General features: G+C 64.1%; 47 protein-coding genes, 1 tRNA gene, 2 pseudogenes and 1 riboswitch (1 of these 51 running past the window's edge). Of the genes and pseudogenes, 30 read left to right on the top strand and 20 right to left on the bottom strand.

What is annotated here, in order from left to right; translation table 11 throughout:
- A pseudogene (locus tag IVB50_RS29165) lies at window positions 1-99 on the top strand (Crp/Fnr family transcriptional regulator); the annotation flags it as partial.
- A 49-nt stretch (window positions 100-148) separates the two neighbouring features.
- Here IVB50_RS29165 and IVB50_RS29160 read toward each other — a convergent pair.
- The 3 genes and pseudogenes from IVB50_RS29160 to IVB50_RS29150 form a co-directional block, all read right to left on the bottom strand.
- The gene (locus tag IVB50_RS29160) at window positions 149-358 is read right to left on the bottom strand and encodes a 2Fe-2S iron-sulfur cluster binding domain-containing protein (RefSeq protein ID WP_247298711.1); all 210 of its coding nucleotides are present in this window, start codon (window positions 356-358) and stop codon (window positions 149-151) included.
- 343 nt (window positions 359-701) lie between these two features.
- A pseudogene (locus tag IVB50_RS29155) lies at window positions 702-981 on the bottom strand (aldehyde dehydrogenase family protein); the annotation flags it as partial.
- Between the two features lie 273 nt (window positions 982-1,254).
- Window positions 1,255-1,329, bottom strand: a tRNA-Gln gene (locus IVB50_RS29150).
- A 282-nt stretch (window positions 1,330-1,611) separates the two neighbouring features.
- On the opposite strand from IVB50_RS29150, the gene IVB50_RS29145 reads away from it, so the two are divergent.
- Window positions 1,612-3,390 (top strand): acyl-CoA dehydrogenase, encoded by a 1,779-nt coding sequence (locus tag IVB50_RS29145; RefSeq protein ID WP_085352538.1) that lies wholly within the window; start codon window positions 1,612-1,614, stop codon window positions 3,388-3,390.
- A gap of 92 nt (window positions 3,391-3,482) precedes the next feature.
- Here the strand turns inward: IVB50_RS29145 and IVB50_RS29140 are convergent, their stop codons facing one another.
- Window positions 3,483-4,724 (bottom strand): MFS transporter, encoded by a 1,242-nt coding sequence (locus IVB50_RS29140; RefSeq protein WP_085352688.1) that lies wholly within the window; start codon window positions 4,722-4,724, stop codon window positions 3,483-3,485.
- A 245-nt stretch (window positions 4,725-4,969) separates the two neighbouring features.
- Here IVB50_RS29140 and IVB50_RS29135 point away from each other — a divergent pair, with 245 nt between their 5' ends.
- The 9 genes from IVB50_RS29135 (at window position 4,970) to IVB50_RS29095 (ending at window position 14,092) form a co-directional block, all read left to right on the top strand.
- Complete coding sequence (locus IVB50_RS29135) at window positions 4,970-5,728, top strand: enoyl-CoA hydratase-related protein (RefSeq protein WP_204513897.1); 759 nt, start codon at window positions 4,970-4,972, stop codon at window positions 5,726-5,728.
- 200 nt (window positions 5,729-5,928) lie between these two features.
- Window positions 5,929-7,587, top strand: coding sequence for a bifunctional metallophosphatase/5'-nucleotidase (locus IVB50_RS29130; protein WP_018456263.1), 1,659 nt, complete (start codon window positions 5,929-5,931; stop codon window positions 7,585-7,587).
- 133 nt (window positions 7,588-7,720) lie between these two features.
- Window positions 7,721-8,650, top strand: coding sequence for a histone deacetylase family protein (locus tag IVB50_RS29125; RefSeq protein ID WP_018456262.1), 930 nt, complete (start codon window positions 7,721-7,723; stop codon window positions 8,648-8,650).
- 73 nt (window positions 8,651-8,723) lie between these two features.
- Window positions 8,724-8,975, top strand: a complete 252-nt coding sequence (locus tag IVB50_RS29120) for an exodeoxyribonuclease VII small subunit (protein ID WP_007594646.1) — start codon at window positions 8,724-8,726, stop codon at window positions 8,973-8,975.
- A 223-nt stretch (window positions 8,976-9,198) separates the two neighbouring features.
- A complete protein-coding gene (locus IVB50_RS29115; RefSeq protein ID WP_247298709.1) occupies window positions 9,199-9,399 on the top strand; it encodes a hypothetical protein in 201 nt (66 codons plus the stop codon).
- A 175-nt stretch (window positions 9,400-9,574) separates the two neighbouring features.
- On the top strand, window positions 9,575-11,503 hold the full coding sequence (gene dxs / locus IVB50_RS29110) for a 1-deoxy-D-xylulose-5-phosphate synthase (protein WP_026233122.1): 1,929 nt from the start codon (window positions 9,575-9,577) through the stop codon (window positions 11,501-11,503).
- 33 nt (window positions 11,504-11,536) lie between these two features.
- Window positions 11,537-12,091 carry a nucleoside 2-deoxyribosyltransferase gene (locus IVB50_RS29105; RefSeq protein ID WP_247298704.1) on the top strand — a complete coding sequence of 185 codons (555 nt, stop codon included), beginning with the start codon at window positions 11,537-11,539 and terminating at the stop codon, window positions 12,089-12,091.
- A gap of 26 nt (window positions 12,092-12,117) precedes the next feature.
- Window positions 12,118-12,852 carry a TlyA family RNA methyltransferase gene (locus IVB50_RS29100; protein WP_247298701.1) on the top strand — a complete coding sequence of 245 codons (735 nt, stop codon included), beginning with the start codon at window positions 12,118-12,120 and terminating at the stop codon, window positions 12,850-12,852.
- Window positions 12,845-14,092: a methyltransferase gene (locus IVB50_RS29095; RefSeq protein ID WP_247298698.1), complete on the top strand. Its 1,248-nt coding sequence runs from the start codon at window positions 12,845-12,847 to the stop codon at window positions 14,090-14,092. The genes IVB50_RS29100 and IVB50_RS29095 overlap by 8 nt, the downstream gene beginning before the upstream one ends.
- Here IVB50_RS29095 and IVB50_RS29090 read toward each other — a convergent pair whose 3' ends face one another.
- Entirely contained in the window at window positions 14,093-14,692 is a 600-nt protein-coding gene (locus IVB50_RS29090; RefSeq protein WP_018456256.1) for a hypothetical protein, read from the bottom strand.
- A gap of 167 nt (window positions 14,693-14,859) precedes the next feature.
- Here IVB50_RS29090 and IVB50_RS29085 point away from each other — a divergent pair, with 167 nt between their 5' ends.
- The gene (locus tag IVB50_RS29085; protein ID WP_018456255.1) at window positions 14,860-15,918 is read left to right on the top strand and encodes a class I SAM-dependent methyltransferase; all 1,059 of its coding nucleotides are present in this window, start codon (window positions 14,860-14,862) and stop codon (window positions 15,916-15,918) included.
- A 298-nt stretch (window positions 15,919-16,216) separates the two neighbouring features.
- Complete coding sequence (locus IVB50_RS29080) at window positions 16,217-16,639, top strand: hypothetical protein (RefSeq protein WP_247298696.1); 423 nt, start codon at window positions 16,217-16,219, stop codon at window positions 16,637-16,639.
- 70 nt (window positions 16,640-16,709) lie between these two features.
- Here IVB50_RS29080 and IVB50_RS29075 read toward each other — a convergent pair whose 3' ends face one another.
- Both IVB50_RS29075 and IVB50_RS29070 read right to left on the bottom strand, forming a co-directional pair.
- Window positions 16,710-17,342, bottom strand: a complete 633-nt coding sequence (locus tag IVB50_RS29075) for a hypothetical protein (RefSeq protein WP_018456252.1) — start codon at window positions 17,340-17,342, stop codon at window positions 16,710-16,712.
- A gap of 175 nt (window positions 17,343-17,517) precedes the next feature.
- Window positions 17,518-18,402: a DUF1194 domain-containing protein gene (locus IVB50_RS29070; protein WP_018456251.1), complete on the bottom strand. Its 885-nt coding sequence runs from the start codon at window positions 18,400-18,402 to the stop codon at window positions 17,518-17,520.
- A 286-nt stretch (window positions 18,403-18,688) separates the two neighbouring features.
- Window positions 18,689-18,766: riboswitch (Fluoride riboswitch) on the top strand.
- A gap of 126 nt (window positions 18,767-18,892) precedes the next feature.
- Between IVB50_RS29070 and IVB50_RS29065 the strand changes: the two genes are divergently transcribed.
- The 8 genes from IVB50_RS29065 (at window position 18,893) to IVB50_RS29030 (ending at window position 23,666) form a co-directional block, all read left to right on the top strand.
- Window positions 18,893-20,101 (top strand): MFS transporter, encoded by a 1,209-nt coding sequence (locus tag IVB50_RS29065; RefSeq protein ID WP_247298714.1) that lies wholly within the window; start codon window positions 18,893-18,895, stop codon window positions 20,099-20,101.
- A 7-nt stretch (window positions 20,102-20,108) separates the two neighbouring features.
- Entirely contained in the window at window positions 20,109-20,507 is a 399-nt protein-coding gene (gene crcB, locus IVB50_RS29060; protein WP_249804690.1) for a fluoride efflux transporter CrcB, read from the top strand.
- A 6-nt stretch (window positions 20,508-20,513) separates the two neighbouring features.
- Window positions 20,514-20,942: a fluoride efflux transporter CrcB gene (gene crcB, locus IVB50_RS29055; RefSeq protein WP_247298690.1), complete on the top strand. Its 429-nt coding sequence runs from the start codon at window positions 20,514-20,516 to the stop codon at window positions 20,940-20,942.
- A gap of 2 nt (window positions 20,943-20,944) precedes the next feature.
- Window positions 20,945-21,286 carry a DUF190 domain-containing protein gene (locus tag IVB50_RS29050; protein WP_085352544.1) on the top strand — a complete coding sequence of 114 codons (342 nt, stop codon included), beginning with the start codon at window positions 20,945-20,947 and terminating at the stop codon, window positions 21,284-21,286.
- Window positions 21,287-21,329: 43 nt separating this feature from the next.
- The gene (clpS, locus tag IVB50_RS29045) at window positions 21,330-21,635 is read left to right on the top strand and encodes an ATP-dependent Clp protease adapter ClpS (RefSeq protein ID WP_007594672.1); all 306 of its coding nucleotides are present in this window, start codon (window positions 21,330-21,332) and stop codon (window positions 21,633-21,635) included.
- A 178-nt stretch (window positions 21,636-21,813) separates the two neighbouring features.
- Window positions 21,814-22,008 carry a hypothetical protein gene (locus IVB50_RS29040; RefSeq protein WP_085361372.1) on the top strand — a complete coding sequence of 65 codons (195 nt, stop codon included), beginning with the start codon at window positions 21,814-21,816 and terminating at the stop codon, window positions 22,006-22,008.
- A 178-nt stretch (window positions 22,009-22,186) separates the two neighbouring features.
- On the top strand, window positions 22,187-22,438 hold the full coding sequence (locus IVB50_RS29035) for a hypothetical protein (RefSeq protein ID WP_247298685.1): 252 nt from the start codon (window positions 22,187-22,189) through the stop codon (window positions 22,436-22,438).
- 82 nt (window positions 22,439-22,520) lie between these two features.
- Window positions 22,521-23,666 (top strand): HWE histidine kinase domain-containing protein, encoded by a 1,146-nt coding sequence (locus IVB50_RS29030; RefSeq protein ID WP_247298682.1) that lies wholly within the window; start codon window positions 22,521-22,523, stop codon window positions 23,664-23,666.
- 44 nt (window positions 23,667-23,710) lie between these two features.
- On the opposite strand, the gene IVB50_RS29025 is transcribed toward IVB50_RS29030, so the two are convergent.
- The 4 genes from IVB50_RS29025 to fabI all read right to left on the bottom strand — a co-directional run bounded on the left by IVB50_RS29025 (window position 23,711) and on the right by fabI (window position 27,665).
- On the bottom strand, window positions 23,711-24,901 hold the full coding sequence (locus tag IVB50_RS29025; protein ID WP_247298678.1) for an adenylate/guanylate cyclase domain-containing protein: 1,191 nt from the start codon (window positions 24,899-24,901) through the stop codon (window positions 23,711-23,713).
- Window positions 24,902-24,981: 80 nt separating this feature from the next.
- Complete coding sequence (gene aroC / locus IVB50_RS29020; protein ID WP_247298675.1) at window positions 24,982-26,070, bottom strand: chorismate synthase; 1,089 nt, start codon at window positions 26,068-26,070, stop codon at window positions 24,982-24,984.
- Between the two features lie 165 nt (window positions 26,071-26,235).
- A complete protein-coding gene (locus tag IVB50_RS29015; protein ID WP_018456242.1) occupies window positions 26,236-26,835 on the bottom strand; it encodes a histidine phosphatase family protein in 600 nt (199 codons plus the stop codon).
- 14 nt (window positions 26,836-26,849) lie between these two features.
- On the bottom strand, window positions 26,850-27,665 hold the full coding sequence (gene fabI / locus IVB50_RS29010; RefSeq protein WP_026233116.1) for an enoyl-ACP reductase FabI: 816 nt from the start codon (window positions 27,663-27,665) through the stop codon (window positions 26,850-26,852).
- Between the two features lie 172 nt (window positions 27,666-27,837).
- Here fabI and IVB50_RS29005 point away from each other — a divergent pair, with 172 nt between their 5' ends.
- Both IVB50_RS29005 and IVB50_RS29000 read left to right on the top strand, forming a co-directional pair.
- Window positions 27,838-28,326, top strand: coding sequence for a sigma-70 family RNA polymerase sigma factor (locus IVB50_RS29005; RefSeq protein WP_007594679.1), 489 nt, complete (start codon window positions 27,838-27,840; stop codon window positions 28,324-28,326).
- Between the two features lie 106 nt (window positions 28,327-28,432).
- Entirely contained in the window at window positions 28,433-29,203 is a 771-nt protein-coding gene (locus IVB50_RS29000; RefSeq protein ID WP_085352549.1) for an anti-sigma factor, read from the top strand.
- 328 nt (window positions 29,204-29,531) lie between these two features.
- Here IVB50_RS29000 and IVB50_RS28995 read toward each other — a convergent pair whose 3' ends face one another.
- The gene (locus tag IVB50_RS28995; RefSeq protein WP_247298672.1) at window positions 29,532-30,497 is read right to left on the bottom strand and encodes a J domain-containing protein; all 966 of its coding nucleotides are present in this window, start codon (window positions 30,495-30,497) and stop codon (window positions 29,532-29,534) included.
- A 109-nt stretch (window positions 30,498-30,606) separates the two neighbouring features.
- On the bottom strand, window positions 30,607-31,014 hold the full coding sequence (locus IVB50_RS28990) for an RT0821/Lpp0805 family surface protein (RefSeq protein ID WP_018456237.1): 408 nt from the start codon (window positions 31,012-31,014) through the stop codon (window positions 30,607-30,609).
- 113 nt (window positions 31,015-31,127) lie between these two features.
- Here IVB50_RS28990 and pdxH point away from each other — a divergent pair, with 113 nt between their 5' ends.
- On the top strand, window positions 31,128-31,769 hold the full coding sequence (pdxH, locus tag IVB50_RS28985; RefSeq protein WP_018456236.1) for a pyridoxamine 5'-phosphate oxidase: 642 nt from the start codon (window positions 31,128-31,130) through the stop codon (window positions 31,767-31,769).
- A 97-nt stretch (window positions 31,770-31,866) separates the two neighbouring features.
- Complete coding sequence (locus IVB50_RS28980; protein WP_026233115.1) at window positions 31,867-32,619, top strand: SDR family oxidoreductase; 753 nt, start codon at window positions 31,867-31,869, stop codon at window positions 32,617-32,619.
- A 205-nt stretch (window positions 32,620-32,824) separates the two neighbouring features.
- Here IVB50_RS28980 and IVB50_RS28975 read toward each other — a convergent pair whose 3' ends face one another.
- Complete coding sequence (locus IVB50_RS28975) at window positions 32,825-33,043, bottom strand: hypothetical protein (protein WP_247298668.1); 219 nt, start codon at window positions 33,041-33,043, stop codon at window positions 32,825-32,827.
- 186 nt (window positions 33,044-33,229) lie between these two features.
- Window positions 33,230-34,207: a magnesium transporter CorA family protein gene (locus IVB50_RS28970; protein ID WP_018456234.1), complete on the bottom strand. Its 978-nt coding sequence runs from the start codon at window positions 34,205-34,207 to the stop codon at window positions 33,230-33,232.
- 336 nt (window positions 34,208-34,543) lie between these two features.
- On the opposite strand from IVB50_RS28970, the gene IVB50_RS28965 reads away from it, so the two are divergent.
- Window positions 34,544-35,230 carry a L,D-transpeptidase gene (locus IVB50_RS28965; protein WP_247298665.1) on the top strand — a complete coding sequence of 229 codons (687 nt, stop codon included), beginning with the start codon at window positions 34,544-34,546 and terminating at the stop codon, window positions 35,228-35,230.
- A 37-nt stretch (window positions 35,231-35,267) separates the two neighbouring features.
- Here IVB50_RS28965 and IVB50_RS28960 read toward each other — a convergent pair whose 3' ends face one another.
- The gene (locus tag IVB50_RS28960) at window positions 35,268-36,389 is read right to left on the bottom strand and encodes an extensin family protein (RefSeq protein ID WP_247298662.1); all 1,122 of its coding nucleotides are present in this window, start codon (window positions 36,387-36,389) and stop codon (window positions 35,268-35,270) included.
- Window positions 36,390-36,454: 65 nt separating this feature from the next.
- On the opposite strand from IVB50_RS28960, the gene IVB50_RS28955 reads away from it, so the two are divergent.
- Entirely contained in the window at window positions 36,455-38,083 is a 1,629-nt protein-coding gene (locus IVB50_RS28955) for a fatty-acid--CoA ligase (protein ID WP_085352551.1), read from the top strand.
- Between the two features lie 242 nt (window positions 38,084-38,325).
- On the top strand, window positions 38,326-39,180 hold the full coding sequence (locus IVB50_RS28950; RefSeq protein ID WP_085352553.1) for a DUF1499 domain-containing protein: 855 nt from the start codon (window positions 38,326-38,328) through the stop codon (window positions 39,178-39,180).
- 7 nt (window positions 39,181-39,187) lie between these two features.
- Here the strand turns inward: IVB50_RS28950 and IVB50_RS28945 are convergent, their stop codons facing one another.
- The 4 genes from IVB50_RS28945 to IVB50_RS28930 all read right to left on the bottom strand — a co-directional run bounded on the left by IVB50_RS28945 (window position 39,188) and on the right by IVB50_RS28930 (window position 44,643).
- Window positions 39,188-40,111 (bottom strand): MBL fold metallo-hydrolase, encoded by a 924-nt coding sequence (locus IVB50_RS28945; RefSeq protein WP_247298658.1) that lies wholly within the window; start codon window positions 40,109-40,111, stop codon window positions 39,188-39,190.
- 177 nt (window positions 40,112-40,288) lie between these two features.
- A complete protein-coding gene (locus IVB50_RS28940) occupies window positions 40,289-41,503 on the bottom strand; it encodes an acyl-CoA dehydrogenase (protein WP_007594720.1) in 1,215 nt (404 codons plus the stop codon).
- A 182-nt stretch (window positions 41,504-41,685) separates the two neighbouring features.
- On the bottom strand, window positions 41,686-42,762 hold the full coding sequence (gene ribB, locus IVB50_RS28935) for a 3,4-dihydroxy-2-butanone-4-phosphate synthase (protein WP_247298655.1): 1,077 nt from the start codon (window positions 42,760-42,762) through the stop codon (window positions 41,686-41,688).
- 153 nt (window positions 42,763-42,915) lie between these two features.
- Window positions 42,916-44,643 (bottom strand): cation:proton antiporter, encoded by a 1,728-nt coding sequence (locus IVB50_RS28930; RefSeq protein ID WP_247298652.1) that lies wholly within the window; start codon window positions 44,641-44,643, stop codon window positions 42,916-42,918.
- 67 nt (window positions 44,644-44,710) lie between these two features.
- On the opposite strand from IVB50_RS28930, the gene IVB50_RS28925 reads away from it, so the two are divergent.
- Window positions 44,711-45,238, top strand: coding sequence for a DUF3124 domain-containing protein (locus IVB50_RS28925; RefSeq protein ID WP_247298650.1), 528 nt, complete (start codon window positions 44,711-44,713; stop codon window positions 45,236-45,238).
- A gap of 92 nt (window positions 45,239-45,330) precedes the next feature.
- Window positions 45,331-46,333 carry the 5' portion of a PLP-dependent aminotransferase family protein gene (locus IVB50_RS28920; RefSeq protein ID WP_247298646.1) on the top strand. It continues 230 nt past the right edge of the window, so only the first 1,003 of its 1,233 coding nucleotides appear in the window; it begins with the start codon at window positions 45,331-45,333; its stop codon lies off the right edge, out of view.

The raw sequence follows: 46,333 nt of genomic DNA, 5'->3' as shown, positions 1-46,333 counted from the left end.
GAGGGAGCAGTAGGCACTCTTTCCGTGCTGGGGCCGTCCCCTTCGGCCGTTACCGCCGTCGTTCGTGCCGCGGGCATCGCCTCGCGGATCCCCGCATCGGACAAGGCGCACGTTCTGTCATTAGACGTTGGCAGTCGGTTGGGCCTATTTAGAGGTCCAAGGTCAGCTTTTTCGACTTTGCACCCGAATAGCAAATCATGATCGTCTTGTTTGTCTCTTGTTCCTGCTTGCTCAGAAACTGCTCGCGGTGATCCGGCATGCCTTCGATCACGCGTGTCTCGCAGGTTCCGCAGCCACCTTCCACAAGCGAAATTCCTGAATCGATCAGTGCATCCAGGAATCGACTTCCCGGGCTCAACGGCAATCGTACGATATCGAAACATAACGGCCGTGCCCATCTTCCAACCCAAGATCGCGCGAACCATCGGTTTGCTTCAGCGACGCGGAGCCCATCTATCCACGGCCGCACGGGTTTCTCGCGACAGATTGATTTCGAAATGGCCTGGAGAAATATGAGATACCGCTCCACATGTCGGGCGAACTGAACTCACGGGCCAACTCAGCCAGCCGTCAAAGCCCCGACCTTGAGCCAGAAGGTGTTCTGCGGATTCCGACGCGTGCGCCATCACGGCCGGAAACACTTTTGCATTGGCGGACGCTGGTCGTGACGAGCGCCAAGACCCGATGCGACGAGAGCAACTTCATGAGTAGAATCCGAGAACGGCCTTTGTCTCGAGATATTCTTCCAAACCCCTCTAGGCCGTACTCCCGGCCGTTGCCGGAACGCTTGTATCCACCGAAAGGTGCGTTCGGGTCCCAGTCAGGATAGTTCACATGGACCTGACCAGACCGGATCTCTCCGGCTACGGCCCGCACCGTTTCCATATCCGTGCCCTGCACGTGGGCGCCGAGGCCGTAGACAGTGTCGTTGGCGATCTCGATCGCCTCCTCCACTGTGTTGTAGGAAATGATGGACAGCACGGCGAATTCCGCACCAATGCATTATTTCGACTGCTTGTCCGATTGTTCGCTGTAGTACCCTATCCTACGATGAGGGCGTAACAGACCACCCCAAGTAGCCTCGGCGGTATATACTGAGATGAAAGCCACGGAGATAGGCCACTATGGTCGATGTAATGCACGACGCCGTTTAGTTTGATTCGGGAACGAGCATCAGAAGCTCCATTTCCAAACGCGTTCAAAAAATTCGGCGGCATCAGAGCTGCTTACATAACGAACTCAGCAGCTTAAGCGTGGCTGGGGCGGGAGGGATCGAACCTCCGAATGGCGGAATCAAAATCCGCTGCCTTACCACTTGGCTACGCCCCATCAGGCCCTGGGGAACGGCGGCGACACGAGCGTCCGCGGATTCCCTCGAGTGGTGCCGGTCTATAGGGAGAGGCGCGGCATTACAACCGCCCGGAGGGGCAAAATACCACAGGCGCCGGTGGCGCCGCGCCATGCCTTACAGGAGCGCTACGCCAGCCCGTTGCCGACGGGCGTTCCGCACCCCTCCTGACGGTTGAGACCTCCCCCGTTTCATGGGAATACGGCGGCAAGACCAGTCTAGCGAAGACCTGTACCGCCAAGAACTGTCCACGGGAGTGAGCCATGACCTACCGCGCGCCGATCTCTGACATGCTGCTGTCGCTCAACCACGGCGCCGGCCTGAAAGCTGCCATGGAGGCCGGCCATTACGGCGATTTCGACGGCGATATCGTGAGCGCCGTGCTGGAGGAAGCCGGCAAGTTCGCAACCGACGTGCTGGCGCCGCTCAACAAGGTCGGCGACGAGCACGGCATCAAGCTCAGCGACGGCAAGGTCACGACCGCGCCGGGCTGGCCGGATGCCTACAAGCGCTGGACCGAGGGCGGCTGGAACGCGGTCTCCGGCCCCGAGGATTTCGGCGGCCAGGGCCTGCCGCTCGCGATCAACGCCGCCTGCACCGAGATCTGGAGCGCCGCCAATGTCGCCTTCGGCCTCTGCCCGCTGCTGACGGCGTCGGCGATGGAGGCGCTGGACGCGCATGGCAGCGACGAGCTGAAGAAAATCTATCTCGAGAAGCTCGTCTCCGGCGAATGGACCGGCACGATGCAGCTGACCGAGCCGCAGGCCGGCTCCGATGTCGGCGCGTTGCGCACCCGCGCCGAGAAGCAGGCCGACGGCACCTATCGCATCAAGGGGACGAAGATCTTCATCACCTACGGCGAGCACGACATGACCGACAACATCGTGCATTTCGTGCTGGCGCGCCTGCCGGACGCGCCCGCAGGGACCAAGGGGATATCGCTGTTCCTCGTGCCGAAATTCATGGTCAACGAAGACGGCTCGCTGGGTGCGCGCAATGACATCTTTGCCTCCGGCGTCGAGCACAAGCTCGGCATGCATGCCTCCCCCACCTGCACCATGACCATGGGCGATCATGGCGGCGCGATCGGCTTCCTGGTCGGCGAAGAGAACCAGGGCATGCGCTGCATGTTCACGATGATGAACCAGGCCCGCCTCGGCGTCGGCCTCGAAGGCGTCGGTGTTGCCGACCGTGCCTATCAGCAGGCATTGTCGTACGCACAAGAGCGCAAGCAGGGCCGCGCCCTCGGCAACAAGGGTGACGGTTCCGATGCGATCTTCGTGCATCCCGACGTCAAGCGCATGCTGATGCGGATGCGGGCGCAGACCGCTGCGGCGCGCACCATCTGCTATGCGACCGCGGTGGCGATCGACGTCTCGACGCGTGCCAGGGATCCGAAGGTCCGCGCCGACGCTGCCGCGCGTGCGGCATTGCTGACGCCGATGGCCAAGGGCTATTCGACCGACATCGGCAACGAGGTCGCCTATCTCGGCGTGCAGGTGCATGGCGGCATGGGCTTCATCGAGGAGACCGGCGCGGCGCAGCACTATCGCGATGCCCGCATCACCGCGATCTACGAGGGCACCAACGGCATCCAGGCCATCGACCTCGTCACGCGAAAGCTCGCGGCCAACGGCGGCGCGTCGGTGTGGGCGCTGCTCGACGAACTCTCCGCAATCGTGAAGCAGGTCGAAGCCTCCAACGATCCCGCCTTCGGCACCACGGGCGTGAAATTGCGTGAGGCACTGGAGGCGCTGACGCGCACCAGCAAATGGCTGCTGGAGCGGCTTCCTTCCGCGCCGAACGAGGCGCTGGCCGGCGCGACGCCGTATCTGCAACAGTTCGGCGCCACGCTCGGCGGCTGCATGCTGGCGTCTGAAGCGCTCGCCGCGAAATCCGACGGCATCGCGGACGCCGGGCGCTACGTCTCGCTGGCGCGCTTCTTCGCCGAGAACATCGCCGTGCAGGCCGGCGCGCTCGAGCGCACCGTGACGGAGAGTGCGGAGTCGGTCGCGGCAGCGGATGCGGTGCTGTTGGGGTAGCTGGGACGCGTAGCCCGGATGGAGCGCAGCGCAATCCGGGGCCATCATTGCTGGTGACACGAATTTCCGGATTGCGCTGCGCTCCATCCGGGCTACGAAGCCGCAAGCTTCGTACGTCGCCCCGGCCGCCATAGTACGACGCTCGCCGCCACCACGTCGAGCACCACGCACATCGCAAACGCGCTCGTGTAGTCGCCGGTTACGCTGCGCACGAGACCGACGATGCCGGGGCCGAAGGCGCTGACGATGCCGCTGATCGAGGTGCCCAGCCCCATCGCAGCGGCGAAGGCGCTCGCGCCGATCTCCCGCTGGATGATCAAGGGCGGAAACGTGATCATGTTGCCGATCGAGAAACCGTAGACGGCGCAGCACACGAGCAGCACGGTCGGATTCGTGCTTTGCAGAAGCACGAACAGCGCCGCCGCCTGGCTCGTCATCGATGCCGCGCAGGCGAGCCGCGGATCGAGCCGGTCCACGAACAGGCCGAGCGAGAGGCGCCCGACCACCGCCATCGCCGCCATGACGGTGACGGCAAGGCCCGCACTGGCGCGGCCGATCAGCGGTTCGAGGAACGTCACCTGATGGATGATGAATCCCATCTGCGCCAGCAGCGCGACCGCGATCGGCAGCACCATGGTCCAGAACGCCGCGTTGGCGAGCAGCGTCTTGCGTGAGTGAACCGAAGGCAAGGCAGTGCCGCCAGTGGATGAATTCCCACCCGACGTCGGCGGCATTTCGGTTCGCCACCCGGTGAAGATGACCACCACCGGCAGCACCAGCACCACCATCGCCAGCGTGGCCGCCAGCATCGCGGAACGAAAGCCGATGCTGCCGCTCAGCGACAGCAGCAGCGGCACGAGCACGATGCCCCCGCAGGTCGCGCCGTTGTAGGCGAGGCTGAGCGCGAGCCCGCGGCGCCGTTCGAACCAGGAGTTCAGCACGGTCGCGATCACCACCGTGCCCATGCCGGTCCAGCCGACCGACATCAGCGCATAAGCGAGATAGAGCTGCCACGGCGTCTGCAGCAGCGCCAGCAGCACCGTCGAAGCGCCGAGCGCCGACAGGCCGCACAGGATCAGCGACCGCAGCCCGATGCGGGCGAGCAGATCGTCGGTGAAGATGACGAGGACGGCAGTCAGGAGAAAGGAGAAGGTGCTGGCCGCGGAGACCAGCGTGCCCGGCCAGCCATGGGCGCGCTGCAGTTCCGCGAGATAGACGCCCTGACCGTACAGGCCGAAGCCGAACATGAAGAAAGCCATCAGGAAGCAGGCCAGCACGACGCGCCAGCCGCGATAGTGCAGCGAGGATTCGTCAACACGAGTGGCGGCAATCATCAATCGGGCAATCGGCCAAATGGAACGGCGCGAGGCGATCGTGCACCACAACCAGTGGTTTTTCAATCGAAAATGGCGGTTGATCATTGCAACGCGGAACACGGCGGCGAGCGTGATGCGCCCGTCTCGGGCGAATTCGGTCTCCAAAAGGTCGCGCTAGCGCATTGGCACGCCTGCAAGATGATGTAGGCTGACGTTTCGCGAGTCTAGCAATGTCAGTATCGCGGCGACCGCAGGGGCCCCTCATGCCGAATGGCAATATCGTCGTCAGCGAAGAGCGCGGAACGCGCGTGATCACCCTGCGCCGCCCGAGCAAGAAGAACGCGATCACGCAGGACATGTATCGGGAGATGAGCCGCGCGATCGACACCGCGCAGAACAATCCCGACATCCGCTGCATGATCATCACCGGGGGCTCCGGCGTGTTCACCGCCGGCGACGACATCGACGATTTCATGCACGCCGACACGTCGCGCCCCGAGACGCTGTCCGACGGCGCCAAGTTTCTCTATTCGCTAGCTCACAACGCCAAGCCGGTGATCGCGGCCGTGGACGGCGCGTCGATCGGCATGGGCACCGTGATGCTGTTCCATTGCGACTATGTGCTGGCCTCGAACGCGGCGACCTTCTCCGCGCCCTACATCCATCTCGGGCTCGTGCCAGTCGGCGCGTCCAGCCTCTTGATGCCGAACACGATGGGCTACCAGCGCGCCTTCGCCATGCTGGTGATGGGACGGACTTTTACGGCCGCGGAAGCGCATGCCGCCGGCTTCGTCAACACCGTGGTCTCGCCGGGTCATACCGAGGTCGAGGCACGCAAGGTGGCGCGCGATATCTGCCGGCTTCCCGCCGAAGCGGTCGCGATCTCGCGCAAACTGCTCCGCGTCGCATCCGAGGAGCTCACCCGCCGCATCGATCAGGAGGCCCATCTGTTCGGCGAGCGGCTGAAGTCGGAAGAAGCCACCGCCGCGTTCAACGCGTTTATGAACAGGAAGAAGCGGTAGGCTGTCTTCCCTCTCCCATGGCGGGAGAGCCTGGCTCGCCGCAAAGCGGCGAGACGGGTGACGGGTTCTATCCGCGAGTCGAACTCACATTTGAATTTGCGGAGACACCCCCTCATCCGGCGCTTCGCGACACCTTCTCGAGAAGGGGAGAAGGAAGAAAGCTTCGTGAAATCTTCGTGCGGAACGACTAGTCTGGTTTCATGCAACATGTTCTCCGGCTGACCGTCTTCTCGCTCGCGCTCGCCGCCCTGCCCGCGTCCGCCCAAACCGCCGCACCCGTCGAGCTGCGCATCCTGGCGATCAACGATTTCCACGGCAATCTGCGCCCGCCGCCGGGCGGCATCCGGATCAGCGATCCCGAGGACAAGGCCAGGAAGGTGATGGTGGCGGCCGGCGGTGCCGAATACATGGCGACGCTGGTGAAGCAGCTGCGCGAGGGCCACAAGAACACGATCTTCGTCGCCGCCGGCGACCTGATCGGCGCGAGCCCGTTCCTGTCGGCGATGTTCCACGACGAACCTTCGATCGAGTCGCTCTCGATGATGGGGCTCGCGATCAGCTCGGTCGGCAATCACGAATTCGACGAAGGCAAGACCGAGCTCCTGCGGATGCAGAACGGGGGCTGTCATCCCGTCGACGGCTGTCAGGGGCCGCATTCCTTTACGGGCGCCAGATTCCGCTATCTAGCGGCGTCCACCATCGAGACGGCGACGGGCAAGAGCGTGCTGCCGCCTTACGAGATCAGGGAATTCGAAGGCATCCCCATCGCCTTCATCGGGCTGACCTTGAAGGACACCGCGGGCATCGTCTCGCCATCGGGCATCACCGGCCTCGAATTCCGCGACGAAGCCGAAACGGTGAACGCGCTGGTGCCGCAGCTGAAAGCGGGTGGGGTCGAGGCGATCGTAGTGCTGATCCACCAGGGCGGCGAGCCGGCCGGCGACTACAATGAATGCCCTGCTATCACGGGGCCGATCGTCGACATCGTGAAAAAAATCGATCGCGCCGTCGACCTCGTCGTCAGCGGCCACACCCATCGTGCTTATGTCTGCGATATTGACGGGCGGCTCGTCACCAGCGGCGACAAATACGGTACTCTGGTCACCGCGATCGACCTCAAGCTCGATCCGGCAACGCGCGACATCGTCAGCGCTAGGGCCGAGAACGTCCTCGTCGCCAATGCCTCGCTGCCTAGGGATCCCGAGCAGACCGCATTGATCGACGCTTACGACAGGCTTTCGGCGCCGATCGCCAATCGCCCGGCTGGATCGGTGACGCAGACGCTGTCACGCGTGCCGAACGAGGCCGGCGAAAGCCCGCTCGGTGACGTCATTGCGGACGCGCAGCTCGCCGCGACCAGGGACGCCAAGGACGGCAGCGCCGTCATCGCGCTCACCAATCCCGGCGGCATCCGCACCGACATCGTGCCAAAGGAGAACGGCGCGATCACCTTCGGCGACGTTTTCGCCAGCCAGCCGTTCCGCAACCGGCTCGTCACCATGACGCTCACGGGCAGCCAGCTCAAGGACATGCTGGAGCAGCAATGGCTCGATCCGAAGCGGCCGCGGATTCTCCAGGTCTCGAACGGGTTCAGTTACGCCTGGGATGCGGCGAAGCCATACGGCGAGCGCGTGATCAACGAGAAGATGACGCTCAATGGCAGGCTGATCGAAGCCGGAAGCGGCTACCGCGTCACCCTCAACGATTACCTCGCAGTCGGGGGCGACGGGTTTACGGTCGCCAAACAAGGCACGGGGCCGCAATATGGCGGCTACGACGCTGACGCGCTGTTCGCGTTCTTCCGGGCGCACGGACCGATCGGACCGCTGCCGCTGAGCCGCATCCTGCGCGTGAATTGATCCGGATCAAACAGGCCGCTCCGGGACACCCTTTGCCATTCCCGGGGGAACGCATAGATTGGGTTTTGCATTTGCGTTTTGGCGCCGGATGCGCCAAGCGACGTCGAGAGCCCGCATCCCATGAGGCCGACTGATGAGTACGCTTCTCCTCTCCCACAAGGCCTGCCTCGACCACGTCACGCCGCCGGGACACCCTGAAAGGCCGGACCGCCTGCGCGCGGTGGAGGAAGCGCTGTCGCATGAGCGCTTCCAGTTCCTGGTGCGCGACCAGGCGCCGGAGGGCGATCTCGACCTCGTCACGCTCTGCCACAACGAGCACTACGTCACGGAGCTGCGCCACATCGCGCCGACCAGCGGACAGGTCTATATCGATGGCGACACCTCGATGTCGCCTGGCACGTGGGAAGCGGTGATGCGCGGCGTCGGCGGCGCGGTCGCGGCGACCGAAGCGGTGATGGCGGGCGAGCATCGCAACGCCTTCGTCGCGGTGCGCCCGCCCGGCCACCACGCCGAGATCGGCAAGCCGATGGGTTTCTGCTTCTTCGACAACGTCGCCATCGCCGCGCGCCACGCGCAGCGTAAATACGGCATCAAGCGCGCGGCCATCGTCGATTTCGACGTGCATCACGGCAACGGCACGCAGGATATTTTCTGGTCGGACCCGACCGTGATGTACTGCTCGACGCACCAGATGCCGCTGTTTCCGGGCACCGGTGCCAAGAGCGAGCGCGGCGACCACGACACCATCGTCAACGCACCGCTCGCCTCCGAGGACGGCGGGCCGGAATTCCGCATCGCGTTCGAGAATCTGATCCTGCCGCAGCTCGAAAAATTCAGCCCGGAGCTGCTCGTCATCTCTGCCGGCTTCGACGCGCATTATCGCGATCCGCTGGCGTCGCTGAATTTGCGCGCGGAGGATTATGCCTGGGTGACGCGTAAGTTGATGGACCTCGCTGACAAGACCGCCGGAGGGCGCGTTGTTTCTGTGCTCGAGGGCGGCTACGACCTGCAAGGACTGAAAGAATCTGTTACGGCGCATGTCGGCGCCCTGATGGGCGCCTGACACACCCGCCACATTGCGCCCGCAAAACTTTGCTTTCTCCGACGTGAAGCGAATCGGGCAATCGGAAACTTATATGGCCGAAAATACCCAAATCGACATCTCCAGGCTGACCTTCGAACGCGCCATCGAGGAGCTCGAAACGATCGTGAAACGGCTCGAGGACGGCAAGGTGCCGCTCGAGGAATCCGTGACGATCTACGAGCGCGGCGAGGCCCTGAAGCGCCGCTGCGAGGAGTTGCTGCGCCAGGCCGAGGCGCGCGTCGACAAGATCACCACCGATGCCAGCGGCCAGGCGACCGGCACCGCGCCGCTCGACGTCCAGTAAGGGCCGCCTTCAAAGCCGCCTATCTCACGCAGCGCGCACCGGCAATTTTTCATGATCGCACGCCGCCGTCGGCGTTGCTGCTGCTTGATTCCAGGGAACCGGCGCTCCGGAGATTATGGAACCTCCCTCAGAGCGCCCCTCGTCCTCCTGAATCCGGCCTAAAAATAGCTTCCCCACGCGAAAAACCTTGCCGAGGAACCGGGCTAGCTTTGGAACCCTTCCGATGGCGCCAGGATTAACCACTCTGGCCCGCGGGTTGCAGGTGCATGCCCGTAATCGGGCCCAGCGGGTTGGCTTTGGCCCAAGCTTTGGTGTAAAGCTGCGCGGAGTGTGGCTTTTTGTAAGCCTTGCGTGGGCACTGATTACCGACGGCAAGCGCTTCAAACTGCTGATGAATTGGCTGGGATGGACGAAGCCGATCTAAGTGACAGGGATCACAGAGACTGAACCGGAGAGCACTTAAGCTCACCTAAGCTTGAAGACGGGGCTTTGCCCCATGCAGGTGGCTCCGACGGTTTAAGGACTCGCGCTGCGCCGATATTGAGCAAACCCATCGCGCGCCGGAACGATCTTCCGGCGCTGACAAATTGGAAATCGCCGTGAACGCATATAGTAAAACGCCGCTTCTCGACACCATCCGGACGCCGGACGACCTGCGCAAACTCAAGGTCGAGCAGGTTCGCCAGGTCGCCGACGAGCTGCGTCAGGAGACCATCGATGCCGTCTCGGTGACCGGCGGTCACTTCGGCGCAGGCCTTGGTGTGGTCGAGCTCACCACTGCAATCCATTACGTCTTCGACACCCCGCGCGACCGGCTGATCTGGGACGTCGGCCACCAGGCCTATCCGCACAAGATCCTCACCGGCCGGCGCGATCGCATCCGCACGCTGCGCACCGGCGGCGGCCTGTCCGGCTTCACCAAGCGCAGCGAGAGCGATTACGATCCGTTCGGCGCCGCGCATTCCTCGACCTCGATCTCCGCCGGCCTCGGCATGGCGGTCGCGCGCGACCTCTCCGGCGGCAAGAACAACGTTATCGCCGTCATCGGTGACGGCGCGATGTCGGCGGGCATGGCCTATGAGGCCATGAACAATGCGGGGGCGATGAACTCGCGCCTGATCGTCATCCTCAACGACAACGACATGTCGATCGCGCCGCCGGTCGGCGCGATGAGCGCCTATCTGTCGCGGCTCTACTCGGGCAAGACCTATCGCACGCTGCGCGATGTGGCCAAGCAGATCAACCAGCGCCTGCCCAAGATCCTCGCCAACCGAGCCAACCGCGTCGAGGAATATTCCCGCGGCTTCATGATGGATGGCGGCACGCTGTTCGAGGAGCTCGGCTTCTATTACGTGGGCCCGATCGACGGCCACAACCTCGACCATCTCCTGCCGGTGCTGAAGAACGTGCGCGACATGGAGACCGGCCCGATCCTGCTCCACGTCGTGACGCAGAAGGGCAAGGGCTATGGCCCGGCGGAAGCCTCCGCCGACAAGTACCACGCGGTCGTCAAGTTCGACGTCGCGACCGGCACCCAGGCCAAGTCCAAGCCGAACGCGCCGGCCTATCAGAACGTATTCGGCCAGAGCCTCGTCAAGGAAGCGGAGAAGGACGACAAGATCGTCGCCATCACCGCGGCCATGCCTTCCGGCACCGGCGTCGACATCTTCAACAAGGCGTTCCCGGACCGCACCTTCGACGTCGGCATCGCCGAGCAGCACGCAGTGACGTTCGCCGCCGGTCTCGCCACCGAAGGCTACAAGCCGTTCTGCGCGATCTACTCGACCTTCCTGCAGCGCGGCTACGACCAGATCGTGCATGACGTCGCGATCCAGAGCCTGCCCGTGCGCTTCGCCATCGACCGCGCCGGCCTCGTCGGCGCCGACGGCGCCACCCATGCCGGTTCGTTCGACAACGCCTATCTCGGTTGTCTGCCGAACATGGTGATCATGGCCGCGTCCGATGAAGCCGAGCTGGTGCACATGGTTGCAACCCAGGTCGCGATCAATGATCGTCCGAGCTCGCTGCGCTATCCGCGCGGCGAAGGCCGAGGCATCGAGATGCCCGAAGTCGGCATTCCGCTCGAGATCGGCAAGGGCCGCATCGTCCGCCAGGGCAGCAAGATCGCCCTGCTCTCCTTCGGCACGCGCCTCGCCGAATGCGAGAAGGCCGCCGACGAGCTTGCAGCCCACGGCCTTTCGACCACGATCGCTGATGCGCGCTTCATGAAACCGCTGGACACCGAGCTCGTGCTCAAGCTCGCGCGCGACCACGAGATCCTGATCACGATCGAGGAAGGCTCGGTCGGCGGTTTCGGCTCGCATGTCGCGCAATATCTGACCGATCAGGGCGCGCTCGACAGCGGCCTGGTGCGGTTCCGCACCATGGTGCTGCCCGACGTGTTCCAGGACCACGACACCCCGGCGGCGATGTACGGTCGTGCCGGTCTCGACGCCAAGGGCATCGTCGCCAAGGTGTTCGAGGCGCTCGGCAAGGACGTCAAGGCCGAGACGGTCAAGCTCGCCTGATAGCGAGCTTCGACCTTCCGCGAAGCAGCTGTGATGAAAATCTATCTGGCAGGCCCCGACGTGTTCCTGCCAGATGCGGTCGAGATCGGCCGGCACAAAGTCGCGGTCTGTGCCGCGCACGGCGTCACCGGCCTCTATCCCCTCGACAACGAAATCGACCGCGCCGCGCCCGACGCCTCGCGGCAGATCTTTTGCGGCAACGAGGCGATGATGGACGCGGCCGATGCGATCATCGCCAACCTCACGCCGTTCCGCGGCGCCGGCGCCGATCCCGGCACCGTCTACGAGCTCGGCTACATGGCCGGCCGCCGCAAGTTCTGCCTCGCCTATTCCAATGACGGTGCCGCCTATGCCGACCGTGTCAGTCGCTTCATGGACGTGACGTCCGAAGACGGACGGCTGGTCGATGCGCAGGGGCTGACGGTCGAGGATTTTGGCCTCGTCGATAATCTCATGATGATCCACGCGCTGGAGCTGCATGGCTGCCCGCTGGTGACGCCGGCGCAGATGCCGATCGACGTCTGGCACGATCTGGCCGCGTTCGAGGCTTGCGTCCGGATGGCGGCCGCGCGATTGATCGCTACATAAGCGCCTCAGGCGTCTTCGGAGAGATGATGTCCCCTGCCCGCAAGCGCGCGGATGTTCTGCTGGTCGAGCGCGGCCTGTTCGAGAGCCGGGCGCGGGCGCGCGCGGCGATCGAGGCCGGGCTCGTCACCGCCGACGACAAGCAGGTCGCAAAGCCGTCGGAGACCATCGCCGAGGACGCCGTGATCCAGGCCGAGCCCGCGCACCCCTACGTCTCCCGCGGCGGCGTCAAGCTCGCCGGCGCGCTGGAGCGCTACCCGATCGAGATCGAGGACCATGTCTGCCTCGACGTCGGCGCCTCCACCGGCGGATTCACCGAGGTACTGCTGGCGAATGGCGCGAGCCTCGTCTTTGCCGTCGATGTCGGCACCAGCCAGTTGCATCCCTCGCTGCGCGGTCACGCCAAGATCGTGTCGATGGAAGAGACCGACATCCGCGCCTATGACGGCAAGCGCCTGCCGGCGCGGCCCGATGTCGTCGTGATCGACGTCAGCTTCATCTCGCTCAAGACGGTGCTGCCCATCGCGCTGTCGCTGGCCGCCGCGCCGATGAGCCTGCTGGCGCTGATCAAGCCGCAATTCGAGGCGGACCGGAAGCACAACAAGAAGGGCATCGTCCGCGACGCCGCCGTGCACAGCGAGATCTGCGACGACATCGCCGCCTTTGCTGCCTCGCTCGGCTGCACCGATATCGAGGTGTTCCCGTCGGCGATCACCGGCGGCGATGGCAACATCGAATTCTTCCTGGGCGCGCGCCGTGGTTGAGCGCGTGACGATCGATCACGTTGGCCATCGCGGCGACGGCGTCTCGCTCGACGCCGGCGAGGCCATCTATGTGCCCTACACGCTCGGCGGCGAGACCGTCGAAGTCGATCATGTCGTCGGCAATCATCCCGACCGCCGCAAGCTGCTGGTAGTGGACGTCGCCAGTCCCGAGCGCGTCGCGCCATTCTGTCCGCATTTCGGCGTCTGCGGCGGCTGCGCGATCCAGCACTGGGCGACTGAACCGTATCACGCCTGGAAGCGCGGCATCGTGGTCGAGACCCTGGCCCAGGCCGGCATCGACTGCGAGGTGACGCCGCTGGTCGACGCTCACGGCGCGGGGCGCAGGCGCATCACGCTGCACGGCCGGTTCGGCACCCATGACATCCTCAAGGTCGGCTTTTCGGCTGCCAGCGCGCACGACGTCATCCCGATTGATCGCTGCCCGATCCTCGATCCCGGGCTCGAGGGTGCACTCGATGCCGGTTGGGCGCTCGCCGAGCTGCTGACGTCCAAAATGCCGGTGACGAAACCGCTGGACATCCAGGTCACCGCGACCGCCAACGGTCTCGATGTCGACGTGCGCGGCTCCGGCCCGCTGCCAACGCCGCTCGTGACGGCGCTGTCGCGCGTGGCCGAGCAGCACCGCCTGGCGCGGCTGACACGGCACGGCGAACTGGTGCTGCAACGCCTGCCACCGACCCTGCAGATGGGCCGCGCCGAGGTGACGCTGCCGCCGGGCTCGTTCCTGCAGGCGACCGTCGCCGGCGAAGAGACGCTCGCGTCGCTGGTCGCCGAGCGCATCGGCAAGGCGAAGAACGTTCTCGATCTCTTCTGCGGCGTTGGTCCGTTCGCGTTGCGACTCGCCGAGAAGGCCCGCGTCACTGCCCATGACAACGACGCCGGCGCCATTACGGCGCTCGCAAAGGCCGCGCGCACGCCGGGTCTCAAGCCGATCAAGGCCGAGCCGCGCGATCTGTTTCGCCGTCCCCTGGTGGCACCGGAGCTGCGCGATTTCGACGCCATCGTGTTCGACCCGCCGCGCCAGGGCGCGCAGGCGCAGGCCTTGAAGCTCGCCGCGAGCAAGGTGCCTGTGGTGGTCGCGGTCTCCTGCAACGTCGCGACCTTTGCCCGCGACGCGCGGCTGCTGATCGATGGCGGGTACAAGATCGACGTAGTCGTGCCGGTGGATCAGTTCCGCCACACGCCGCATGTCGAGCTCGTTGCGAAGTTCACGCGCTAGTTAGCGTCGAAGGCCACTCAACGCCGGCGACTCGCCGGGCAGCATGTTCGATCTGAGATCGCTGTCCATGCGGCCCGAGTCCTGCTGGGTGAACCCGGCCCCAAACGACAGGCTGAGGTTGGAGGTCGGCTTGAACTCGACACCCGCAAATGCGCCGTAGCCGGGCGAGGCGCTGGAGGTGAGCGGCGCAAGCGAGCTGCCAATGCCGCCGCCGTATTTCAGGGTGTCGAACCCGGCAAAGAACGTGACGGGCATGCCGCCCGCGGTCTTGGTGTTGTAGCCGAACTGCGTGCTGTCGTAGGAGAGCGCGCTGAAATTGCCGCTCAGTCCGGCCGGGCTGAGGCCGCTCCAATTGAGATTGCCATGCTGGCTGCCGACAAAGAAGCCGTTCGAATTGCTGCGGCCGCTTGCGTCGCCGCCATTGAAGCTCGGGAAAATGCCGTAGCTATCGGCGCTCTGGCCGGCAACACCGCCGAATCCAAAAGGTCCGCCGGGGATCCAATATTGCAGGGGTGCGGCTTGCGCATGAGCCGGCGCTTCGCCGAGGCAGAGCAGGGCAAGAAAAACCGCGAGACCGCAAGAGGGTGTAAGCCTGAACATTCAAATAACCGTCGAAAGCTTGCGAATTATACCCACCAGACATCATGAATGCCAGCATAGCGACACCATTCTCCCCCTGAGTTCCGGGATCACGTTTTTCTGCCAATTTGAACTTCCCCCATGCCGGATTGACCCACCTAAGGGGGCGCGTCAGCACGGAGGCTGTCATGGAGGTCAATTCCGACAAGTTGAATGCCTTTATGGGCAAGATGGTCACCGAATTCGGGGCGGCGATGAATGCATCGCTGGTCCTGCTCGGGGACAAGCTCGGTCTCTACCGTACCCTTGCCGCCAAGGGACCGATGAACTCGTCCGAGCTCGCAAGCGCCACCGGGACGGCGGAGCGCTACGTCCGCGAATGGCTCGCGAGTCAGGCGGCGTCCGGCTACATCGAATACGATTCCGCTTCGGCAAAATTCTCGATGCTACCGGAGCAGGCGATGGCGCTTGCCGATGAGGACAGTCCGGTGTTCCTCGGCGCGTTCGGCAATGTCATTGCCTCGGCGTTTCTCGACGAGCCGAAGATCTCGGACGCATTCAAATCCGGCAAGGGCGTCGGCTGGAACCGGCGCAGCGAGTGCCTGTTCTGCGGCACCGCCCGCTTCTTCCGGACCGGGTACATGCATCATCTGGTGCAGGAATGGTTGCCCGCGCTCGACGGCGTCGTGGACAAGCTGAAGCGCGGCGCCAAGGTCGCCGATGTCGGCTGCGGGCACGGCGTCTCGACACGGCTGATGGCGGAAGCCTTCCCGAACTCCCGCTTCTACGGCTTCGACTATCACGAGGGTTCGATCGAGGCCGCGCGAAAGGCGGCCACCGAAGCCGGATTGGGCGACCGGGTCAGCTTCGCTGTTCATTCCGCCAAGACCTATCCGGCCGAGGGCTATGATCTCGTCTGCTTCTTCGATTGCCTGCATGACATGGGCGATCCCGTCGGCGCCATCGGCCACGTGCGCGAGACCATGGCAAAGGACGGCACCTGCATGCTGGTCGAGCCGTTCGCAGGCGACCGCCTCGAGGACAATCTCAACCCGGTCGGGCGGGTCTATTATGCGGCGTCGACCATGATCTGCACGCCGGCCTCGCTCGACCAGGAGGTGGGCCTCGCACTGGGCGCGCAAGCGGGCGAGGCAAGGCTGCGCAAGGTCGCGCGAGAGGGCGGACTGACGCGCTTCCGCCGCGCCGCTGAAACGCCCTTCAATCTGATTCTGGAGGCGCGGATCTGATCTTCCGATTCCGGCGCGTGGCCGCGGCATATGCCATGCCGATGCTGCAGCCACGCCCGGCGCCGACACCCTCCCTCGCTCGCGCCGCGACGTAAGCTGGCGATCGGACAAGGCGACGCGAGTCCGTCATGACGGGAGGACGACGAAGCCGCTCTCCATGAATTTGCGATGGCGCTGAATGGGGGCCGTGGATCATCGGAGGTGCCTGGCTGTCCGTTGGCGGACAAAGGGTCGATCTGCTCTATCGCAACGCCGACGCTGTGTCGTCATGGAATCCTGTCGGGCCGGCATCATCACCATGGACTACCAGCCCGGCCATCCACACGGCTTCTGCTCGGCGATCTGGATGGGCGAGATCGCCTATTGCCAACCACTGCGCGATCCGCAAGACCTGATCAACCGGTTGAAATCGATCGCGCTGCCCTACCCGCAACCGTTGCGGAATGCTCTGATCCGGCGCTTCCAGTGGGAAATCCTCTTCGGCATCGAGAATGCGGAGCTTGCGGCCGCACGTAACGAGCAGACCCATTATCGCCGGATGCGTCTACCGGTCGCTGGCCTGCGTTGCGCAGATCGTGTTCGCACTGAACGAGCGCTATCTCATCAACGAGAAGGGTGCGCTATGGAAGCAGCGCGGTTACCGCTGACAATTCCGCATCTGGACGAGCAGGCGACGGAGATCTGGCGACTGATCCGCAATGGCGCTTTGGCGACCGCCTGAGACGTCTTGCGTCAGATCGACCGGCAATTGAAGGCGCTGACGCGGTCCAGCGAGCAGCAGCCGTGATCTGCTACGCCGTCCTGTCCACCGAGGACGACGTATCCGACGGCGGATATTTGGTCACGGGCACCACGAAGGACTTGTTGCGGACCTGGTAGATGATCTTGCCATTCTGCCCGTCGTCGGTCGCAATCTGCGCCTGGCCGAACATGATGACGTTTTTGTAGACGGTGCCGGTGCCCTGACGGGTGACGCCATCTGTGGTGACGCTGACCTGCGCTTCGTTGCCGTTGACAGCGAGCACCCTGAAGCTCGCGCTCTTGCCATTGTCACTGGAATAGCCGCCCCAGCTTCCCATCAGGCGGCTGTCGGAGGCCGGCGGCGCCTGCTTCTCGAGAGTCGCGGTCTGCTTGCCCGCGCCTGCAGATGACAACAGCACCAGACTCTTGCCGTCCTTGGTGCCGACCGTGACCGTGCCGAAGGTGAGAAGCGAACCGGCGACCTCGCCAAAGCCGCGCTCGGTGCGCCCGTTATGGGTGTACTCGACTTGCGCCCGGGCCCCGCGGATGTTCACGACCTTGAAGCTGACGGGCTGGTTGTTGCCAGCCCAATTGCCCTTCCACTCACCGAGCAGGGAGCTCTGGTGATACACTCGCTCGAGAGCGGGAGAAATCTGGCTGGTGCTCGAGGTGACGATGGCCATTGGGTTGCTCGGCGGATGTGTCTGACAGGCCCGCTTCTTTCGCGCCCCGACAGCAACGTCAGAACCTTATCCGGAAACAAATGAAAGCAGCCGATTAGGGCCACGCAACGGTAAACGCATGGTTAAAATTCCATCGCCGGCAAATAGGGCAAAAGGTCTCGTCCGGTGGCCGCGCTCAGCGACCCCAGCGGTCCGACCAGATCTTCTCGCCGATCATGCAGTTCACACGCGGCTCCTTGTCCTTCTCCGCAACCCGCATCACGGGACGCTCCGGCATACGGCCCGCAACCTCCATCAAGAGCTTGGTGCGGATGGCTTCCTTGAACTTATCGCGGTCCTTGATCGTGATGACGAAGGAACCGGGGCCGCCGATGACGCAATCCTCATAGTAGAAATCGAGATTGTCGATATCCATGGTCGAGTAGGAGGGTTCCTTGACCATGATCGGCAGGCCGTTGATGACGATACCCTTCTCGATCGCTGCGTCGCGCGCAATCGTGACCGGAGTGCCATTGTTGTTGGGACCGTCGCCGGAAATGTCGATCACGCGGCGCAAGCCCCGATAGGGATCCTCGTCGAACAGCGGCATCGCGAAACTGATCGCGCCGGAGATCGAGGTGCGCGAGGCACGCCGGATCGGCGTCTTCAGGATTTCGGCGGCGACGGCATCGGCGGTCTCCGGTCCGTCGACCAGCCGCCACGGAATGATGATCTTCTGGTCGGTCGAAGCGGCCCACTCGAAATAGGTCACCGCGATCCGGCCGTTCGGGCCCAGCTTCAGCGCCTGCAGGAATTCCTTCGACTGGATCGCCTGCGCATAGCCTTCACGCTGGACCGCGAGTTCGTCCATGTCCATGGAGTAGGAGACGTCGACGGCGAGGATCAGCTCGACATCGACCGTCTGCGCGTCTCTGTCGGCTGCTTGCCGCTGCGGCTGATTTTTGAGTAGCGCCAGTCTGGGCGACTCAAACTTGGGTCCTGGTGCCGCGATGCCCGCGACGTCCCCTCCGGCGAACATGCCGGTCACCAGCACAGCCCCGATCGAGAACAGCAAGCGCATCGCAGCCTCCCGTCGTATGACCTGATGGTGACATGCAATCGCCTTGCCGCAAAGTCCGAAGATCGCTCGCGCTTCACATTCCGGTTAGGCATTTGCCAGTTAGGCATTTGCAGGCGGAATTGCGAAGCAGTACGCAAAGCGGCCGCGATGTTGCCGCGCTCGCGCCGCTGGACTGCGCGATCGCTGGCGCCGGCATGCCGTCATGTGCGGTCCGCTCCCGGACTGACGGGCCACTGGACAGCGCACCTCGCCCACTTGTCCGGCGCGATTTCCATGTTAGGCTGGCCGGACAGATGGGGATGGAGTCCCCCGACAACCGCCCGGCGGCCTGTGACCGTAGTGGGCTGATGACTCCTGCTTGAGGAGAGGCAATTTCTAGGCCTCTGCCTTCGGCGGGAGCATGGACAAACCCGCCGCCGGCGGGTTTTTTGTTGCCTGGATGAAGGCCGAGGAGAGGTCAAGCAGAGGCCGAGGAGAAGTCCTGGACGTGATGACGACAACACCGAATGCTGCGCGTGCGGGGCTGCCCAGGGGGATCTGGGTGCTCGGTTTCGTCTCGATGCTGATGGACGTCTCTTCCGAGATGATCCACGCGCTGCTGCCGGTCTATCTCGTCACCGTGCTCGGCGCCTCCACGCTCACCGTCGGCTTCATCGAGGGCATTGCCGAGGCGACCGCCTCGATCACGAAGATCTTCTCCGGCGCGTTGTCCGACTGGCTCGGTCGGCGCAAATTGCTCGCTGCGCTCGGCTACGGGCTGGCCGCGCTGACAAAACCGCTGTTCCCGCTTGCCCCCAGCGTCGAATGGCTGGTTGCCGCGCGCTTCATCGATCGCGTCGGCAAGGGCATTCGCGGCGCGCCGCGCGATGCGCTGATCGCCGATATAGCACCTATCGGTCTGCGCGGCGCGAGCTTCGGTCTGCGTCAGTCGCTCGACACCATCGGTGCGTTCGTGGGGCCGCTCATGGCGATCGGCCTGATGTGGTGGACGGCGGACAACTTTACGATGGTGTTCTGGGTGGCCGTGCTGCCGGGCTTCCTGTCGTTCGGACTGATCGCGTTCGCGGTGAGCGAGCCGGTACCGGACTCAGGCCGGGAGCCGTCAAGGAATCCGCTGAATACCGCCGCGATGCGCCAGCTCGGGTCCGTGTACTGGCGCGTGGTCGCGGTTGGCGTCGTGTTCACGCTGGCGCGTTTCAGCGAGGCGTTTCTGATCCTGCGCGCACAGAATATCGGGCTCAATGCGATGTGGGTGCCGGCCGTGCTGGTGCTGATGAACATCGTCTATGCGTTGTCGGCCTATCCGGCCGGCGTGCTCTCGGACCGGATCAACCGCACCGGCCTGCTCGCGCTCGGCCTCGTCTTCCTCGCCGGCGCCGATCTCGCGCTCGCGCTGCTGCCAAACCTTGGCGGCCTCGCCCTCGGCGTCGTGCTGTGGGGACTGCATATGGGATTGACGCAAGGCCTGCTCTCGGCCCTCGTCGCCGGCGCAGCGCCACCGAGCTTGCGCGGCACCGCGTTCGGCTATTTCAACCTGTTCACCGGCCTTGCCTTGCTGGCCGCAAGCGTGATCGCCGGCGCCTTGTGGGATGCCTATGGTCCGGCCGGCACGTTCCTGGCGGGGCTCGGCTTCGCGCTGGTCGCGCTCATGGGACTATTTGCCGTCGGTAACGGGCTGGCAACGGAGGAGAAACGATGACGGAGGGCTGTTCGCCGTGCTGAGCGGAGTGCTTGCGATTATGATCGGCAGCGTGCTGGGCGGCTGTGCGCGCTATTTCATCTCCGGCGCGATCGCGCGGCGGCTGGGCGAGACGTTTCCGTGGGGCACCGTGACCATCAACGTCACCGGCGCCTTCCTGATCGGCATTTTTGGCGCATTGGCGACCCATCCCGGCTCGGTCTTCGCCGCGCCCGATCCATGGCTGTTCGCGGTCACCGGCTTTCTTGGCTGCTACACCACGGTGTCCTCGTTCAGCCTGCAAACGCTGACGCTGGCGCGCAACGGCGAGGCGATGCACGCGCTCGGGAATGTCGCGGTCTCGGTCGTGCTCTGCCTCGCAGCCGTCAGTTGCGGCTTCCTTCTCGCGGACACTCTGGGGGGCTAGAGGCAGATGAAGTCCTTCCCCTCTGCCGATCGCTGGCGCACCGCGACGCTCTATGCCTGGATTGCCGCCGGCAGCATGGTCGGCGGGCTGACGCGCTATCTGGTCGGGCTTGCGCTCGACACCGGCTCCGGCTTCCCGGTCGCGACGCTGTTCATCAACGCCACCGGCTCACTGATCATCGGCTTCTACGCGACGCTGACCGGGCCCGACGGCCGCCTGCTGGCGCGGCCCGAGCACCGGCAGTTCGTCATGACCGGGTTCTGCGGCGGCTACACGACCTTTTCAACCTTCAGCCTGGAGACCTTCCGCCTGTTCCACGGCGGCATGAAATATACGGCGCTCGCCTATCTCGCGGCATCCGTCATTTGCTGGCTGGTGTCGGTATGGGCAGGCCATATGATAGCCAGCGGCACCAACCGCTTGCGAAGGAGCTGACCATGCAAATCCCCAATCAGGCAGTTTCGCTCCGGATCTTCATTGGCGAGAACGACCAATTCGACGGCAAGCCGCTCTATGAAGCGATCGTGATGACGGCGCGCGAGCGGCATCTGGCCGGCGCCACCGTGCTGCGCGGCCCGATGGGCTTCGGCAAGTCCAGCCGGCTCCACACTTCCAAGATTCTGCGGCTCTCGGAAGACTTGCCGTTGCTGATCGAGATCGTCGACAGCGAGGACAACATCAATGCATTCCTGCCCATCCTGGATGGCATGATGTCGAGCGGCCTGATCACCTTGGAGAAGGTGCAGGTCCTGCAATATGGTGAGAAGGCCGCGCGCTGAGCGCGCCGGCAGGAACCCGAGCCCGCCATATCCGGGAGGCGGAATGAACGATACCGTTGCCAAACCGAAAACCAGGACGAAGACCAAGGTCGAGCGGCCGAAGCTGCATAAGGTCATCCTGATCAACGACGACTTTACGCCCCGCGAATTCGTCACGATGATCCTCAAGGCCGAGTTCCGCATGACCGAGGATCAGGCCTACAAGGTGATGATCACCGCCCACAAGCTCGGCGCCTGCGTGGTCGCGGTCTTCACCAAAGACGTCGCCGAGACCAAGGCTACCCGCGCAACGGATGCCGGCCGCACCAAGGGCTATCCCCTGCTGTTCACCACGGAGCCGGAGGAATAGTGGCACCGGTCCAGCTTTGGTGCTTTGGCGCCCGCTTTCGATTTCGGCGCCGAATCTGCTTTGCCGAATAGTGTATCTATTGGCTGTCAACAGGCGCATGCTGAGCCATCACCGGCTCATCACGGCATCATCGGTGACTGAGAGAGTCTTTGCGCTCCCGCCCAATGCGGAGCGTCCTATGCAAGACACCACCAAGCGCACCATCCCGCTGAGCAATCGCCTTGCCCAATTGGCAGCCGAGGCTCGCCGTCGCGCAGAGATTGCCCCGCCCGGCGTTCAGCGGGAATCGCTGCTCAAGGCGGCGCGATTGAGTGAAACGGCCTCGCACATTCATGATTGGATAAGCCTGCCTGGCCCCAAAACCCCGAGGTAATGGCAAGCAAACCTTGTCGGCCGCCTGTTCACGTCGAGCGACGATCCGGGCCAAGGGCGGCATCCGCCTTCAAATCGCACTTCAAATATAAGTTGTATGAAATGAACTATATTTCATTTTGGTTGTTGTAACAGCGTCCCCAAACGAAACGGGGCGGTCAACAGCCAAAGCAGCCCAAATGATGAAATCTCTTGTCGCGTTCGCGATGTTCGCGCTCCTCGGAGTGTCCGTAATGGTGCTGCCCGGTTTTGCTCCGCAAGTAAAAGCGCGCGAAACCGTTGCTTTGGCGAACGCGGACCGGCTGGCGAGCCTTCCGGTGGCGCGGAATTGCCTGGGCCAGGTCTGGCCGGACTTCGAAGCATCGTGTCTGCGCCGGGGTGAATCCGATGTCAGGGTTCATGAAGCTCGTTTGGTGACGGCTCGCCGCTAGACCAACCATCGCAAAGCGCCGGCCGAGCTTGTCGGATGATCCAGGAAAGTGTCGTGCACAGATGTCAACGCCCCCAACCTCCTTGCCGAACGTTCTCGTCGTCGAAGACGAGATGATCCTGCGCATGCGCGCGGTCGATATCGTAGAGGATGCAGGCTTCTGCCCTGTGGAGGCCGTCAACGCCGACGAAGCCATCTCGATCCTCGAGTCGCGGTCGGACATCTCGCTTCTGTTCAGCGACATCCAGATGCCCGGGACCATGGACGGCCTGAAGCTGGCCCACGCGGTGCACGATCGCTGGCCTGCCATCAAGATCGTACTGGTTTCCGGTCAGGTAAAGCCGTCTGAAACCGAAACGCCGGCGGACAGCCGCTTCTTTCGCAAGCCGCTCGCCGTCGACGAAATGATCTCGCAGTTGCAGACGATGATCGGAGCGGGCGCGCTAAAAATCCTTCCGACCACAACGGATCCCGGGGAAAACCTTGGGGTTGCCCGATCGCCACAGGAATCGGTTCTGGTGGCGGAGAACGACAATCTGCGCCTGTTGCTGGAACAGGCCGACACCGACGCCAAGGTCCTGCTCGCTCAAGCCGGCATCGAAGCCCACGAACGCGAGGCGGCCGACAAGTTGCAAAAGCTCATCCTCGGAGAGCTGCATCATCGCATCAAGAATACGCTTGCGACGGTGAGCGCAATCGCAGCCCAGAGCTTCCGGGCCGCAATCAATCTCGAGCAAGGCCAAAAAGCCATGGATGGCCGCTTGCTGGCGTTGGGGCGCGCCCACGACCTGTTGATACAGGTCAGCTGGTCCAATGCGAGCCTCACTCATACCCTGAGCGGCGCCACCGATCCCTATGACGGTCAGGGAGGTCGACGATTCCATTTCAATGGGCCGGATCTCCGGATCACATCCGGTGCCGTGATAGCGCTCGCGATGACGTTCAACGAGCTCTGCACCAACACGACGAAGTTCGGCGCACTGTCCAGTTCCTCCGGACATGTCGAGATCGCATGGACGGTGGACGAGATCGAGCAAAGGCTGCGCCTGAAGTGGAGCGAAAGCGGCGGCCCCGTGGTGGCGCCGCCGACACGACGGAGCTACGGCACCCGGATGATCGAGTCGCTCGGCCAGCAACTGAACGGACAGGTGCGGCTGGCCTACGAACCGTCCGGATTTGTCTATCAGCTGGATGTACCGCTGAAGTCGGTGATGGCGTCGAACGCCTGAATTCTGCTCACCAGGCTGACGGCGGCGGACATCCGAGGATGACCTCAGGCCATCACCACCGGCGTCTCCTCCGTCAGCCCGTACACGCGCTGCGCCTTGGAAAAGCCCGCGATCGGGAATTCGCCGAGCTCGTGCCAGTCGTGGCGGCAGACATTGGCGAAGCCTTCTGAGGCCACGACGGTCCGCCCCAGGCGACCCGTGATCTTCTCCAGCCGCGCAGCAAGATTGACCGCGGGGCCAATGCAGGTGAAGTCGAGGCGGTTGCCGCCGCCAATATTGCCGTAGAGGATGTTGCCGACGTGGAGCGCCACGCCGAAGCGGAAGCGCTCGACGACGTCGCCGACAGGATACGCGAGCGCCTCGACACTGGCGCGAGATTCGCGCGCTGCCTCCAGCACCCGCGTGCAGACATGCGCGGCATCGCCGACATATTCGTCGATCGGGAATACCGCGAGCAGGCCGTCGCCCATGAATTTCAGCACCTCGCCGCCATGGCCGCGGATCGCGGCAACCTGGCAGTCGAAATAATGGTTGAGGATCTCGACCACGGTCTCGGCCGGCAGCCGGTCCGACAGTGCCGTGAAGCCGCGCAGATCGGAGAGCCAGATCGCAGCCTGCATGGTGTCGTTGTGGCCGCGGCGGATCTGACCGCCAAGGATGCGCGCGCCGGCACGATTGCCGACATAGGTGTCGAGCAGCATCTCGGCGGTGCGGCGCAGGCTGATGATCTCGGTGATGCGCGCGAGCGGCTTGACGATGGTGTGAATCGCCGCGATGTGTTCATCGGTGAAGCCGCCTGGATGGCGCGTTGTCCAGCTCGTCGCGTGGACCGAGCCGTCGAGAAACTGCATTGGCGTCGCGACGTAGTCGGTTACGCCTTCGGCACGCATATCGTCGAAAAAAGGGAAATGCTTGCTGCCGAGATCGTCGATGCGTCCCCGCACCTCAAGTCCCTGCTCGAACACGACCCGCAGCGGACTTCTGGCGAATTCCGGCGTCTCCAGGATCTCGAAATCGACCGTGCCGATCTCGACCTCCTCGCCTTCCCGCCAGATGAAGTTGCGACCGAAAATTTCGGGATGCAGCGTGCGGATGAAGATGCCGAACCGCCATAGCGGCAGACCGGCTGCAACCATCCGTTCGCAGGCTTCGGCCGTCATCTCGGCCGGGGCCTTCGACGACCAGGCGCCGTCGATCAGCCAGTTGGTGATACGTTGGAGCTCGGAGCTTTCCATGCGCGCATTTGCGGACGAAGTTGTGGGATCGTCAAGCTGCGCGGTGGACTAGTGGCGCGATACAAGCGCCCTGCGGAACGCTAGCGCCCGACCTGGCCGCGGTCGCGCAGGAAATGATCCGCAAACACGCAGGCCATCATGGCTTCGCCGACGGGGACGGCGCGGATGCCGACGCAGGGATCGTGGCGGCCCTTGGTCATGATCTCGGTGTCGGCGCCGTTGCGATCGACGGTGAGACGCGGCTGCAGGATCGACGAGGTCGGCTTGACGGCGAAACGCACCACCACCGGCTGCCCCGTGGAGATGCCGCCCAGCACGCCACCAGCGTGGTTGGACAGAAAACGCGTGCCGTCATTGCCCGTGCGCATCTCGTCGGCATTCTCTTCCCCGGTGAGTTCGGCCGCGCCGAAGCCGGCGCCGATCTCGACGCCCTTCACCGCATTGATGCTCATCATTGCGGCGGCGAGCTCGGCATCGAGCTTGGCGTAGATCGGGGCGCCAAGGCCAGCCGGCACACCTTCGGCGACGACCTCGATCACCGCGCCGATCGAGGAGCCGCTCTTGCGGATGCCGTCGAGATAGGTCTCGAAGAACGCGGCCTTGTCCTTGTCCGGACAGAAGAACGGGTTTTTCGCGATCTCGTCCCAGTCCCATTTCGCGCGGTCGATCTTGTGTGGCCCCATCTGCACCAGCGCGCCGCGCACCTTCACATCGGGCAGCACCTTTCGAGCGATCGCGCCGGCGGCGACGCGCGTCGCGGTCTCGCGCGCCGAGGAGCGGCCGCCGCCGCGATAGTCGCGCAGGCCGTACTTCGCTTCATAGGTAAAGTCAGCGTGGCCAGGCCGAAACTTGTCCTTGATCTCGGAATAGTCTTTTGAGCGCTGGTCGGTGTTCTCGATCAGGAGCCCGATCGGCGTGCCCGTCGTCACCTGCACGCCGGTCTCCGGATGCGCCATCACGCCGGAGAGGATCTTGACCTGGTCCGGCTCCTGACGCTGGGTCGTGAAGCGCGACTGGCCGGGTCGGCGGCGATCAAGATCACCCTGGATGTCGGCCTCGACGAGCGGGATCATGGGCGGGCAGCCGTCGACCACGCAGCCGATCGCCACCCCATGGCTCTCGCCGAAGGTCGTGACGCGGAACATGTGGCCGAAGGTGTTGAAGGACATCCGTATCTAGCTCGTAAGTCAGTGCTGACTTAACTCGCCCTGAAATTGGGGTCAAATGCCTACACGGTCGTCATGGCCGGGCTTGTCCCGCCATCCACGTTCTTGGCCCACAAGCGCAAAAGGGCGCCCCGGGCATGACGGCGCAGGACGCGCAAGCGAACCGGCTTAACTAAACTTCTCCAACCGCCCGTCGCGGAACACGTAGACGGCGCCCTGCTCGATATAAAGTTCGGCGGCGCTCGCCGGCGTCTCCAGGCCGAGTGAAACCATCAGGGCCCGGCAGGTCCCACCATGGGCGACCGCGACGGTGTCGGTCCGGAGTTGGTCGTACCAAGCGCGCACGCGGACCTGCACATCGGCGTAGGTCTCTCCGCCCGCGGGGCCCACCGTCCATTTGTCGGCGAGGCGCCGGGCGTAGATGTCGGGATCGGAGGCCTCGCTCTCGGCCAGCGTCAGTCCCTCCCAGGTGCCGTAGCCGATCTCACGCAGGCGATCGTCGAGCGTATAGCCCGCAGTCGGCAGTTCGAGCTTGCTCCGCGCCAGTTCCATGGTCTCTCGTGCGCGGCCAAGCGGACTCGACACGTAGGGTAATGCGGCCTTGTCGCGGCCCTCGCGCTTGAAGAGATCGGCGAGAATGCCGCCGGCCTGCACCGCCTGACCGCGACCGCGTGCGTTCAGCGGAATGTCCTTGATGCCCTGAAGCCTCCCGAGCGCATTCCACTCGGTCTCGCCGTGGCGAAGGTAATAAATCGTGGGCACAGGCATTGCTGGGTGAAAAGTTAGTCCTTCCCGCCGAACGAAATGTCCGGCGCTTCCGGGCGCTTCATGCCGAGCACGTGATAGCCGGAATCGACGTGGTGCACCTCGCCGGTGACGCCGCGCGAGAGGTCGGAGAGGAAATACAGAGCGCTGCCGCCGACGTCTTCCGTGGAGACGTTGCGCCGCAGCGGTGCGTTGGCCTCGTTCCACTTCAGGATATATCTGAAATCGCCGATACCGGACGCCGCGAGGGTCTTGATCGGCCCCGCGGAGATCGCGTTGACGCGGATATTCTTCTCACCGAGATCGACGGCGAGATAACGCACGCTCGCTTCGAGCGCCGCTTTCGCGACGCCCATGACGTTGTAATGCGGCATCCACTTCTCGGCGCCGTAATAGCTGAGCGTGATGAGCGAGCCACCGTCGGTCATCAGCTTCTCGGCGCGCTGCGCCACCGCCGTGAACGAATAGCAGGAGATCAGCAGGGATTTCGAAAAATTCTCCTGCGTGGTGTCGACGTAGCGGCCGTCGAGTTGCTCGCCATAGGCGATCGCATGCACCAGAAAGTCGATCTTGCCCCACTTCTCCTTCAGCACCGCGAAGGCCGCATCGATGGTCGCAGCATCGGTGACGTCGCAATGGCCGAGCACGAGCCCGCCGATCTCGGCGGCGAGCGGCTCGACGCGCTTCTTCAGCGCATCGCCCTGATAGGTGAAGGCAAGCTCCGCGCCGGCCGCGTGGCATGCCTTGGCAATGCCCCAGGCGATCGAGCGGTTGTTGGCAACGCCGAGGACCACGCCCCGCTTGCCCTGCATCAGACCTGAATTCTGCGCCATTTTGCTAACGTCCCGTCGAGCTCCCGGTGAGGTTTGGAGGTACACCAGCCCTCCGTTGCGGTACAGTCCTAATACGCGGCGTTAACGCTGTTTCAAGCGCCGGAATAGCCGTTCCGCTCGGGTGTTATGATCGTTGTGGCGCTCGCGCCGACATCAGGACGTCAAGACCGCAATGAGTGCGTTTCGCCAGAGTGTTGAAGCCATGATCCCGGCGTTGCGCCGCTACGCCCGCGCGCTCACGCGCGAGGCGGATGCGGCCGACGATCTGGTGCAGGATACGCTGGTGCGGGCGCTGCGTTCGGAGCGTCTGTTCCTCGGAGGCGACGTCAGGAGCTGGCTCTATACGATCCTGACCAACCTCAACAAGAACCGGCGGCGTTCGCTGGCACGACGGCCGCAATTCATGCAGCTGACGGAGAACAACCCGGATGCCAGCGGGACCGAAGCCGAAGGGCGCGATATCGAGAGGGCGCTGGCGACGCTCGTCGAGGAGCAACGCTCGGTGCTGCTCCTGGTGATGCTGGAGGGCATGAGCTACCGCGAGGTCGCCGACATCCAGGGCGTGCCGATCGGCACAGTGATGTCGCGCCTGGCACGCGCCCGCGCCCACGTCAAAGCCTCGCTGGAGGGCGAGCGCCCGGCGCTCAGACGGGTGAAATGATGGCAGGATTGATGCATCGCGCCGGTCGTTTCTCCTGCATGGCGCGGAAAGCGGCGCAGTTGAACCACGAAGAACATTTTGGGCCGCAGAGCCAGAGACGATCGATATGAACGACCGCAAGATCCCAGTCACCGAGGACGAACTGCACGCCTATGTCGACGGCGAGCTGCCGGCCGAGCGCCGCGCCGATGTCGAGGCCTGGCTTGCCGCGCAGCCCGAGGATGGCGAGCGCGTGCAGTCCTGGCGCGCCATGGCCGAGATGCTGCACGCCCGCTACGATTCCGTCGCCCAGGAGCCGGTGCCGGCGCGGCTCGAGCTCGAACGGCTGGAGCGCCGCCCGCGGCACTGGCTCTATGGCGCCGCCGCGGCTGTGCTGGTGGCCTTCATGGCCGGCGGCACCGCCGGCTGGCTGGCGCACGGTGCCGCCAACGCGCCCTCGACTTTCCAGAGCTTTACGACCGACGCACTCGACGCCCACCGCCTCTATGTCGTCGAGGTTCGCCATCCCGTCGAGGTCGGCGGCAACGAGCGCGACCACCTCCAGGCCTGGCTGACCAGACGCTGCGGCTGGACCGTGTTTGCTCCGAACCTGGAGGCGAGTGGACTAAAGCTCGTCGGCGGCCGGCTCTTGCCGGGACCGAACGGCCCGGCGTCGTTCCTGATGTATGAGGGCGCCTCGGGCGAGCGGTACACGATCTACACCGCCAAGACCGAGAATGGCGCGACGCAGATGCGGTATGCCAGAACGGACAAGGACGGGGCGCTGTTCTGGTCGGAGCGCGGCGTCGGCTACGTCGTCAGCGGTGGCGGCGACCGGGACCGGCTGACCAAAGTGGCGCAGGCGGTCTACGACCAAGCAGAGAAAAGCGGCACCTAGACAACCACGCAAACGCGGTGCCTCGATTCCGACATTGAAAATTTGGAATGAAGACATCGGCGCGTCTCATTATCGCACCGGATGATCACGCGAAAATGAGCAGCGTTCGATCCGCCGATCGACGCGGGCGGCCTCGATTGGGGTTTTTGGTACCGCGCTGGTCCCCCTCTCGAGGCCGCACCTTTTTATCGGCTGCCCCGCCGGACAGCCGACACGTCGAGCACGTGAGCCAAGAAGGGCTACCACGCCTCGGGCATATGATGAGCATCATCTCGATGGACGACGCTCTCAGTCTTTAGGAGAACCCCTCACAGTTTCCGGATCACACTTAGCCAAGCCCGCTACGTGGATTGTAGGGGCGCTGGTCCCGCCACTTCTCCATCAATGCTTCAAGCTCGGCGTCGTTCCCGTCCGGTAGCATAATCCTGACGGTGACGAAGAGATCCCCGGTTCCACCAGTTTTTGGCAATCCTTTGCCCTTCAGGCGGAAGGTCCGGCCGCTGGAGGTGTTTTGCGGAACCAAAAGCTCCACGGCATTGCCGAGGGTGGGCACGCGGACCTTGCCGCCAAGCACCGCCTCGTAGAGCGTGACCGGCAGGTCGATCCTGAGATCGGCGCCCTCGATCTTGAAGAACGGATGCTGCGCGATGCCGATCGTGATCAGGAGATCGCCCGGCGGATGGCCCTGAGCGCTCTCGCCCTGCCCCCGCAACCGGATCTGCTGGCCTTCGGTCACGCCGGCCGGAATCTTGACGTTGAGCTCCTTGCCGTTCGGCAGCCGGACGCGCTTCTCGCCGCCCTTCACCGCCTCCTCCAGCGAGACGGTCATGGCGACATTGACGTCGAGATCGAGCCCGATCCCGCCGGTGTCGAATTCGAACTGGGCACCGCCGCCGGCCCCGGGGCGCGGACGCGGCCCTCCTCCGAACATGCTGTTGAGGATGTCCTCGAACGCGCCGCCGCCGGGACCAGGGCCCGCGCCGCCACCGCGGAACGTATAGCTCTCGAACCCGCCGGGACCCGCGCGCCCGCGCGGCCCACCGCCGCCGCCCGGAAAACCCTGGAAGCGCGGCTTGCCGTCGGCGTCGATCTCGCCGCGGTCGAATTGCTTGCGCTTGTCCTCGTCGCCGAGGATCTCATTGGCCGTATTGAGTTCAGCGAAGCGCTCGGCCGCCTTCGGGTCGTTCTTGTTGCTGTCGGGATGGTGCTTCTTGGCAAGCTTGCGATAGGCGCTCTTGATCGCGGCAGCGTTGGCGCTCCGCGGCACCCCCAAGACCTCATAGGGGTCGCGCATCCGTCACGTCTCCTTCAAGAAATCGAATTGTTCAAAGGGCTCCCCGCCCCAACTGAGCCTCATGTGGGGGGCGAGTGGTATTTTTGCAACTAGCCTGGTGAAGCGATTCCTAGCTCCGCCACGGCTTTAGCGTATGAATCTCCCAACTGCCACGGCTGCTTTGGCAGCCCGCGCCCTGGAGCCAGCTTTCGGTGCTGCCATTGACGTAGCTCGCCAGGAAGTCGCGGCACTTGCGGCCGTCCTCGGCGGCATAGGATTGCGCGATCGGCGTGACCGAACCGCGCGCCCCGGTTTCCGGATTCTCCCAATGCTGGCTGGAATCCTTATCGTTCTTGCTGAGGACGTCGGAGGCGGCGTTGCGGGCAAAGGCGAGATCGGTCTCTGTCGGTGCCGCCACCCTGGCCGGCATTGCGATCGAGCCGGTAAGGTCGCTGTCATCGGCCTTGGCGTAGGCACTCTTGTCGTTGCGGGAAAAGCTGCAACCGCCGGTGCCGAGTCCGATCAGAATGATCGTCATGACGAAGCCGGACGGCCGGATCGCCGATAGGCCAACGCGTCCCCATACCCTATATAGGGCGGTAGCAGACAACAACGCGTTTTGGACCGCAGGACGCAACTCGGACCCCAGACATGACCGACACGACCTCGATGAAACACCAGACACCCTTAACATCCGGTGATTTCACCGCCGCCGACGAGCCGTTTGCGCTGTTCGAGGCCTGGCTGAACGAAGCCATCAAGAGCGAGCCGAACGATCCGAATGCCATGGCGCTCGCGACCGTCGATCCCGACGGCCTGCCGGACGTGCGCATGGTGCTGATGAAGGGCTTCGATACCGATGGTTTCGTCTTCTACAGCCACATCGCCAGCCAGAAGGGCCGCGAACTCGCCGCAAATCCTAAGGCGGCGTTACTTTTTCACTGGAAGTCGCTGCGCCGTCAGGTCCGCATCCGCGGCAACGTGACGCCGGTGACCGAGGCCGAAGCCGACGCCTATTTCGCCACCCGTCCCAAGCAGGCGCAGATCGGCGCCTGGGCGAGCAAGCAGTCGCAGGAGCTCGAGAGCCGCTTCGCTTTCGAGCAGGCGATCGCCAAGGTCGCCGCCAAGCACATGATCGGCAAGGTGCCGCGTCCGCCGGGCTGGAGCGGCTGGCGTATAACACCGTCGCGTATCGAGTTCTGGCACGACCGCCCGTTCCGCCTGCACGACCGCATTGAATTTCGCCGTGACGCGGCCGGCCAGAAATGGTCCAAGACGCGAATGTATCCCTAGAACTTTGTTCGAGAATGATCCCTTCGGAAAACCGCTGCACAGTTTGCGCTAACGCGCCCCTCCGGGTCCGGATGATGCTCCAGCCTGAAAGATGTCCATGCCGCAGTCGTCCAATGCGCCGCGCCGTACGCTGCTCCTGACCGGGGCGAGCCGCGGCATCGGCCATGCCACCGTGATCCGTTTCTCCTCGGCCGGCTGGCGCGTGATCACCTGCTCGCGGCATCCGTTCCCGGAGGATTGTCCCTGGGACGCGGGCCCTGAGGACCATATCCAGGTCGACCTCGCCACCCCCGCAGATACCACGCGCGCGATCTCCGACATCCGCGACCGTCTCGAAGGCGGCATGCTGCATGCGCTGGTCAACAACGCCGCGATCTCGCCGAAGGGGGCCGGCGGCTCCAGGCTCGGCTCGATCGACACCGACCTCGACACCTGGACGCACGTGTTCAATGTCAACTTCTTCGCGCCGATCATGATGGCGCGCGGGCTGATCGAGGAATTGAAGGCGGCCAAGGGCTCTGTCGTGAACGTCACCTCGATCGCGGGCTCGCGCGTGCATCCCTTCGCGGGCGCGGCCTACGCCACCTCGAAGGCCGCGCTGGCGTCCCTGACGCGCGAAATGGCCTCCGACTTCGGCCGCGTCGGCGTGCGCGTCAACGCGATCGCGCCGGGCGAGATCGACACCTCGATCCTGTCGCCGGGCACCGAGAAGATCGTCGACCAGCAGATCCCGATGCACCGGCTCGGCACACCGGACGAGGTCGCCAAGATCATCTACGTGCTGTGCACGGACACCAGTTCTTACGTCAACGGCGCCGAGATCCACATCAACGGCGGCCAGCACGTGTAGGCTACCGCGTCATTGCAAGCGCAAGCGAAGCAATCCAGACTGCCTCGGTGAGGACAGTCTGGATTGCCTCGTCGCTTCAGTGCAAAATTGCTTCGCAATTTTGTCGCGAGGTCCTCGCAATGATGATGTTGGAAATAACGCCGGAGAAGCAAGGCGATCCAGACAACGCCGCCGCAAGACCTGGATCGCCCTTAGCTTCCGTTCCTCAATCGAGTCGAATCCGACGTGACCTCTCGCGTGGCTGCGGAGCGGCCGTGCTGATTGCAGTCGAGCAATCGTCGTCGTTCTCGCCGTCGAGCAGCGGAGCACCACAGTGCCGGCACATGCGTGCCGACAGCGACGACGCCTTGCCGCTCGTCGCGACGTGGCGATAGCTCGCCAGATCGATGACGTTGGGGGGCGTCGTTATGTGTTTTTCAACCATGGCTGTTCCTCGCGGCTTACCTGCTCCTTATCGCAGACAAGTTTCGCGCAAACGTTCAGCCCACCGCTCAAATTTTACCGGAGGAATTGGGGCGGCGAGCACACATCGCCGTGCGGCCGCAATCCCGCTCTATTCTGCGACACCAGACACTGTGTCTCTGCGTCCGGCGTAAGGTCTCGGTCACTATTACAGCCACTTCTTCCACTTGAAGATCCAGTACGGAACGATCGCCGCAATCAGCATCAGCACCAGCGCGAACGGATAACCGTGCACCCATTCGAGTTCCGGCATCGACTTGAAGTTCATGCCGTAGATCGAGGCGATCAGCGTCGGCGGCATCAGGACAACCGCCATGACCGAAAACAGCTTGATGATGTTGTTCTGCTCGAGATTGACGACGCCGAGCATGGCGTCGAGCACAAAGGTGATCTTGCTGGAGAGATAGGAGGCATGATCGGTCAGCGAGACGACGTCACGCTGCATGGTCTTGAGCTGCTCGCGCATGTCCTTCGACCATTTCACGCCCTCCACCACCGCGGAAAGGAAGGCGACGACGCGGCCGATCGAGACCAGGCTCTCGCGAACCTTGGAGGTCAGATCGCCCTTGCGGCCGATCGAGATCAGGATTTGCGAATATTGCTTGGCGTGACCGTGGCGCTCGCTCTCCGGCTCGAAAATGTCATGGGAGACCTGATCGATCTCGGCGCCGCAGCGCTCCAGGATGTCGGCGCAGCGGTCGATCACGGCATCGAGCAGCTCCATCAGCACCATCTCGCCGGTGATGGCCGGTGTGCAGGAACGGGCCAGCTTGGCCTCGACCAGCGCAAAGGGCTTGGGCTGGTCATAGCGCACCGTTACCAGGCGGTGGTCGCCCAGAATGAACGTGACCGCCGTGGTCCTCGGCATATCGGTATCGGATTGGCACATCAGCGTCGCGGTCATGTAGCGCGCGCCGTTCTCCATATAGAGGCGGCTCGAGATCTCGATCTCCTGCATGTCCTCCCGGGTCGGGATTGCGATCCCCGAGAGCTTCTCGACGGCTTTGTCCTCGGCCGCGGTGGGGTTGACCAGGTCGATCCAGACCGCATGCTCCGGGACTGCTGCGAGATCCTCGATGACGGCCTTCTTGAGGGAGGACTCGAAGGGAACGAACACAGAAAACATGCACAACTCCAGCAGGGGCCTGCGACAGACTGACAGCGCTTAGCGCGATTCTGACAAGTTGATGATGACAAGCACATTAACGGAGCGTTTGCATTTGTGGCGACGCCATGGCCCAACTGTGGCACGGAATCGACACTTACGACCGTTTTGCCCAGAAATCGGCTCTGGCCCGCAAAACTTGCGGCAGAAAAGCCACAGGTAAGGTCTTGCAGCGCGGGAGAAGCGTCGTGAGGCTGGAATTGTGGCAGATTTCAACGATAATGGGGCCAACGGAATCGTGGAATTGGGCTTACTCAAGCTCCACGAAAGCTTGTTGTTGTCGATTGGAACCAAATCATGCCGTCGCTGAAAGTTACGCTGGGTATTTTGGCTGCTGGCCTGATGCTGTCGGGCTGCATGCAGGCCACGCATTTTGAAGCGACCGACACCAAGGCCTTCAAGCCGAAGGACAAGGAACTCCTTGCCAAGGTTCGGTACGAGAACACCCCGGTCGCAGAGCCGTTCCGCCGCGCCATCGTTGAGTACCACCGCAAGGAATCGCCGGGCTCGATCGTGGTCGATTCCGACAACCATTACCTCTACTACGTTCTGGATGGCGGCAAGGCGATCCGCTACGGCATCACCGTCGGTGAAGAAGCCATGGCTTGGTCGGGCATCGCCAAGGTGGGCAGCAAGACCGAGTGGCCGGCCTGGCACCCCACCCCCGGCGAAATTTCGCGCCTGGGCGTGCCCACCTTCGTCGCCCCCGGTCCGGACAATCCAATGGGCTCCCGCGCGATGTATCTCTACTCCGGCGGCAAGGACACATTGTTCCGCATTCACGGCACCAACCAGCCGGAATATATCGGCGCGTCGATCTCGTCGGGCTGCATCCGCCTGACCAACGAGGACGCGATCGACCTCTATGATCGCGTCAAGGTCGGCACCCTCGTTGTGGTGCTCGAGCCCAAGCATGGCGACTCGCCCTACAATTCACGGCTTGCGCTCGGCGGCAGCCAAACTGGCCAGGCGGGCAGCTACTGATCAGGTACCTGATCTCTGACATTCAAAAGCGCCGGTTTCACCGGCGCTTTTTTGTTGCCGGCTTGTGCGGCCGGGCTTTTTGGCCGTCGGCCGCCGGCTTGTCCGGGGAGGCAGCCGACTTCTCCGCCGCCTCGTCGTCAATTCCTTGCTTCGTCTCGGGCTTGGCCTCGGGCTTCGCTTCGGGTTTGGCCGCGACCTCACGCGGCGGCGCCTCCTCGGGCCGTTCCGCCGGCAGCAGCGGGGCAACCTGCGGCAGCGGATCCCAGACGTTCCACTGGCAGATCCGGTAGTCGTTGCGCCGCTGCGCGAGATCGAGATGGATATGGTCCTCGTGGTACCAATCCGAGCCGGGGCCGAGCACAGTCGAAAAGCGCGAGCAGACCGAATGCAGCACGCGCTCGCGCACCTCGCGCGGCATGGTGCGGTCGGTCAGGCCGATCGACTGCCCATTAGCGAGCTTGATGGCGCGCACATCGATCGCATTGGCCTTGCCGTGCTCGGACAGCATGGCGCCGACGACGCGGTTGCGGCCACGACACTCGAAGCTGTCGAAATTGTCGAGATCGCTGATGGTCGAGCCGAGGCTCGCGGCCAGCGGCACCACGTCCTTGCGCACCCAATCGGCGATTGCGGATGCCATGGTGCAGCGGAGGATCGCCGCCGGCTTGACCGCCACCTTGCGCTTGTCCGGCAGCACGATGGCCTCGAGCCGCACCAGATCCTCGCCGCCACAGGCGCCGGGGCCGCGGATATCCGGGATCGAAGGCGCGATCGCGATCTCCTCGGTCAGCGCGAGGCGGCACGCCGAGGCCTGCTTCTCGGGCGGCGGCGCGGCTTCGGCGGGCTGGGCGGCGCCAGGTTTGTCCGCGCAAGGCTTGTCTTCGGTCTCCGCAGGAGCCTCGTCCGATGCCTTGGCCGACCCCTTGGGGGCCTCCTCGGGGCGAGGTCTTGGGAGCGGGATCCTGCCAGAGATATTGGCAGAATGAACCGTGGCGCGCGGCCGTGGTGCCGCAATACCAAAGATGTCCAGCGGGGACCCATATTTGCGCGCCTCTGCCCGATCCGCGAGCCCGAGCGCGACGGTAACCATTGCCGCGCCGACGGACATATAGCCGCGATAAGACCATTTGCGGCGAAAGGCGGGCAGGCTAAAACTCATGACAATTCTTTGGCCCAACGCTGAGAGCGACAATCCGCCCAGCGGCTTCTCGGAGGAACGACGGAATGCTTGGTTTGATGCAAGACTGGCCCCTGCTCTGCCACAGGATCATCGAACACGCCGCCAAGATTCATGGCAAGCAGGAGGTCGTGACGCGCTCGGTCGAGGGACCGATCCATCGCACCACCTATGCCGATATCCACAAGCGCGCGCTCAAGGTCTCGCAGATGCTGGAGCGCGACGGCATCAAGCTCGGCGACCGTGTCGCAACGATCGCCTGGAACACCTGGCGCCATCTTGAGGTCTGGTACGGCATCATGGGGATCGGCGCCATCTGCCATACCGTCAATCCCCGCCTTTTCCCCGAGCAGATCGCCTGGATCATCAACCATGCGCAGGACCGCATCGTGATGACCGATATCACGTTCATTCCGGTCCTGGAGAAGATCGCCGACAAGCTGACAAGCGTGGAACGCTATGTCGTGCTCACCGACAAGGCGCACATGCCGCAGACGACGCTGAAGAACGTGGTCGCCTACGAGGACTGGATTGCGGAGGCCGACGGCAAGTTTAAATGGAAGGACTTTGACGAGAACACGGCGGCCGCGATGTGCTACACATCGGGCACCACCGGCGATCCCAAAGGCGTGCTGTATTCGCATCGCTCCAACGTGCTGCACGCGCTGATGGCCAACAATGTCGACGCGCTCGGTACCAGCGCCTCCGAAACCATGCTTCCCGTGGTGCCGCTCTTCCACGCCAACAGCTGGGGCATCGCCTTCTCCGCGCCGTCGCAGGGCACCAAGCTCGTCATGCCCGGCGCCAAGCTCGACGGCGCCTCGGTCTATGAGCTGCTCTCGACCGAGAGGGTGACGCATACCGCCGGCGTGCCCACGGTGTGGCTGATGCTGCTCCAGCACATGACCGCGAACAATCTGAAGCTGCCGGACCTGAAGATGGTGATCTGCGGCGGCTCGGCGATGCCGCGTTCGATGATCAAGGCCTTCCTCGACATGGGCTCGAACGTCCGTCACGCCTGGGGCATGACCGAGATGAGCCCGATCGGCAGCGTCGCGGCGCTGAAGCCGCCGTTCCAGAATGCGACCGGCGAGGCGCGGCTCGACGTGCTCCAGATGCAGGGCTACGCGCCGTTCGCCGTCGAGATGAAGATCACCGACGATGCCGGCAAGGAACTGCCGTGGGACGGCACGACCTTCGGCCGCCTCAAGGTCGCCGGCCCGGCCGTCGCCAAGGCCTATTACCGGGTCGACGCCAACATTCTCGACGAGGACGGCTTCTTCGACACCGGCGACGTCGCGACCATCGACGAAGCCGGCTACATGCGGATCACCGACCGCTCCAAGGACGTGATCAAGTCCGGCGGCGAGTGGATTTCCTCGATCGAGCTGGAGAACCTCGCAGTCGGCCATCCCGCGGTGGCGGAAGCCGCCGTGATCGGCGTGTTCCATCCCAAATGGGACGAGCGTCCGCTGCTGATCGTGCAGCTGAAGCAGGGCCAGCAGGCCAGCCGCGAGGACATCCTGAAGTTCATGGATGGCAAGATCGCCAAATGGTGGATGCCCGACGACGTTGCCTTCGTCGACGGTATCCCCCACACGGCGACGGGCAAGATCCTGAAGACCGCGCTGCGCGATCAGTTTAGGGAATACCGCTTCCCGAACGCGGCGGCGTAGGCCATCTCGGACGTCGTGCCCGGGCTTCGTCCCGCCTGCGGGGCCAAAGCCCCTTCGGCGCGGCGACGGCCCGGACATCCGCGTCCTCATGGCAAAAAGACGTGAATGGCCGGTCAAGCCCGGCCATGACGATGCAGCCTTCTGCGGAACTCTTGAATTTGCCCGCGGGCCGTGGTCTCAACGGCCCATCGTCGTGCCAGATCGGCCGGCACCGTCCCCAAGATCCCGGCAGAGCTGACCCGATGGCCCGCAGGTTTTCCGCTCCCTACCAGTCGGAGCCCGTCTCCAGCCTCGCGAGCTGGGCGCGCAATCTGGCCGTGTTCGCCGTGGTGGCGGTGGTGGTCTCGATCATCATCGTCCGGTTCGGCTTCCTGGAGATGAAGCCGGCGCTCGCGACCTTCTTCGGCGGGCTCGGGATTGCCGCGCTCTCGATCCTGTTCGGGCTCGCCGGCTTCGCCGCGATCTGGCAGAACGGCTCGCGCGGCATGGCGCGCATCCTGCTTGCGTTCCTGATCGACGGCGCGATCCTCGCCTATCCCGCTTATCTCGGCCTGCAATACCGCAAGCTGCCGGCGATCCACGACATCACCACCGACCCGATCGACCCGCCGCGCTTCGACGCACTGGCCCGCCTGCGCACCGGCGATGGTGCCAACACCGCTGTGTATGCCGGCCTCTACTCGGCCGAGCAGCAGCGTCAATTCTATCCCGATATCGAGCCGATCGAGCTCGAGATTTCAGTCGACCGCGCCTATGCAATCGCGCTTCAGCTGGTCAACAAGCGCAAATGGTTGATCATCGACGAGCGCGCGCCGCAGCCGCCCCGCCGCATCGGCCGCATCGAGGCGGTGGCGCGCTCGCCGATCATGGGTTTCCGCGAGGACATCGCCATCCGGGTCGTGCCCGACGGCGAGGATTCCCGCGTCGATATCCGCTCCGCCTCGCGCTATTTCGAGAGCGACCTCGGCAGCAACGCCGCGCGCGTGAAGAAATTCATCGACGATCTCAACACCGCCGCCGATGCCGACGCACTCAAGCCGGTGAAGAAGACGCCGGTGGCGCCGCCGAAGGCGCCGGCGAAGACGGTGAAGAAGTGACGGAACGCTAAGCGTTCGCCATCCGATAGGTCCCGCCAATCACGGGATCGCCATCCGTCGCCACCACGCCGCGGGCGACCAGGTCTTCCAGATGCGCCAGCACGGAATAGCCCGCGGCGGTGGTGAGCCTCGGATCGATGCCGATATAGATCGCCCGGACCACGGTCGGGATGTCGGTCTCGCCCTTGGCAAGGCGGTGCAGGATGGAGGCCTCACGCGCCTTGCGGTGACGGATCAGGAAGCGGACGAAGCGCGGACCGTCCGGGATTTCGGGGCCGTGGCCGGAGAAATACACATCCTCCTCGCGCGCGGCGAGACGATCCAGCGATTCCATATAGTCGATCATCGAGCCGTCCGGCGGCGCCACGATCGTGGTCGACCAGCCCATCACGTGATCGCCGACGAAGTTGAATTTTCGCTCGGGCCAGGCGAACGCGAGGTGATTGGCGGTATGGCCGGGCGTCGCCACAGCCTCGAGCCGCCAACCGTCGCCTTCGACGACGTCGCCATGGGCGACCCTGATATCGGGCGCGAAGTCGCGGTCGGCGCCGGATTCCGGATTGTGCTTCTCGCTCTCGAAACGCGGGCGCGAGGCGCGGTGCGGGCCTTCGGCGTAAACAGGTGCGCCGGTCGCTCGCTTGATCCGCGCGGTGTTCGGCGAATGGTCACGGTGGGTGTGGGTGACGAAGATATGGCTCACCGTCTCGCCGCTGACGGCATCGAGCAGCGCCGCCGCATGCGCCTCGTCGTCCGGACCGGGATCGATGATCGCGACGTTGCCTCGGCCCACGATGTAGCTGACCGTGCCGGTGAAAGTGAACGGGCTCGGATTGTTACAAAGCACGCGCCGCACGCCCGGGCGGACTTCCTCGACGATGCCGGGCTTCAGCGGAAAGTCGCGATTGAACGGGACATCGTCGTTGTCGGACATGGCTTGCTCATACCTTGCTGACTTCGTCATGCCCGGCCTTGTGCCGGGCATCCACGTTCTTCGCGTGGTCTAAGACGTGGATGGCCGGGACGTCTAGCGCGAAGACGCGCTTCGCGCTTCTGCCCGGCCATGACGCAATTCGAGAGTTCAGCCGCATCGCCCATTCAGGCGGTTTGCTCAGAAAAACGCCTGAATACCCGTGATCGCGCGGCCCAGGATCAGGGCGTGGACGTCGTGGGTGCCCTCGTAGGTGTTGACGGTCTCGAGGTTATGGACGTGGCGCATCACGTGATACTCGATCGAGATGCCGTTGCCGCCGTGCATGTCGCGCGCGACGCGGGCGATGTCGAGCGCCTTGCCGCAATTGTTGCGCTTCATGATCGAGATCATCTCGGGCGCAAACTTGCCCTCGTCCATCAGGCGGCCGACGCGCAGCGAGCCCTGAAGACCCAGCGCGATCTCGGTCTGCATGTCCGCGAGCTTCTTCTGGACGAGCTGGGTCGCAGCGAGCGGCTTGCCGAACTGCTTGCGGTCGAGCGTGTACTGGCGGGCCCGGTGCATGCAGTCCTCGGCGGCGCCGAGCACACCCCATGAAATGCCGTAGCGGGCGCGGTTGAGGCAGCCGAACGGGCCCTTCAGGCCGGAGACGTTGGGCAGCAGCGCGTCTTCCGGAACCACGACGCCGTCCATCACGACCTCGCCGGTGATGGAGGCGCGAAGCGACAGCTTGCCGCCGATCTTCGGTGCCGAGAGGCCCTTCATGCCCTTCTCCAGCACGAAGCCGCGGATCTGGTTGTCGTGCGCGGCCGACTTGGCCCAGACTACGAACACGTCGGCGATCGGCGCGTTCGATATCCACATCTTGCTGCCGGTCAGGCGATAGCCGTCCGACACCTTCTCGGCGCGGGTTTTCATGCCGGCCGGATCGGAGCCGGCGTCAGGCTCGGTCAGCCCGAAGCAGCCGACCCACTCGCCGCTGGCGAGCTTCGGCAGGTACTTCTTCCGCTGGTTCTCGTCGCCATAGGCGTAGATCGGATACATCACCAGCGAGGACTGCACCGAGTTCATCGAGCGGTAGCCGGAATCGACCCGTTCGATCTCGCGCGCGACGAGACCATAGGCGACATAGCCTGCATTGGCGCAGCCATATTCCTCCGGCAACGTGATGCCGATCAGGCCGAGCTCGCCCATCTCGTTGAAGATCTCGCGATCCGTCTTCTCTTCGAGATAGGCCTTGGCGACGCGCGGCAGCAGCTTGTCCTGGGCGTAGGCGCGCGCGGTGTCGCGCACCATGCGCTCGTCTTCGGTGAGCTGCTCGTCGAGCAGGAACGGATCGTCCCATTGGAAAGAAGCCGAAGCCGGCTTGTCCTTGGCCTGAGGGCGCGCGGTCATGAAACGTCCTTTCGTCTGGTTCCGTCAAAATTTGCCCGACAACGTAAAGCGCCGCGGCAACAAGTGCAATTGCGTTGCAGATGATCGGGTCTGCGTGAATCCCGGGGACCTGCGAGGCGCGCCTCGGGGGATGCGCTTCGCGCACCCTAGGGATGCGCTTCGCGCACCCTGAGATGACAGCGCTAGCTTTCGAGCAGCTCGTTGGCGACGATCTCGATGCCGAAGCCGGAAAGGCCCTTGTAGTCGTGCACCGAAGAGGTGAGATGCCGGATCGAGGTGACGCCGAGATCGCGCAGAATCTGTGCACCGACGCCGACTTCGCGCCACTGGCGGTTGCGGTCAGCCTCGGTCGCGCTCTCATCGGGCAGTGGCGCCACGGGGACACCGGCAGCACCGTCGCGCAGATAGACCAGAACGCCACGGCCCGATTTCTTGAAGTGCTCGAGCACCGCCGCCATGCGCTTGTGGCCGGTGAAGATGTCCTTGACGATGTTCGGCTTGTGAAAGCGCGTCAGGACGTTCTTGCCGTCCCCGACGCCGTTGTAGACGAAGGCGACGTGGGCGATGGAATCGAACGGCGAGCGGTAGGCATAGCCCTGCAGCGGCCCGATCGGGCTCTCGGTGACGAAGGTCGAGACCCGCTCGATCAGCTTCTCGCGCACCTGGCGATAGGCGATCATGTCGGCGATGGTGACGTGCTTGAGCTTGTGCTGGGCGGCGAAGCGGGCCACCTGCTCGCCCTTCATCACGCTGCCGTCGTCGTTCATCAACTCGCTGATGACGCCGACCGACGGCAGGCCGGAGAGCTTGCACAGATCGACCGCGGCCTCGGTATGGCCGGAGCGCAGCAACACGCCGCCGTCCTTGGCGATCAGCGGGAAGATGTGGCCGGGACGGGCGAAGTCGTTGGCGCCGGCGTTGGGATTGGACAGCGCGCGGCAGCAAGAGGCGCGCTCCTCGGCCGAGATGCCGGTGCCGCCGTCGGGCTTGTAGTCGATCGAGACCGTGAATGCGGTGGTGTGGGCTGAATCATTGTGGGCCACCATCGGATCGAGCCGCAGGCGGCGCGCATCTTCGGTGGTGATCGGTGCGCAAACGATGCCGGAGGTGTGGCGGATGATGAACGCCATCTTCTCGGCGGTGCAGAACGAGGCGGCGACGATCAGATCGCCCTCGCCCTCGCGATCATCGTCGTCGGTGACGACCACGAGCTCACCCCGGGCAAAGGCCTGCAAGACTTCCTGGACGTTATCCGGCATTTCCCAATCTCTATCGGTTATGGCCCGGAGGCTTAGCCGGACTTGGGCCGGGGCGCTAGTGTCCCCGGCGCAACCACATATGCCGGACCACGGCCCTGCCCGCCGGGCGGCTTGCACCGGGCCTAAGCCTGGTGAGAAGCCGGCCGGGCGCGGTCAGGGCAGCACTTCGCGCCGCTCGCCGAGCCGCTGATCGAGCTCGGCACGCTTGTCGGCCAACAGGCCGGCCTGGGCGGCCTCGATCACCGTGAACAGCTCATGGGCGTCGCTGAGCCGGGTCACGGTGACATAGCTGGCGCCAGCCGCGTAGAGTTCGCCCACATCCGACAACAGATCGGCCGTGGCAATGATCATGGCGGTCGGGTTGAGGGTGCGGACATGGCGGACCAGCTTCTCGTTGCTGGCACCCTTCAGAAGCGCATCCGGTACGCTGAGGATGATCATCTCGGACTTGCCGATTCCGGCATGGAGCAGCGTGTCGGCGCTGCTGATATCGCCATAGATCACGTGCAGGCCGCGCGAAAGTAGCGTCTGGTACACATTCGGGTTGAAGTCGATCACGGTGATCTGCTCGAGCAGCACCGGTGCCTGCCGTTCGATCTCGGCCAGCAGCGCGCTCGCCGCACGGAAAAAGCCGAGGATGACGATGCGGCGGGCCTCGCCGTGGCCTTCGTGCCCTTCCTCGCCATGACCGTTGCCGTGGTCGAGATCGCGCAGGCCGATCCGCTTCAGGGGGCCGATCGCCCAGCGGGTGATCTCGTCGCTGCGGGTCATCACAAAGGTCGAGAGCACCGCCAGCACCACGAAGGCGAAGGAGGCCGCATTCGCCGTCTCGGCTGCGATGTGGTGGTCGGCGACGCCGGTCTGGATCACCACCAGCGAGAACTCGGAGATCTGCGCGAGATTCAGGGCCGGCAACAGGCTGGCGCGCAGGCCCTGTTTCATCAGATAGAGCGGGGCGAAGGTGGTGACGAGGCGGCTCACCACCGTGAACGCCGCGATCATCAGGGCAAGCCCGATTACGGAGAGGCCGGGCACCGGAATGGTCATGCCGAGCGCGACGAAGAACAGCGTGATGAAGAAATCGCGAAGCGTGGTGACCTTGGCCGTGACGTCGAGCGCGTAGGGAAAGGTCGAGAGCGAGACGCCGGCGATCAGGGCGCCCATCTCGCGCGACAGCGACAGCCGCTCGGCGGTCTCGGCGACCAGGAAGCACCAGGCGAGCGCGCCGAGCAGGATCAGCTCGGGGCGGCGGGCGATCTGGTGAAACAGGCGCGGCAACACGTAGCGGCTCACCAGCAGTGCCGCGGCGACCAGCACCGCGACCCGGCCGATCGAGAGCAGGATGACGCTGATTTCCAGATTGGCAAGGCTCGGCTGCACCGCCAGGAACAGGATCGCGAAGATATCCTGGAGCACCAGCACGCCGAGGGTGATGCGGCCCGGCAGCGTGTCGAGCTCGCGCTTCTCGTAGAGCACCTTGACGATGATGACGGTGCTCGACAGCGCGCAGGCGACGCAGAGATAAACCGCATCGAACTTCCCGCCGCCCAGCGATAGGCCCATGCCGACGAAAAACAGCACCCCGAGCATGCAGCCGCCGAGGAGCTGGCCGCCCGCGGCGAACAGGATGACCTTTCCCGCCCGCACGATCTTCTTCAGGTCGATCTCCAGGCCGATCATGAACAGCATGAAGATCAGGCCGAGCTCGGAGATGACGCTGATCGATTCCTGCGACTTGACCCAGCCTGCGCCGAATGGACCTATGCAGAACCCGGCGATAAGATAGGCAAGGATCAACGGTTGCCTGGAGAAGTGGGCAAGCAAGCCCAGCATCCAGGCAAACAGGATACAGAGAGTGATGTCGCGAATGAGCTCGTGCATGCCAGATTGGTCCGTTTTGCCGCACCCTAGTGATCGAGTGCGGCGCGGCAAGCGAGCAATTCGTCACATGCGGATGGCGCTTGCCATTGCAATGCTGCTATGCCCCCTCGCCTCCTCCGTACCGGCAGCCGCTCAATCCAAGGTCAATATCGAACAAAGTTTTGCCGATTCCCTCACCACACTGCCGAAAGAAGAACTCGCCATCTCCGGCGGGTTCTACGTGCCCGCCTATTCCAGCGTCGCGATGAGCCAGGGCAAGCTGCGCGTCGACTTCTCGGTGACCCTGAGCGTGCACAACGCCTCCGAGACGCAAGCACTGGTGGTCAAACGCATCGGCTATTTCGACACCGCAGGCAAGCAGGTCGAGAGCTATCTGAAGGCACCCGTCGCGTTGAAGCCCCTCGCCACTATCTCGATCTTCATTCCGACCGACGACGTACGCGGCGGGACCGGAGCCAATTTCCTCGTCGATTGGGCTGCGACAAGCGAAATCGCCGAGCCTGCTGTCGAGGCCTTGATGGTTGGCGGCGTCGCCAATGCGCATTACGCTTTCATCAGCCAGGGCCGTCCGACCCGAACGATCGGCAAGAAGTAAGACCCTCTGTCCCGCCGGACGCGGGCGAAAGAAATAGGCATGGCCGGCGCAACGCCGGCTGGCTCAACAAGAAAACAACGAGGAACGCCCCCATGACGTCCAGCTTCGATTTTGCGCCCCTGTTTCCCGCAGGGCTGCCGGCCCCCTCTGCGCGCTGGACGGGCCTCGCCAAATACAGTTTTGTCGGGGGCAACAACGACTCCGAGCAATTGCCGCTCGATCATCTGATCGAGGCGGCCAACCTGGCTCTCCAACGCGAAGGCCGCTCGCTCGCCACTTACGGGCTGGCACACGGTCCTCAGGGCTATCTGCCCTTGCGCGAATTCCTGGTGACAAAGCTCAAGCGCGATGCCGGCATCAACTGCACGGTCGACGATCTCCTGATCGTCTCCGGCTCGCTGCAGGCGCTGGACCTCGTCAACGCCACGCTGCTGACGCGCGGCGATACCGTGATCTTCGAGCAGGATAGCTATCAGGGCTCGCTCACCCGCCTGGCACGGCTCGGAGTCAACGTGGTTGGCGTTCCCCTCGACAAGGACGGCATGCGCATGGACGTGCTGGCCACGATGCTGGCCGACCTCAAGGGCCGCGGCATCCGGCCGAAATACATCTACACCATTCCGACCGTGCAGAACCCGACCGGCAGCATCATGCCGGAGGGCCGCCGCACCGAGCTGTTGCGGCTGTCGGCGGACTACGGCGTGCCCATCTTCGAGGACGATTGCTATGCCGATCTGGTCTGGTCAGGACAGCGGCCGCCGGCGATCCATGCGATGAGCCCGAACGGCGGCGTGATCCATATCGGCTCGTTCTCGAAGTCGATCGCGCCCGCGCTGCGCGTCGGCTTCATCGTGGCGCCCTGGGATGTGATGTCGCGGATGCTGGCGCTGAAGACGGACGCCGGCTCCGGCGCACTGGAGCAGATGGTGCTTGCCGCATATTGCAAGCCGCATTTCTCGACCCACGTGCCGGCGCTGACGAAGGGGCTGCGCACCAAGCTCGATACGCTGATGGAGGCCGTCAACGAGCAGTTCGGGACGGCCGCCGAGTTCGAGGAGCCCAAGGGCGGGATCTTCCTGTGGGTGAAGCTGCCCG

It is taken from the genome of Bradyrhizobium sp. 87 (assembly GCF_023073015.1).
Lineage (GTDB): Bacteria > Pseudomonadota > Alphaproteobacteria > Rhizobiales > Xanthobacteraceae > Bradyrhizobium > Bradyrhizobium canariense_D.
This window is presented reverse-complemented; position numbering and strand designations above follow the sequence as displayed.

What these genes read in the sequence shown, in the direction of transcription:
- IVB50_RS29000 (WP_085352549.1), top strand. Translation starts at nt 28,433, where the DNA reads ATGAACGACCGCAAGATCCCAGTCACCGAGGACGAACTGCACGCCTAT.
- IVB50_RS29040 (WP_085361372.1), top strand. Translation starts at nt 21,814, where the DNA reads ATGCAAGACACCACCAAGCGCACCATCCCGCTGAGCAATCGCCTTGCC.
- IVB50_RS29125 (WP_018456262.1), top strand. Translation starts at nt 7,721, where the DNA reads ATGAGTACGCTTCTCCTCTCCCACAAGGCCTGCCTCGACCACGTCACG.
- IVB50_RS29115 (WP_247298709.1), top strand. Translation starts at nt 9,199, where the DNA reads ATGGCGCCAGGATTAACCACTCTGGCCCGCGGGTTGCAGGTGCATGCC.
- IVB50_RS29070 (WP_018456251.1), bottom strand. Translation starts at nt 18,402, where the DNA reads ATGCGCTTGCTGTTCTCGATCGGGGCTGTGCTGGTGACCGGCATGTTC.
- IVB50_RS28995 (WP_247298672.1), bottom strand. Translation starts at nt 30,497, where the DNA reads ATGCGCGACCCCTATGAGGTCTTGGGGGTGCCGCGGAGCGCCAACGCT.
- IVB50_RS29090 (WP_018456256.1), bottom strand. Translation starts at nt 14,692, where the DNA reads ATGTTCAGGCTTACACCCTCTTGCGGTCTCGCGGTTTTTCTTGCCCTG.
- IVB50_RS29080 (WP_247298696.1), top strand. Translation starts at nt 16,217, where the DNA reads ATGGACTACCAGCCCGGCCATCCACACGGCTTCTGCTCGGCGATCTGG.
- IVB50_RS29085 (WP_018456255.1), top strand. Translation starts at nt 14,860, where the DNA reads ATGGAGGTCAATTCCGACAAGTTGAATGCCTTTATGGGCAAGATGGTC.
- IVB50_RS29130 (WP_018456263.1), top strand. Translation starts at nt 5,929, where the DNA reads ATGCAACATGTTCTCCGGCTGACCGTCTTCTCGCTCGCGCTCGCCGCC.
- IVB50_RS28930 (WP_247298652.1), bottom strand. Translation starts at nt 44,643, where the DNA reads ATGCACGAGCTCATTCGCGACATCACTCTCTGTATCCTGTTTGCCTGG.
- IVB50_RS28950 (WP_085352553.1), top strand. Translation starts at nt 38,326, where the DNA reads ATGGCCCGCAGGTTTTCCGCTCCCTACCAGTCGGAGCCCGTCTCCAGC.
- IVB50_RS28965 (WP_247298665.1), top strand. Translation starts at nt 34,544, where the DNA reads ATGCCGTCGCTGAAAGTTACGCTGGGTATTTTGGCTGCTGGCCTGATG.
- fabI (WP_026233116.1), bottom strand. Translation starts at nt 27,665, where the DNA reads ATGGCGCAGAATTCAGGTCTGATGCAGGGCAAGCGGGGCGTGGTCCTC.
- aroC (WP_247298675.1), bottom strand. Translation starts at nt 26,070, where the DNA reads ATGTCCTTCAACACCTTCGGCCACATGTTCCGCGTCACGACCTTCGGC.
- ribB (WP_247298655.1), bottom strand. Translation starts at nt 42,762, where the DNA reads ATGCCGGATAACGTCCAGGAAGTCTTGCAGGCCTTTGCCCGGGGTGAG.
- IVB50_RS28975 (WP_247298668.1), bottom strand. Translation starts at nt 33,043, where the DNA reads ATGGTTGAAAAACACATAACGACGCCCCCCAACGTCATCGATCTGGCG.
- IVB50_RS29145 (WP_085352538.1), top strand. Translation starts at nt 1,612, where the DNA reads ATGACCTACCGCGCGCCGATCTCTGACATGCTGCTGTCGCTCAACCAC.
- IVB50_RS28990 (WP_018456237.1), bottom strand. Translation starts at nt 31,014, where the DNA reads ATGACGATCATTCTGATCGGACTCGGCACCGGCGGTTGCAGCTTTTCC.
- IVB50_RS29035 (WP_247298685.1), top strand. Translation starts at nt 22,187, where the DNA reads ATGATGAAATCTCTTGTCGCGTTCGCGATGTTCGCGCTCCTCGGAGTG.
- IVB50_RS28940 (WP_007594720.1), bottom strand. Translation starts at nt 41,503, where the DNA reads ATGACCGCGCGCCCTCAGGCCAAGGACAAGCCGGCTTCGGCTTCTTTC.
- clpS (WP_007594672.1), top strand. Translation starts at nt 21,330, where the DNA reads ATGAACGATACCGTTGCCAAACCGAAAACCAGGACGAAGACCAAGGTC.
- IVB50_RS29065 (WP_247298714.1), top strand. Translation starts at nt 18,893, where the DNA reads ATGACGACAACACCGAATGCTGCGCGTGCGGGGCTGCCCAGGGGGATC.
- pdxH (WP_018456236.1), top strand. Translation starts at nt 31,128, where the DNA reads ATGACCGACACGACCTCGATGAAACACCAGACACCCTTAACATCCGGT.
- IVB50_RS28925 (WP_247298650.1), top strand. Translation starts at nt 44,711, where the DNA reads ATGCGGATGGCGCTTGCCATTGCAATGCTGCTATGCCCCCTCGCCTCC.
- IVB50_RS28945 (WP_247298658.1), bottom strand. Translation starts at nt 40,111, where the DNA reads ATGTCCGACAACGACGATGTCCCGTTCAATCGCGACTTTCCGCTGAAG.
- IVB50_RS28955 (WP_085352551.1), top strand. Translation starts at nt 36,455, where the DNA reads ATGCTTGGTTTGATGCAAGACTGGCCCCTGCTCTGCCACAGGATCATC.
- IVB50_RS28960 (WP_247298662.1), bottom strand. Translation starts at nt 36,389, where the DNA reads ATGAGTTTTAGCCTGCCCGCCTTTCGCCGCAAATGGTCTTATCGCGGC.
- crcB (WP_247298690.1), top strand. Translation starts at nt 20,514, where the DNA reads ATGAAGTCCTTCCCCTCTGCCGATCGCTGGCGCACCGCGACGCTCTAT.
- IVB50_RS29015 (WP_018456242.1), bottom strand. Translation starts at nt 26,835, where the DNA reads ATGCCTGTGCCCACGATTTATTACCTTCGCCACGGCGAGACCGAGTGG.
- IVB50_RS29120 (WP_007594646.1), top strand. Translation starts at nt 8,724, where the DNA reads ATGGCCGAAAATACCCAAATCGACATCTCCAGGCTGACCTTCGAACGC.
- IVB50_RS29050 (WP_085352544.1), top strand. Translation starts at nt 20,945, where the DNA reads ATGCAAATCCCCAATCAGGCAGTTTCGCTCCGGATCTTCATTGGCGAG.
- IVB50_RS28980 (WP_026233115.1), top strand. Translation starts at nt 31,867, where the DNA reads ATGCCGCAGTCGTCCAATGCGCCGCGCCGTACGCTGCTCCTGACCGGG.
- IVB50_RS29025 (WP_247298678.1), bottom strand. Translation starts at nt 24,901, where the DNA reads ATGGAAAGCTCCGAGCTCCAACGTATCACCAACTGGCTGATCGACGGC.
- IVB50_RS29135 (WP_204513897.1), top strand. Translation starts at nt 4,970, where the DNA reads ATGCCGAATGGCAATATCGTCGTCAGCGAAGAGCGCGGAACGCGCGTG.
- IVB50_RS29140 (WP_085352688.1), bottom strand. Translation starts at nt 4,724, where the DNA reads ATGATTGCCGCCACTCGTGTTGACGAATCCTCGCTGCACTATCGCGGC.
- IVB50_RS29105 (WP_247298704.1), top strand. Translation starts at nt 11,537, where the DNA reads ATGAAAATCTATCTGGCAGGCCCCGACGTGTTCCTGCCAGATGCGGTC.
- IVB50_RS29075 (WP_018456252.1), bottom strand. Translation starts at nt 17,342, where the DNA reads ATGGCCATCGTCACCTCGAGCACCAGCCAGATTTCTCCCGCTCTCGAG.
- IVB50_RS28970 (WP_018456234.1), bottom strand. Translation starts at nt 34,207, where the DNA reads ATGTTTTCTGTGTTCGTTCCCTTCGAGTCCTCCCTCAAGAAGGCCGTC.
- IVB50_RS29005 (WP_007594679.1), top strand. Translation starts at nt 27,838, where the DNA reads ATGAGTGCGTTTCGCCAGAGTGTTGAAGCCATGATCCCGGCGTTGCGC.
- IVB50_RS29100 (WP_247298701.1), top strand. Translation starts at nt 12,118, where the DNA reads ATGTCCCCTGCCCGCAAGCGCGCGGATGTTCTGCTGGTCGAGCGCGGC.